Genomic DNA, 57,671 nt, shown 5'->3' with positions numbered 1-57,671 from the left:
ATGGATAGCGTGCACTCCGGTCATACAGAAGTAAACGCCGAAGAACGTTCGTGCCAGCATCGGTTCCGGAATTTTTTCTTTCTGCTTCGCATATTCGGCAGGCACGGTTTCCGCTAACTCAATCTCTTCATTCGTTGGTTTTTCAGCATGCCCCAGTTGATGATAGGCAATACTGGAAAAGGCCCCCAGCTGCATCCCGATTGCTGAAACCAGAAAACAACCGGCAATCGTAGCCAGTGTCTTTTTATTGGGATTCTTGAAGAGCAGGCCGAACGCGATCCCGGAAAGAACAATCACTCCCCAGAGAACTGTTGTCATATAAGAGAGTGTGTGCTTGGTTTTTTCGAACAGCGATTCATCACCGTGCTCACCATGAACGGAAGCTTCAGCGGCTTCCGCTTCTTTAGCGGCTGCGGCTGTTTCGCCATCTGCTGCAGTAGCGTGTGCGGCTGCATCGTGATGTTCCGGGCTCTGGTATGCACGCCCTGGTAATAGATGGTGGTGTGCTTTCTCGGTGTACTCAAACGATTTCACACCCAGGAAGATCGCAGCACAGGCCAGCGTTGTCACCAGACAGACCAGGAGACCTCGCGACTGCCCCAGCTGGGCACAGCGTACTCCCCAGGCCATCGTCAGACTGCTGAACAGCAGGACCACGGTATTTGCTGCCCCTAATGTTGTATCCAGAAACTGGCTGGCGTACAGGAACACCTCGGGGTGCAATGAACGATAAACAGCGTAAAAGCCGAACAGGCCGCTGAAGAACAGGACTTCGGTAACCAGGAAGATCCAGATACCCAGTTTGCCGGTATCAAACTGCTGCTGATGAGAATCGAAGTGATGCGCCAGCCGGGGATCATGATGTTCATGATCGTGGCTGTCAGCGTGCTCGTCTGTGGTAGTGGTGGCCGCGGTATTCATTAAGCTTCATTATCTCCTGATGCGGTCACAGAGCCCTTGTTAGCCCCTTGACATTCAACGGGAACGTAACCTCCGATTTCCTCATTGTAAACGACGGATTCCATCACGTACGGATCGCCGGCCAGAGGAGGATGATCGAAGTTGTTATGTGGTGGTGGTGAAGAACACTGCCATTCCAGGGAAGCACCTCCCCAGGGATTGGCGGGAGCCAGTTTGCCACGGTACACCGAGTAAATCAATGTGGCAGCCATCAATGCTGAACTCAATCCCAGCAGATAGGCCCCACAGGTTGACATGACATGCAGATTCTGAAATTCCGGTAGATACGTATAATACCGTCGAGGCATTCCGCGTGTTCCCAGCAGAAACTGTGGGAAGAAGGTCAGGTTGAACCCAAGGAACACACCCAGGCAGGCGATTCGTCCCCAGAATTCGCTGAACATCTTACCGGTCATTTTAGGCCACCAGTGATGGACGGCGGCGAACAGTCCGACCAGTGACGATCCCATCATCACATAGTGGAAGTGGGCGACCACGAAGTAGGTATCATGCAGATGGATGTCGGTTGCCAGCGTCGCCAGGAACAATCCGGTCAGACCACCGATCGAAAAGATAAACAGGAACGCCAGAGCGTAACACATCGCGGTTGTAAAGCGGATCGAACCTTTATACATGGTCGTCAGCCAGTTAAAGACTTTAATCGCCGACGGGATCGACACACTGAAGGTAATCGCCGAGAACACGACGGCAACCACTTTCGACTGACCGGACACAAACATGTGGTGTCCCCAGACCAGGAAGCCGAAGACGGCAATCGCGATACTACTGTAAGCAATGAAACGGTATCCGAAAATGTGCTTGCGGCTGTGAACAGCGATGACTTCGCTGATGACACCCATTGCCGGCAGAATCATCACATAAACGGCAGGGTGTGAATAGAACCAGAAGAAGTGCTGGAACAGAACCGGGTCACCACCCAGGCGGGGATCGAAGATCCCGATTTCGAATGTTTTTTCCACAATCAGCAACAGGCCGGTAATCCCCAGGACGGGAGTCGCCAGAACCTGAATCAATGCGGTTGCATACAGAGCCCACAAAAACAGAGGCATCTTGAACCAGGTCATTCCCGGCGGCCGCATGGTGTGAATGGTCACGATGAAATTCAGCCCGGTAAAAATCGAACTGAAGCCCAGAATAAAGACCCCCAGCAGCGCGGTCCGCACTGCAGTCCCGGTCGTCACACTGTAAGGTGTATAGAAGGTCCAGCCGGTATCCAGTCCTCCCAGTGCCAGAGCAGCCAGGAAGAAGGCGGCACCGGCCATCCAGAGGTAGAAACTGCCCAGGTTCATACGGGGGAATGCAACATCTTTCGCCCCCAGCATGACGGGAAGAATAATATTTCCAATCGCCGCGGGCACCCCGGGAATGATCACCAGGAAGGTCATGATGGCACCGTGCAGGGTAAACATCTGATTGTAGGTATCAGGTCCAAACAGCAGTTGTGTCGGTCTCAGCAGTTCGGTTCTCAACAGAACGGCGAACAGCCCCCCCAGAAAGAAGGCGACGGTCACACCGATCAGATACATGATGCCGATGCGTTTGTGATCGAGGGTGAAAAACCAGCTCTTCCAGCCTTTGGAACAATTCAAATAATTCAATTCGCGGTATTGAATCGGGAAATCTGATTTTGGATTGGAGGAGTCAACTACTGTTGCCATCTTCCAGCCTCCTGAATAATTTCAAATAAGGTCGGATTTAAAATCCTGAAACACAATTGAGAAACAGATTCTCACTTTTATTTTATCTCTAAAATCAATTCACCAGCACCACTACTTCTGGGCTTCGATGAATCTGATAATCGCATTAATATCCTGGTCTGTCAGCTGCCCTTTAAAGGTCGGCATGACAGGAGGAAAATTGGCAACTATTTTTGCCTGCGGCTCCAGAATCGACTGACTAATGTAGTCATGATTTGCAATAGCGGTTGTACCATCAGTAAATGTGCGTTCGCTGCCAAACAATCCTTTGAAGGAAGGGCCTTTGATAATGGAACCATCAATCGAGTGACACAGGATGCAGCCACGGCTCTTATAAAAGTATTCCCCGGCCTCGATCGGTGTTTTGTTCTTATGAATATCCGCGGCGTTCTGCAGCCATTTATCAAAATCGCCTCGGGTTTCATGCACGACGACCTTGGTGACCATTTCCGAGTGTTTGGTACCACAGTATTCAGAACACATCAAAGGGTATTCCAGGGGATACTCAACTGATTCTTCCCCTTCGGGTGGCGGAGGAGCGATGGCTTTAAACCATTCCTGCGTATAACGACCGGGCACCACATCCATTTTAGTACGGAATGCTGGAATCCACAGACTGTGAATCACATCGTCCGAAGACATCGTGAGAGTCACATTCTCATCCATGGGGATATGCAGTTCGCTTTCGATCCAGCCATTAGGATATTTGAAAGCCCAGACCCATTTTTTGGCGACCACATCAATCTGGTAAGACGCAGCCGGAGGCGTTCGCATATCCAGGTAAGAGGTGAAGCCTATCCAGAACATGACAATGGTCAGCAGTGTTGGAATCACCGACCAGGACAATTCCAGAGTCAGGTTATGTGTAGCGGTCTTTTCTGCTTCGACACCTGGTCGATGACGGTATTTCACCATAAAAAGCAGCATCAATCCGACGATCAGTACGAAGAAAAACGTACAGACCCACAGAATGAAGAAGTAGACAGAGTCTACACTCTCCGCTACCGTGGAACCTTGAGTCGGAAACCAGAAACCGGCTACCGTATTCGCTAATAATTCAGGGATGAATAGTTTCATCTGCATTCACACATTCAACTGTTGAGTGTTAAAATATTTAAGGTATTAACCAAATCTGATTAAAACACAAATCCTCTGGAGAGACCTGAAACGGTTCAGGAGCTTCCAGTCACTTCATGAGTCTGCCCGGTTGTAATTTCCACTCTGCCTTTGCGTCCCCGCCAATAGGGAATCAAAACCACAGTCAGGACAAAGACGGTTGCAAACCCACCAATTTTCATAATATTCCGTGCGGTCGGAGCATACCGACCTTTGTCTGCATCATAGTGAAAACAGAACAGTAAAATTCGATCGATGGTCGAACCGATCTTTCCTTCCGATGCTTCCACCAACGCTAATTTCAAAGTCTGTTCGGGAAAGCCGATGCCATACAGATAACGGGAAATGCGACCATCGGGAGTGCAGATCAGTAATACAGCCGGATGAGCGTACTCTTTTCGCTCTTCGACATAATTATATTGAACTCCCATCGCCTCCGCTAATTTTGTAATCGACGTCTGCTGACCGCACAGAAAATGCCAGCCACCGGCTGTGCCTGCACGATCGTATTCCTTGTAGTACTTCTGTTTTGTTAAATTCGCCCGCTGATAAGTCTCTTTGGGATCAATACTGACCGAGACAAAATCATATTGATCACCAGCGGACCACTCCAGTTCTTTCAAACCCCTGACCAGTGCTGTGAGTTGTAATGAGCACAACATCGGACAGTTCGAATAATTCAGCGACAGAATAACGGGGCGATCCTTTTTAAAATAATCACCCAGCTTCACCTGTTTTCCGGTCGTATCCTGAAATTCCAGATCCAGAGGTAATTTTGAATCCAGATGTTCGAGCACATCCAGATTTTCAATATCCTTGGGAGCTTTTTCCATACGATCTGCCTGCACCGGGATGACACAGTTTACCCAGCAGAGAAGAGCCAGAATGGAAGATACAAACGGTTTCATGGTTTCTTGGTTTTAGCCTGTTTCTGTTTTTCCTGTTCTTCCTGAACCACAATTTCCATCGCCCGGTCAATGGGCACTGCTACGATATTTTTATCCTGATCAATCCAGCGGTATTCCGTTAACGTGGCCGCCTGATTCGCCAGAATACTGTCGGAATTCACCTCGGGAACTTCGATCACTTTGATTTCAGTCTGCTTGTTCTCAAACTTGTTACTCAAAGCGGCAATCGCGAACACAAGGAAGAAAGTAATGATGGTTCCCACAACACCGACAAAAGCAATCATCGTGGTATCGAGATCATCATAGGCTGCTTTATGCCCCGACATAGTTCATTCTCTTATTCTAAAAGGCGCTGATCAATTCAATCAGACGGAAATTAAATATTGTGAAACTTCAGTGACTCTTCCAGGCGTGGATCGCGAACCGGCATGACCGATTTTTCGCCGGCGAACTTCAGTATGCCTGCCACGAACAGACCACCGACCCCAATTGTACAACATACGTTAATCAGGATCATAGGGAATGTCACTGCTGACTTGACATCGTCAAAAGCGATGTTCGGCATGACGAGCCAGAAAATATCAACCCAGTTCATAATCAGCAGGTAAACGGCCCAGAAACAGAGCGTTTTCGGATTTCGCTTCATCCAGCGTGACATGAAGAATACAAAAGGAATGGCGAAGTGTCCGATCACCAGAATCAATGAGACCACACCCCAGCCCTGTTCCTGACGTGGCAGAAACCAGCTGGTTTCTTCCGGAATGTTCGCGTACCAGATCAACAGGTATTGTGAAATCGCGATATAGGCCCAGAAGCAGTTGAAAGCAAACAGCAGTTTACCGACATCATGCAGATGTTCGACGGTAACCGGTTCCTGCAGCAACCCTTTGCTGCGAAGAAAGACCAGGCTGATCGCCAGGAAGCTGAAGAAGCCTACCAGACCAGCGGCAAAGTAATAGACGCCGAAAATCGTACTGAACCAGTGTGCGTCCAGAGACATGATGAAGTCGATGGCAGCAAAAGTCAGCGTGAAAGCATACAGCAGAAGCGCAGGTCCGCTGCGACGTTCCATAAGCAGTGTCAGCTCGGGATCGCCGGTTTCATCCTGGGCAACTGATTTCCCCAGGAAGTAGCGGGCCAGGAAGATCCAGGAACCAAAGTAAATCAGGTAACGCAGTGCAAAGAAACCGGTATTCAGATAAGGTGATTTTGCATGCAGCAGATGATCATTGGCAACAGTCTCGCTGTTTGCCCAGTGATACAGTGTATCATTTCCCATCAGGGTAAAGAGGACGATCGGCAGTACCAGTACGGACAGGGGAATCACACCCATGGAGATGAACTCAGACAGACGTCGTAAGACCACACTCCAGCCGGCACGTGTGAGCTGCTGAATCATCACGAAGAACAAAGCGCCCAGTGAAATGCTCAGGCAGAAAAACGTACTCTGCAGGTATGAGAAAGCAAACAGATCCCACCCGTTGGTGAATACCATTCCCAGCAGGAAAGAGACTGGCAGCAGGGCGGAACAGCCCAGCGCCACTTTCATGGGGAGGGGACCCAGGTCTGCCAGGGTTTGAACGGGAATCTTCTTGTCAGTATCAGGTGAAGTTTGCATAACGTTTCTTGTTTTTACAACGAGATTAAATTCAACAAGTTGTGTCTAATAACGACTTACTTATTTTGTGCTTCGCAGCTTTTCCATTTCTTCTTTGCTGAGATCTTTTGCATCCGTGTGATGACTCTTCTGCAGTGCTCTCAGATACAGGACAATGGCCCAGCGGTCTTCCGGAGGAATCTGAGCTGAATAACCGGGCATCTTGCGAACGCCGTTGCTGATCGTATGGAACAGTCGGCCCACCGGTTGATTGCGGACATTGTCAGTATAATAAGAAGCGGGTCGGATCCAGGTTCCCTGCTGCAGTTCCATCGCACGCAGTGAGACCAGACCGTCGCCTTCGCCGCTCAGTCCATGACAGACAGAACAGTAAATCTTATATCGTTCTTTACCACGGGCCATCATTTTATCTGTGACCGGCATGGGGAATTCCGTGACCCAGGGGAGCTGTGCCAGCTTCTGATCTTCAGTTGGAGCTGCAGCGGCTGCACCAGCGGCAGGTTTGGCATCAGCGGGCTTTTCGCCGGCAGGTTTCTGTTCATCCTGCAGGTTAATCGCGATGACATCCTGATCTTCCGGCAGTACTTTCAGACCATAGTAGAACGGAATATTATCGTCTTTGAACTGACCGCGGGGAATGGTTCCCTCGATATGCGGACGTACTTCACGACCATCACTGAAGATGTTTGTGGTGTTCTGAGTTTTCAGCTTAGGCTGGAAGTCCATATCGGGAACAATATGGATTCGTGGCGTATTTGTTGTTGTCGACCGTTTGTACGCGACCAGTGCAGGAGGCATGATTAACAGTACGCCAATCAGGCTCAAAGCGAGTACCAGCGGTCGTGGCAACTTGGGTGATTCCACGTCTGACCAGAACTCTTCCACCTGCAGCGGATTCAGTGACTTCAGAAATTCACCAGTATCGATTTCAGAGAACTTGGCGTCCTTCGCATCCATACTGATAAAGAACCGGTCGTTCGTCACACGGCGAAACGCCTGCGATTTGAACATCGGATTGTATAATTTTGGCAGCTGGTTCAATCCCAGCATCCCCAGGAAAGCACCGAAGGCAGACAGCAGAACGGAAAGCTCGAAGGTAATCGGGATACAGGCAGGAATACTGAAGAGTGGCTTACCACTGATCAGGAACGGGTAATCGACGGCGTTCATCCAGTACTGCATACCGATGGCGATGGTTCCGCCTGTCAGGCCGCAGCAGGCCACGATCCAGGGCAGAATTGTCATCTTAATGCCCATCGCCTCATCAATTCCGTGAATCGGAAAGGGAGTGTGAGTATCCCACTTGCTGTAACCGGCATCGCGGACTTTCTTTGATGCTTCGATCAATGCATGAGGATCATCGAACTCGGCAAGTAACCCGAGTAACTGGGGTTCTGCTTTTGTTTTTTCTGAATGTTCGATTGTGGTCGCCATAATATTTTTTATTCAAACAAATGAGTTAAGTCGTACCTGACACTGACGAAACAGCTTTATCATCTCAATGATCGTCATGACCATGAGGCTGAGGCATCACACTCTTGACTTCGGCCATCGCTACCATCGGCATGAATTTGCAGAAGAGCAGGAACAATGTCATAAACAGACCGAAACTGCCGATCAACATTAACACGTCAACGATGGTTGGTTTGAAGTAACCCCAGCTGGAAGGCAGGAAGTCACGGCTCAGCGAAGTCACGGTAATCACGAATCGCTCAAACCACATACCGATATTGACGAAAATACAAACTACAAAAATCATCCAGGGAGTGGTCCGGATTTTCTTGATCCAGAACAACTGCGGACTGATCACGTTACAGGTCACCATGATCCAGTAAGCCCACGCATACGGGCCGAAGGCACGGTTGATAAAGGCAAATGTTTCATAGCGGTTACCGCCATACCAGGCGATAAAGAATTCCATAGCATAGGCATAACCCACCATCGATCCGGTCGCGATAATCACCTTGGTCATGTTTTCCAGGTGGCGGTCGGTCAGCAGATCTTTGATGCCACAAATGGAACGCACGGGAATCATCAGGGTCAGCACCATGGCGAAACCACTGAAAACCGCACCCGCGACGAAGTAAGGCGGGAAGATCGTTGTATGCCAGCCAGGCAGCTGGGAAACGGCAAAGTCAAAACTCACGATCGTATGCACACTCAAAACCAGAGGTGCTGCCAGAGCAGCCAGCAGCAGGTAAGCACGTTCATAACGATGCCAGTGGCGGGAAGAACCGTTCCAGCCCAGTGAAAACAGGCCGTAGGCAAACTGCTGAATTTTTCCGGTGGCCCGGTCTCGCAGAGTCGCCAGGTCGGGGATCATCCCCATGTACCAGAACAAAAGAGAAACGGTTGCGTATGTGGAAACAGCGAACACGTCCCACAGCAGCGGGCTGCGGAAGTTCGGCCACATCGCCATCTGGTTGGGAATCGGGAACAGCCAGTAAGCCAGCCAGACACGACCAATGTGAATCCCCGGAAACAGACCGGCACAGACCACAGCAAAGATGGTCATCGCTTCCGCAGCACGGTTAATCCCCGTACGCCAGTCCTGACGGAACAGGAACAGAATCGCGGAAATCAAAGTACCGGCGTGACCGATACCGACCCAGAACACGAAGTTCACGATCGGCCAGCCCCAGAATACCGGGCTCCGGTTACCCCAGACACCAACACCGGTGATAATTAAATAACCAACCAGACCGAACAACATTCCCATCAGTGAAGCGGAAAACCCGAGTGCAATGTACCACGCTTTGGGAGTCTTACACTCAGCCAGTCGGCAGACAGCTTCGGTGACGGTCCCATAGTCGTGTGCACCAGTCACGAGCGGAGTTCGCTTACCGGGAACTTCGGTGATTGTGTCAATTGGCTCTGCTGTTACTGAAGCCATGGCTTTTGATATCTTTGCTCAATAAATTCAAACGGATTAGTTAATCTCACTCACACTTTTGCAGGAACTACCTGCCAGCAGAACACACCCTCAGTGCTTCTCAGCCTTCTTGGCATGATCCGCTTCAGCATGTTCTTCTCCATGACCGTGTCCGTGCCCTGACGATTTTGGTTTTGCCAGGGAAGGATGCGGATTCAATATCCGGGCCAGGTAAGACGTTCTGGGTTTAATATTCAGTTCAGACAATGCTGCATAACTACGTGGATTGGCGTGTGCCTTGGCAACGCGGGTGGTCTCGTTAGCCAGGTCACCAAATTCAATCGCGTTAGCGGAACAGGCCTGCTGACAGGCGGTGACGATTTCACCATCTTCAATCGGACGCTGTTCGTTTTTAGCAACGATCTGAACCGACTTGATTCGCTGAACGCAGTAAGTACATTTTTCCATGACCCCACGATGACGGACGGTCACTTCCGGATTCAATACCAGTGCCTGCAGCTTGCCGCGCGGCTCTTCGTAAATCTTATTGAAGTTGAAGTAGTTGAAACGACGTACTTTGTAAGGACAGTTGTTGGCACAGTAACGGGTTCCGACACAGCGGTTGTAAACCATGTCGTTCAATCCTTCGTCGGTGTGTACTGTCGCGGCGACCGGGCAAACCTGTTCACAGGGAGCCAGTTCGCACTGCTGACACAACATCGGCTGAATGGAGACCCCGGGGTTATTCACATCATCGCCGGTGAAGTAACGGTCAATTCGCAGCCAGTGCATTTCACGGCTGTTGATGACCTGCTCGCGACCAACGACGGGAACATTGTTTTCCGCCTGACAGGCTACAGAACACGCATTACAGCCAATACACTTGGTGAGGTCGATCGACATCCCCCAGGCCTGACCTTCATAGGACAGTTCCTGGTAGACTGGTTTTCCCTCTTTATTTTTGTCCCACAGCGAAACCAGATCCGGATGGTGGACCCGCTCTTCCGCAAAATCAGGATTTTCTTCGTACTCAGAGAGATCGCCTTCTCGCACCAGTTGGCCGACACGACCCTGAATTTCACCCTGGCCGACAGCGTCGATCGCGTGATGATCCTGAGTAACTGCCAGCTCGTAAGTCTTACCGGTCTTTTCGATTTTCAGACCAGCCTTGAAGTCGATGGCCCCTTTGGCCTGCAGAGCCGCAATATTTTCACCAACCGGCTTCACATCGCGGGCGACATCACCCCCGACCAGACCGGCGGCGGTGCGTCCGTAACCCAAAGCGACAGCTACCGAATTCGGAGCCTGACCAGGCAGGACATACACGGGTAGTTCAATCGACTTGCCATCCAGGATCAGCTTGACGACGGAACCGAATTCAACGCCCAGATCATCGGCGGTCTTCGGAGCCAGAATCGCAGCGTTGTCCCAGGTGATCTTGGTGAGACTGTCCGGTGTTTCCTGCAGCCAGCCACTGTTGGCGAAGCGACCATCGTACAGCTGAGGGCTAGCATAAAATACCAGTTCCAGATCTTCTTCCCCCGCTTCAACCACTTTGGCAGCAGGCAATTCTTTGACCTTGGGAGAAACCGCTTCCAGCGAACTTCCCTTAAGCAGACCATCGTGCACAACGCGTCGCCAGGAAGCGTTGACTGCCATCGAATCCAGAGAACCTTTGACCGCTTCTTTGATCAGATCCAAAGCGTCAGGATGCTTGTCGCCACACAGAATCGCCAGCAGTTCAACTTCTGATTTACCGTCGTGCAAAGGCTCAATCAGAGGCTGACCAACACAGAGGGTTCCATCATAAGAGCGGGAATCGCCCCACTGCTCGAAGGGATGTGTTTTGGGCAGATGCCATTTACACAGCAGCGACGTTTCGTCTTCGTACTCACCCAGGTGAAACGAATTCGGCACCTTGGACAGAGCGGTGACAAAATCGATATCGCCGGGAGCATTGTAAGCAGGATTCCCGCCGAGAATGACCAGGGTTTCGACGGCACCAGACTGCATTTCGTCGGTGAGGGTTCGTAGTGCTTCCACAGCCGTCAGATCGCGTGCCAGCGGCTCTTTGGTGTACTTGACGGCTTCGCCGACGTTACCCAGTTGTTCATTCAGCTTATGAACACGTGCCTGCAGTTCCGCGGGCTGGCTGGCACCGATGGCGATCAGGCTGGAACCCTGATTTGCCACCAGATCTTCTGCCATCGCCGCCAGAACTTTATCAGCATATTCGTCGCCGGCAGCAGCAGCCTTTTTGCCTGACAGACCGGCCTGCACCTGTGCTTCCAGCTTGGCCAGGAAGGAACCCATATCTACCGAACGGGTCGGCAGACGGTGATCGGCTGAAATCCCGGTTGTGGTAAAGCGGCTTTCTACGACATACAGACGATTCATCGGACCGGCTGCAGGATCGCGACGGCTTGCCCAGTCACGCGTATGCTTCAACGAAGCAGGATGCTCGGACAGCAGATCTTCATCCAGGCAGACAATGATATTAGCCTTGGTCAGATCGAACTGCGGACGAACCGCTTCTCCGAACGCCAGCTTTGCACCCGCGTAGACATTGTCGCGTGAGCAGGCCGTGTAATCATACCACTTGGACTTGGGATACAGCTCTGCAAATTTTTCCTGCAAAGCCTTACGGGCAGCGGAAGAGCTGACATCAGCCAGCACACGCAACTTCGCCCCATCGTCCTTACGCGCCTGACCCAGCACGGTATCGGAATATTCAAAAAATGTGCCCCAGTCGCGGCCGAAACGGGAACCCCCTTTGTATTCAACCACACCAACCGCACGATCGGGATCGTACAGTGAAAGGGTTTCGGACTGTGCAAAGACGGAGGAAGCACCCTGGCTCTGAGGAGAGTCGGGATTACCTTCGACCTTGATCGGCCGACCGTCGTAGCAGGTCACCAGCAAACTTTCGGCCTGACCACCCAGTTCCATAAAGGTGGCAAACTTCTGAGGCACGCCGGGGATCAATCCCTCGGGACGTGACACACTGGGAGAAATCTTCTCATCTTCCCAGCGACAGCCTGTTGCTCCAGCCAGGGCAACAGAGGCACCCATAATCTGCATCCAGCGACGCCGCGAAACCCCTTCCGGGTACTCGGAAGCTGCTACTGGAAACTCACGATGTAAAACTTCTTCAAACTCCGGCGTGGAATGCAACTCACCCAGACTTCGCCAATACTTTTTATCCACAACCGAACCCCTTAGCGGTGACATGTAGAACAATTAGATGAAGGATTCAAATTCAGTTCCTTACGAACCTGCTCGCCCACTTCCTGCGGATCCCCCTCGGGCTTCCAGTCAAGCTTCGTCACAAACTCGGGCGGACGAAGATTAGGTTCCGGATGCCGGTGACATTCCAGACACCAACCCATGCTCAAAGGCTTAACCTGAGTCACTACATCCATTTTGTCGACGCGACCATGACAGGAAACACAGCTCACGCCACGACGGACGTGTGCACTATGATTGAAGTAAACGTAGTCAGGCAGGTCGTGCACACGACGCCACTGCATCGATTTTCCCGTCGCCTGACTTTCACGAATAGGGGCCAGCTTGGAACTGGTCGAGTGAATCGAAACCGTATTCACAATCCCGTTGGCATCAGCACCACTGTGACAGTTCAGACAGGTCTTGGTAGGAGGAATCGCAGCATGCCCGGCCACTTCAACAGTATTGTGGCAGTAGCGACAATCCAGCTTCAGCTTGCCTGCGTGCAATTTATGACTGAAGGGGAGTGGCTGCTCGGGCTGATAGCCGACATCCGTAGTATCAGGACTGGCCCCAAAGGCAACCATACCAACTACATACAAGGCGCCAATCGCTCCCAGTGCACCCAGCACCGGAACAACGGTATTCGCCCATTTTGGAAACAGAAAACGATCCATTTTTGCTTTACCTGATAAGACCTTTCGAGGAAAAAACACTTCAACAGACAGAATCTGCCTTGATTGACTGATGTGTCATCCGATGGTCAGAGCGGAATTTTCACTTGATGACGTAGAGAAGAACCCCCATCTAAACTGCAAGAATAGATGTATGCAGAAAAGTAAGCAATCCATTCCCCCGCGCGCAATAACAAGTTTCTTGGAGTCGGGAGGCCTCAGAATGGAAATTCTCATTTATGAGGAAAGCAGATAATGCCGTGAATTGAAACACCCTGAACGCTTCTTCTGACTCGACACCCTAAAGTGGATAACACCATCCTGAATTACAGGAATACTCCTCCCGTATTTTTCTGGTTCCTCCAAGATTTCAAATACATCTGATCTATACAAATTGGAGTGATTTTCAACATACAGTAAAAATGTTGTACATCAGGATATTTTCATATAAAATCGAACCGTGCTTCTTCCTTCAATTCATTTCCGGGCCTTATTTCAAACATTCAAAGTGGATCTCAGGATTCACACATCAATTCATCTCAGTCTTATCAAAGCAGGCACTCATGCTTCATTTTTTCTGTATCACTGCTTCTTCTCTGATTTTGATTTTTCATTTTTTATCATCCACGGAGAGCAATTATGTCCCCTATGCACAGAAGGACCGGGTTTACCCTGGTCGAATTACTGGTGATCATTGCGATGATCACCGTTCTCATTGCACTGCTGCTGCCAGCTGTGCAACAGGCGCGCGAATCTGCGCGCCGTTCCACATGCAAAGACCAGCTCAAGCAGATCGTCGTGGCACTGCACAACTATCACGACACTCACGGTATGTTTCCCGCAGGCTACTACACCAGAACCAATCCGGGTTTAACAGTTTCCGGCCTGGAAAATCGCGCCACTGGATTTGTAATGCTGCTCCCGTTTCTCAACCAGAGTGCGCTGTATAACCTTTACAACTTCAACATCGGTACAGGAGGCAGCCCCGATCAACGGGGAGGTCAGAAGCAGGTAGACCAGCTGGCCTTCCTGAATCAGACCAGGCTGCCCGTGTATCAATGCCCTTCAGCAGATCGCGAGATCCTGAACCTGAAGCTGAACCCGCGTGACGGACACCTGGACTCCTCAGACTCCGGTTCGTCCTACACCAGCAGCTACGCTTTCAGTTCGGGCAATAAATTCAATGCTGCGAATGGTAACTTCTGGGCCATTTATTCCGGCCCTCCCCGTTCCAGTGATCGGGGAATCATGACGCCTAACAGCGGAAACCGTTTCCTCGACATCGAGGATGGTCTCACAAATACTTTTATTATTGGTGAAGCCGAACTCAACGACACGCTTACCGACTATTCAGGAACTGTCACCGCCATCGATAACCAGGATGTGGTGGCCCGCCGGCACGCATTCTGGACAGAAGGCATGCACCATTCGCTTCGATCCACTTTCATGCCTCCCTTTAAATCCATTGAAGACTGTGTCATTTCATTTGGACCAGACGAGTGGCGGGACTGCAATTATTCATTCGGCAGCCCGCATCAGGGAGGACTGCATATGGGAATGGCCGATGGTTCAATTCGTTTCGTCAGCGAATACATCTACCTCTCTACCTGGAGATCGATGGGTTCCATGAACGAACTGACCCCGCAGTCACTGTAAAATGGATCGCGCCACCAACTGCAGCTCAAGGCGTCTACCCGTAACAAGGCAGACGTCTTGAGCTGTGTGAACTCCGGATGAAATGACAGACACTTTACAGATGCAACGGGTTACTGCATCATAAAGATTCGTCTGAGTCCACCTCTTCTTTTCATCTGATTTCAAAGCACAGGCATATCATGAGTAAGCGCGTTCGCTGGGGCATACTGAGTACCGCAAAAATCGGAACCGTCCAGGTCATTCCCGCCATGCAGAAAGGCTCGTTCTGCGAGATCGTCGCGCTGGCTTCCCGGAATCAGGAACAGGCTGAAACCGTCGCCAGCCAACTGGGAATCCCGCGTGCCTACGGTTCGTATGAAGAACTGCTGGCAGATCCGGACATCGATGCCATCTATAACCCGCTGCCCAACCACCTGCATGTCCCCTGGTCCATCAAAGCCATCGAAGCCGGCAAACACGTGTTGTGCGAAAAACCGATCGGGCTCACTTCTGCGGAAGGACTGCAGCTGCTCGACTGCGCGACAGCTCATCCCAAAATCAAAGTGATGGAAGCCTTCATGTACCGCCATCATCCGCAGTGGCAACTGACGAAAAAACTGGTACAGGAAGGTGCCATCGGCGAACTGCGCACGATCCAGTCCTTCTTCTCCTACTTCAACGACGACCCCGGCAACATCCGTAATCAGCGCGACATCGGCGGAGGCGGTCTGATGGATATTGGCTGCTACCCGATTTCACTCTCGCGTTTTATCTTTGACGCAGAGCCAGAGCGGGTTTCCGGCATCGTGGAATTCGACGATCAGCTGGGTACCGACCGTCTGGCTTCAGCGACATTGGATTTCGGCAGAGGAACCGCCACGTTCACCTGCTCGACACAGCTCAACCCGTATCAACGGGTTCACATTCATGGCACGAAAGGGCGGATCGAAATTGAGATCCCGTTCAACGCCCCCATCGACCGCCCCTGTAAAATCTGGCATCAGTCCGGAGCAGAGATTAAAGAAATCGAACTGGAAATCTGCAGCCAGTACACGATCCAGGGCGATCTGTTTTCACAGGCCATCCTCAACTCAACACCTGTGCCCACACCACTGAAAGATGCGGTCGCGAATATGAAAGTGATCGAAGCCGTACTGGAAAGCAACGCGAGCGGGGCCTGGGTAACGCCATAAGAAAGAGAGGAGCAACAGCGCGCAGAAAGAGCCTTTGAGGCTGTTGCTTCATTTACAAAATCACAGATTATTCCTGATCGCTGTGTAGCCTGCGGTCCGGCTTGCATCCTGGATAACGAAAGATCGTTTCCCGGGCAAAGATCAGCGGGGTGCAAGCACCATGATCATGTTTCGTCCGCTGGCCATGGTTGCGGCCTGCTCTACTTTGGCGATTTCAGAAAGCTGTTCCTGGATCTCTCCCAGGATGGTTCGACCAAGTTCATGGTGCGCGTTTTCGCGTCCCCGAAACATGATATTGAATTTGACCTTATCTTTCTGTTCCAGAAATTTGCGGGCACTTTTCAGTTTGAACTCAATATCGTGCTTCCCGATTTTCGGACGCATCCGAATTTCTTTCAGCTGCACCTGGTGCTGTTTGGTATTTTTGCTGGTCTTCTTTTTACGCTCGTACTTCAGCTTACCATAATCCATAATCCGACAGACCGGGGGTTTGGCATCCGAGGCAACTTCAACCAGATCCAGGTTGGCCTCCATTGCTAACCGTAAAGCTTCAGCGGTAGGAATCACCCCTAACTGCTCCCCGTCTTGATCAATGACCCGTACCGGACTGATCCGGATCTGGTCATTAAGTCTCTGCGTTGTTTCGATTGCTTGTTTCTCCTTGGTAATGAAAAAAAACCGGGTTCCGTACCGCGAGGGTCTGGTGACCTGAACTCGGGGTACACGTCTTTAATTATAGCTGATAGGAAAAAAAGAACATCTCAAATGAGATGCTTTGACCACCAGCTCGTATCAATATCGAAAACCGTCTTAAATATACTGTTCCACCTTAAGTTATATCAATACCGGGAAAGGGGCAAGTTACACCGATACACTATTTTTAGCGAAAATCACATGATTCGGGCAGATTTCCCGGTTTACCAGCGTAAACAGGTCGCGTCAGAACCCCGAAAATATGCCGCAGTTTGCTGGACAGTTAGTGTGGATCACGATGCCCCATCACGGCTTTCGATCGTCGGAAGTCCGCCCCGATGCCCCTGAAATGTGACCCCCAACCTGAATCCAGGTCAGTTCGTCTCTTTCAATGGAAATCGTTTCACTTCACCTGAAAAGTCCCTCAAATTCCGCTGTTTTGTCTCGGGAATCGGAACTGGTTCCCAGCGTGGCCCTGCATTCCGGTAATCTTTGAAGGGATCCTGACTGCCAGAATGATCCTTCAGCGGGAATTTCAGAGTCTGGTTCTGTAACGCTGACCGCAGCGTGGGTGTCGTATCAGGCACGACACTCACAGGCGGATTTGCTTCAAACTGGTTCTGAGCCGGCAGGGTTACGGCGGCTGCCTGTGGTTCAGGTGCTGGCAGAGGATTGAATCCCGATTCCGGACCCGGGGGAACGGTAGACCGAGGTGCAAAGTACGCCTCGACATCAGGTTCCTGGCTGGTTCCTTCCAGATTCTGAATTGTTTTTTCTGCTCCGGGAGTCTCATCAAAATCGATGGATTGAATGAATTTCGCATCTCCCGATCCCTGCTGCGTGACGCCGGGAACAGCTGGTGGCACTAAATTGTCCGTCACTGGTTCTGGAGTCGGTTCTGCTGATTCCGGAGTTGGTTGCATCGGTTCGGTTGGCACTTCACCGGGAGTCAACAGTTGTGGATAGTCACCCCGAGACAGGGCACCCGTGTATTCAGGGGCATCCACAATTTTCCGGACGCGGCCCCGCAGACGATCCCGCTCGGCAGCATCCATGTAAGCTTTTTCAGGCCAGCCCCCTTCGGCAAGATAAATATTGTTGTATGCCAGCAGAGAACCTTTTTCGAACTGGACGTTCTTGATTGCCAGTGAATATTCCACCAGAGACCGATAGTAGCTGCCATCCGCTTCTGCCTGACGACGTTGTGCTTCCAGCAGCAGATCCACTGTCGCGTTATCCGATTCATATGCGGCCTGAACGGCGGCCACTTCCTGATGAGCCGCGTGACGACGGTTATACGTGGTCTGTAAAACCGCATACGCACGATCCACGTCAGAAATGGAATTACTTAAACTTTGAACGATGGCACGTTCCTGTTCATGCAGGATCGCACGATCCCGGGCCAGCATCAGTTCAGCCTGTCGCATGGCGGCATGGGCCTGTCGTTTCCCCAACGGAACAGACAGCTCGATCCCCATCTGCCATTCCTGCAGATTACCATCGAACAGTGTATTCAAAGCACCTTCGTACGGACCTGGATCAGAACCTTCCGCCAGGAAGTTTTTACCGAACCCACGCCAGCGATAACGACCAATCAGGTCCAGTTCCGGTTTCAGGAAGTTCTTGTTGGCTTCCAGTTCCAGTTCACGCTTTTTGATCTGCCAGCGTTGTCGACGGATTTCCGGACGACGCTCGAGGGATTCCACCAGTGTCTCTTCCCAGTTGTATTCGACTTTCGCCAGTGAAGGTTCGTCAGCCGGTCGGATTAAACGTCCATCGTTAATGGGAATGCCCATCAGCATCCGCAGACGACGTTCGGCAATATACACGCCGTGGTTACTTTGAAAAGTACCCCCCTGGCTGCCGTTGTTTGTATGCGTTCCATTCAGCAGACGTCCGCTTAATGCGTTTTCGACTTCAGCCTGATAGCGGAAATACTGCTCGCGGGCCTGGGCTTCTTTTTCGGCTTCACCACCGCGACGACCATTCACATACAACGCATGAATCCGACGCCAGGTTTCCAGCGCAGAATCACGGGCCATGATTTTGGCATCCAGATCACGATAGCCGAAGTACAGGTCCCAGTAAGCATTCTCGACATCACTCACCATATCACGCACGGCGATTTCAAATTCTCCGAGGCTGATATCCGTATTGATGCGGGCAATGATCACACCATTGATCACACCAGGCGTATTGCTGGGACCGGCAATCTGATTGAAATCAATTCCGCCGCCCCGCATCAACGGGTGACGAAATTCCATTTCGATATTGTTCTGATAAGCATGCGGGAACTGGTTACCGGGTGAGTTGTTCGCATCGTAGTCGATGTAATCACGCAGAGTAAACTGGGTCCCTGTCATCGCCCGCTTGGTCAACTGTGCCTGCACGACCATCGCATCCTGACGTAACAGTCGCGTACCACCGCCGAAGAAGACGTTGTTTAATGCTTTATCATTTTTCTCAAAGTAAGTACTGGCAGACAGCGTGGCATCGTAGGCACTTAACGCACCAGGAACACCATAACGGGGATCTGCTTCCGTAATCGCGGCATCGTATTCGGTATGAACGCCGGCAGGTGTATTCAACGCCACACCGCCTACATCACCCAGAACTTTTGAACTCTGCAATGCCATTTTAACTGCTTCCTCAAGTGACAAATCCCAATACTCAGGAGTACCAGGAGTCGCAAGAGTTGCAGGCATCTGTGTGCCGATCAAATCACCTTCATCCACATCTTCCACATTGGGATACTCAATCTGAGTCAGGGCGCGCTGGTAAGTCTCATCGCTTTCTACAAACTCTTCCTGCAAGGAATTACTCATGAAGCGACTGCACCCTGGGCCCAGCAGCAGCATGACTGCGGCAAACACGAGCATCATCCGGGCTATGAAACAGTTCATCGATTTTCCCTGGTCTATGGGACCATTGAGTATGAAGGCTAATCTCTCTCTCAACTCATCGGCACAGGATCGACTCCTCCCAAAGAGAATTTTCGTCATATTCGGAATATTCGACATAATCGGATTACCGGAAACGTCAGCCAGCACACCCCATTTTCACACCGCAACCCACTTTCACATTCACCAAAAACCCCTCTCCCTGCTGGAAAAAGGAACCAATCAGAGAAACTGCGCAATGATTTAAAGTTGTACACTAAATACTTTGGGGAGCCTGACTGCTTTTATCGAGAGAGGCAGAGTGAATCAGGGATCGCTGTGCTAGACTGGAGCCGATTCTGCTGTAACGTCTCCAGAGACATCGGGACCGGGTACAATGGTACGCGAGACACCATATTAAAATGTGTTGCCCACCAGCATGAAAACAACTTCGGGATCAGACCGGCACTGTTCGGAATTGATCGTAGTACGATTTCCCCTGACTCTCCACTTTAGTAATACGAATGACGACTGAAGAATCTTCTTCAATTGAGAACCTCTGGCAGGAGATCGAAGAGCTTGTACTGGGACTGGCCCAGCTCGCGCGCACAGATATTTCGAGTCAGAAATTTTACTCGGAACTCCTGGATCGCGCGGTACGGGGTATCTCTGCGCAGGGAGGCGTGCTCTGGGTACCGAATGCGGCGGGCAATCTGGAACCGCAACAACAGCAGGGCCTGCATCCGGAAAAGAATGGCGGCACGACTCTCGATGAACAGGATCTCGAACGGCATCGTCAATTGCTGCGGGAAGCATTGCACGAACGACGTCCCGCCACCATCGCACCACACGGACGCTGGTCGGAACAACATCGAGGCTTCAATCCTCTGAACGAAAATCTGATTCTGTGTCCGGTCGCCATCGAAGCGCACCCGACTCCGCAGGTCGGCCTGCTGGAAATTGTGCATCACCCACCCCGCGCATCTTCTGCGCAGGAAGGATATGTCCGATTCATCAGCGCGCTGTGCGAAATCTCAGAGGACTTCTGCCAGCACAGCCAGTTGGTAAAACTGCGGGAACTGGAATCTCTGTGGGAACAGTTTGAGCGTTTCTCCGAACACGTACATCTCCATCTGAATGCAGAGCAGACCGCGTTCATCATCGCCAATGAAGGACGGATCCTGATCGACTGCGACCGTCTGTCCGTGCTACAGAAATCCGGCAAGTCATATCAACTGATCGCCGCCAGTGGAGTGGAAAGCATCGAACGCCGTTCGGAAACCGTGCAGCGACTGGAATCCCTGGTCAGCGCGATTCAGTCACTCAGACGTCCTTACTGGATCATGGAAGCAGAAGAAAAATACCCGCCTCAAATTGCGGAACCACTGCATGCGTACCTGGATCTTGCCGGTTCGCGGGCGCTGATGATCTTCCCGCTTTCGCATATCATTCACGAAACCAGCGACGATCCTGCCGATGCCAACACGAATATCGATGACAGCCAGCTGACGGTCGGCGCCATTATAATAGAACAGTTCCACGAAGTCCCCTCCAGCCACACCATGCTGGAACGATCGCTGGCCGTCTCTCGTCATGGCGGAACCGCTCTATATAATTCGCTGCAGTTCGAAAGCTTTCCCTTTTTCCCACTGCTGAAACACTGGTCGTATTCTCCGCTCCGAAAAAAACAGCTGACGGTTCGCAAGCTGCTGACGGCGGCTGTGATTCTGGCAGTCATTTCCGCGATCCTGATCCTGACACCGGCCGACTTCAAAATTGAAGGGACGGGAAGTCTGCAGCCCGTCGATCAGCAGAATGTATTTGCAACCGCCGACGGCGTTGTCGATCAGATCCTCGTTCGGCAGGGGGAAGATGTGACCACAGGCAGCACACTGATCACACTCCGCGACTCCGATCTGGAACTGGAATTCAGCCGGGTGCGCGGCGAGATCCAGACAACCCAGAAACGGCTGGCCGTCATCCAGGCCGCCCGCCTGGAACTGAACCCCACCGATGCCAACGCCCTGCAGCAGGCCAATCGACTGACTGCCGAACAGGAAGAACTCAACGAACGACTCAAAAGTCTGAACGAACAGTCCACATTGCTCAAAAATCAGCAGGAAGCACTCACGCTGAAAAGCCCCCTGAATGGAGAAGTCCTGACCTGGGATTTACAGGAAAAGCTGCTCGCCCGCCCCGTCCAGCGCGGACAACGACTGCTGACCGTCGCCGACCTCAAAGGTCCCTGGGTCTTGAAAATGGAAGTCCCCGATTCCGAAATCGGACATGTCCTGGAAGCACAGCGAACGAGCAAAGAACCGTTGCCCGTCTCCTTTCTGCTGCTGACCGATCCCGATCAGACCTACCAGGGTACGATTGAAAAAATCGCGGCGACCGCAGAACCCGACGCGGACGGCAAACCGGTCGTGCAGATCACCGTCAGGCTGGATCATGAAACCATCAAAGGACTCCGTCCCGGTGCTTCGGTTCTGCCTCAGATCGACTGTGGCACACGCTCGCTGGGTTACGTCTGGCTCAGACGACTGTTCGAAACCGTGCAGCGCGAACTCTTTTTCTTTTAATGACCGCCGCTAATTCAACGGATTCTCATACCAGAAGACTCCCAGCCCTTTTTTCTGATCCCGCTCTTCGCAGGAGATCACATCCAGGTCGCCATCCGCATCCAGATCGAGCAGTTCAATGCGATCGTATTTGATGCCCCGGGGTCCGCTGATTTCCTGTGGCTCCCAGCGAAACGCATTCCCCTCGCGGACGCCGCGCAGCCAGACCACACCTGATTTCGGTGGATTCGCGTGTTCGCAGCTGAGTACCAGATCCAACTGGCCGTCCCCGTTCAGATCTCCGGCCGCCACACCTTTTCCGCCTCCTGTATTCTCCGGAAACGGAATCACACTGTGATCCCATTTGAGGCCGCTCTTATCGAGGCGGCGATACCAGTGCACTTCATCCGGGGCGCGCGAGACAAAAAGAATGTCCTGCAGACCATCCTGATCCAGGTCAGCCAGATGGGCGAACATCACTTCCCGATCCTGACCGCCGACCCAGTGATTCTTCCATTGTTTACCGACAATGACCGTCGGAGCTCCCGGGTTCTCCAGCCAGCGGCAGCCACGCAGTGATCCTTTCCGATCGGTGGTCAGCAGATCCTGATCGCCGTCCCCATCCATGTCGACCGCAAACAGCGACATCACCCAACCGGCGGGAGACAAGGTAATCCATTGATACTTAGACAGATCGCGCGTGTCCGCTGTCGGCAGGAAGAAGCCAATCTCTGCCCCCGGACCTTTGCCGGCGGCCACCAGTTCTTCTCCGCCACGCGAATCGAGGCCAATTTTCGCGGGAATCGCAAACATCCACATCATCCGGTTTTGGGAAGCGGGTATCACTTCCTGTGTCCACGGACTTTCGAACGGCTTCTCGACCGGAGGCCAGTGCACGTAAATGGCACGCGTTTTCCCTTCACAACAACTGACAACTGCCCTTCTCACGTTCAGTCGTTCCAGATCAATCCAGGCAGCATCCTCCACCTGCGGGGTTTTTCCCAGAGTCACTGCCGGCCAGTTATGTTTTACCTGCGCTGGTCCCGGGTTACGATAGATGCGGGTGATGCCCCCTTCTTCCCAGCCGGTAGCGATGTCGAGTAAGCCGTCGCCGTCAGCGTCAAACAGCTTCACTCCGTCTGCACCACGGGAAGACGCATCTATAATATGACACTGCCAGGGAGCCCCTCGCTCACCTTCCTCTCCCGCTGCGATCCCTACTGGAGAGAGTAACACCGCCAGGATTGAAAGCGACACAAATGTAATTTCCCGCATATGAGCCTCCTGAATCCGGATGGAATGTTTGCTTCTTTACCAGTATCACAGTCTGGTTCCCGGATCGCAAGAACCCTTCGTATCCCAAGGGATATTCGGTAAATCTGAACCGTTCCCCGCCTGTTTTTCCTGCAGACACTTGCACGTACACCCCTGTTTTTCAGGGGTTAAGTACATTCTTCGTTCCCATCACCCCGATAACCCGAGCATTCGGAATAATCGATAAAGTTTCTCTTCAACGATAGCCGATCATCCTTAGGTACAGGCGATTGTACAACCGATGATGCGAGCCATCATGGGTTCAATTGTGACCAGGGAAGGTCACATTCAAATGGGGGAGGAAACTGCGAATGCGCGCAGCATTTGTCTGCATAGTCATGATCCAGCCGCTTATAGTATGCTCGGGCTGCCAGTGTTTCAGGGCCAGCAATGTCTACTATAACCTGATCGACGACATCAGCGACACACAGCTTTATGCAGACCGCTTCTATCGTCCCACGTGGGACCTGACGCGTATTGGCAAACCTGACTGGTGTCAGTCGCGCTTCAACCGCTGGTGGTGTAAATGCTGCGATGACTGTCAGATGCAACACTATATCAGTGATACTCCAGTCACTGAATACAGCAGCCAGCAGTCTTATGACGGCGAGGCTGTGGATGACCTGGTTCCTCTTCCCGAACCTTCTATTTTTGTGCCCCCTGATCCGTTTCCCAATGAAACGGGTCTGGAGTCTGAACTCAAGGAGCCCGGCCCGGCGCTGGCACCTCCTGTGAATGCACCTCCAAACTGACTGCTACCCAGACTGACGGGCATAAAACCAGACAACACAAGTTGAACGCGGAAAGAAAACAGGTTCTCACATGACGAAGATGAGCATGACAAAATTCATTCAGAAAATGACGATTCTGGTGATCGCTGTCACAAGTAGCGTAACGATTCCTGTCACCTCTGTTTCTGCACAACAGCCACAATCTAACGAACGCGATGGCCAGAGCCCGGCCCTGACGAAGTCGGCTGCCGATCAATATCTTTTACGAGACGATGATCGGCAGCTGACTGAATTCCAACAGAAACATCAGCAGGTCGATCAGGAAATCCGCATTCCTGACGAAGAAGAACTGATTACCTTACTGACAAAAGGTTCTTCGTCCCGCTCCTCAAGAAAAGAATGCCTGTCACAGATTCCACTGGATCAGATGTCGCAGGCCAACCGCACGAATGCCGAACACGTGCTGAAAGATATCAGCATGTTCCGCGTGCTGCCGAAAATTCACCTCGACGTCAATCATTCGGCGTATGCCTTTTTCATCGCACACCCTGACGTGGTTGTCAGTATCTGGCGTGAAATGAAACTGTCTGAATTCCAGATGTGGCAGACCGGCCCTTATTCGTATGAAGTCGATGCCGGCGATGGCACGGTGGGAACGCTCGAAGTGATTCATCAGACACCGAAAGAAACCATTGTGCTCTGCTCAGGAGTCTACAAAAGTCCGCTGCTGGCCAAGCCGATCTCAGCCAAAGCGCTGCTGCATCTGCAGACCGAATACTTCCCCGGCGAAGACAAGAAGATCGATGCCGTCTCGCATCAGGTCTCCATGTACGTCTCCTTTCCTTCACAGACCGTGGAGATGGCAGCCAAGATCCTGGCACCGGTGAGCAATGCGATCCTGGACCGCAACTTCAAAGAAGTCTCGATCTTCATGCATATGATGTCCCTGGCAATGGAACGTCAGCCCGGTTGGGTGGAACGGATTGCCGGTCAACTGGAAGGGGTGCTGCCGGTCCGCCGTCCGCAACTGCTGAAAGTCGCCGCCCGGGTTTACATCGATGCCAAACAGCGGGAAGCCGCAGCGGCTGCTCAGAACGGAGAAGCCCCAGATCGCTTCGTCCCTCCCAAACCCATCGATGTGATCTCGCAGACCGGAAATCAGGTACCGCGACAGTTACCGCGTGATCTGAAAGTACAGCCTGTCAGCCGGGCACAGAGTCCGAAGTAATCGAAATCATTCAGAACCAATCAGAAGCACGCTCCGGTCAACGCCGCGAGCGTCTTTTGTTGCGCGGTCGGAGCACAAAACCCAGCACGGCCATCACGATCAGCAGCGGCACGACAATCTTAGGCCGGACCGCCACTCCCACGACCGCCATGATGATCACCACGAAAACCCAGGGAGACACATTCGCCCAGGCGGCATCCCGGTTTTTTGTCGGCAGTGCAAACCAGAAGGCAAGCATCAACAGCCCCACGCGCATAAAAGCACCGGTGGCCACATCCTGCTGTGCAAACTGATCCGGGGGAGCCAGCCAGAACAGATAGGCGGCAATCCCCAGGCAAACCAGGGAGATAATGCCTACCAGAGTCCGGTTGATCGGAATTTTTTCACCTGACATGAGTTCGCTCGTCTACTTTCGTCCGGGGCGTGTGCGTTGATTCAGAAAGGCACCAAGGGCTAAATGATACGCGTCCGTCGTACGAAATTTCAGGTAATCCACGTTCACTGATCCACACTGCCGGGCCAGCGTCGCACAGAATTCCTGGTACTGTTCCAGATAGCGGGCCCGCAATTGATGCGGATCGACCAGTTGATGATGGCCGCGACGTTCCAGGCTGCGGAACTGTGTCGGCTTGCTGAACGGGAACTCTTCTTCTTCCGGCGTCACGACCTGAAATAACAGCACCTCATGGCGATCATGCCGCAACTGTTTCAGGGTCGTCGTCAGCGCCCCGGGCTCGTCAAAGCAATCCGATATCAACACGACCAGACTGCGGCGTTTGATGAGCGACTGCACTTCCCCCAGCACGGTTGAGATCGCCGTTTCATTCCGCGGCTTTGCCTGTTCGAGGATCTCCAGCATCTGTCCGAAGTTTTTCGGATTCGCAGAGGGCTGAATAAAATCGCGGCGTTTGCTGTCGAAGGTAATCAGACCGACGGCGTCCCGCTGACTCAACAACAGATAACCGAGCGCCGCGGCAAGCTGACGCGCATAATCAATCTTACTCAGCGTCTTGCCGGCATAGGCCATGCTTCCCGAACAGTCGAGCAGCAGATAACAGCGCAGGTTGGTCTCTTCTTCAAACTCTTTGACGTAATACTTGCCGGTCTTCCCGTAGGCCCGCCAGTCGATGTGGCGGATTTCGTCACCCGGATAATATTGCCGATGCTCCACGAACTCGACGCTCGCTCCTTTGAACGGGCTCTTATGTTGCCCCATCATGAAACCTTCCACCACCAGCCGCGTGACAACATCCAGTTTGCCAAAGCGGGCCAGCGCCGTCGGGTCTTCAAGGGGAACATCTTTGGAAAGCATACGGTGAGATTTCGAATTCAGGAGGGTTGAGGTAAAAACAGAAAGCACAGAGAGCGGACTCCCTGTGCTTTCATTTTAGCCGGTCTTCACACGAATGTCGCTAATCAAGTTCTTTGATAAACACATTCCGGAAATAAAGTGTGTTGCCGTGATTCTGCAATTCGATCTGTCCGGTTTCGTAGATCGGCTTATCGCGTTCCCAGTAATTTTCCAGCGTAACGTTGTCGGTGACCAGTTTCCCGTTCAGCCAGACGCTGACTTTGTCCCCCACCATTTTGATGCGGAACGTGTTCCATTCGCCCACGGGATTGTCGGCGGTCAGCAGCGGTTTATCGGGGTTTTCCTTGTTATTGTAGAGCCCGCCTGAACCGACGCCGTTCGCCGCTTTCACAGCCGGATCCCAGATCTGAACCTGTGGCGAACCACGCAGATAGATGCCGCTGTCGCCATCTTTTTTGATCTTCCAGTCAACCAGCATATCGAAGTTGCCGTAGTCTTTAGCGGTACACAGGCTCTTTCCTTTGCCGTCAAACACCAGCACGCCGTCGACGACTTGCCAGTGTGCTTTCATTTCATCGTCGGCTTTTTTCTGTGCTTCAGCCAGCTCTTCAGGGCTCATCTTCGCCCGGGTTTTAGGACTGCCGACCAGTCCTTTCCAGCCACTCAGGTCCTTGCCGTTGAACAGCGCCTTGTAGCCTTCGGGAGGTTGATTGAGTTTGCATTCTTCTGCTGCGGCAACATTGAGGGCAGAAACAGCCAGCAAAACAGCCAGCATCGTCGCGACATGTTTCATGGTAGTCATAGTCATTGCTTTCATTCTGATATCGGTCGGAAGACTTCCCGCACACAGCGTTAATTGCAGCGCCGGGAAGGACAGTACTCGTCAGGAATTTCTTAATTATCGAAAGGAATTCAGCCCACTTCAAGCCAGTCCCCCCTGATTTCGTCCCTTTCGCGTAAAGTCCCCTGCTTTCCCGGATGTCGATTTGCGATTGCCTTCTGCGGCGATTAGAATGAAATTGAGATTTTCACGACTCTCCTGCAATTGATTCCCGCCTGTTCCTCCAGTGAGAAAGCCACACCATGAATCGATGTCTGATTGGAATCTTCAGCCTGCTGCTGCTGTTTGTCTCCGTTGAATCCGTCTCCGCTGCCGCAAAGCAGAAAAATGTGATTGTGATCGTCGTCGATGACCAGGGTTTTCAGGCAGGCTGCTACGGAAACAAAGTCATCAAAACGCCGGGCATCGATATGCTGGCCGAGTCGGGAACCCGCTTCTCCCGCGCTCACTGCACGACCGCCAGTTGCTCTGCCAGTCGCTCGGTGATTCTGACAGGCCTGTATAATCACGCCACCGGACATTACGGCCACGCGCACAGTTACAATCACTTCAGCACTTACGCCACGGTGAGATCACTCCCTGTGATTTTGGGAGAAGCCGGCTACCGGACCTGTTCGATCGGCAAGTATCATGTGGCTCCCGAATACGTGTACCAGTTTCAGGAATACAGCAATAAAGGCATTCAGGGAAATCGTAACTCCGTAGCGATGGCGGCCAACGCGAAAGCGTTCATCACTGCCGACGATGACCGCCCCTTCTTTCTGTACTACTGCAGCAGCGACCCTCATCGTGGTGGAGGCCCCGACGGTTACTCCAACTTCAATGACGATCCCGACCACTACCCCGGCGTGACTCCGGTCAAATACAAACCCGAACAGATCGTAGTTCCCCCCTGGCTGCCCGATCATCAGGAAGTCAAGGAAGAGCTGGCGGAATACTATCAGGCCATTTCACGTCTCGACCAGGGCGTCGTTTCGCTGATCAACACACTCAAAGAGACCGGCCACTGGGAAGACACCCTCATCATGTTCCTCAGCGATAACGGTCCTCCGTTCCCGGGCGCGAAGACCAACCTGTATCAGCCGGGTATGAATCTGCCTTTAATCGTCCGCGATCCGACTGTGAAGAATCAGGGAATCGTCACTGACGCCCTGGTCACCTGGGCCGACCTGACGCCAACGATTCTGGATTACTGCGATGTCACTCCGAAGAAGGTTCCCAAACTGCGACCGGTCGAGAACAACGGCAAACGCGTCGAAGGAAAAGGCAAGCCGGTTCCTTACGAGTTCCACGGACGCTCGTTCCTGGAGATCCTGGGGAAAGAACATGCACCCGATTTCGATGAAAGCTACGCTTCACACACGTTCCACGAAATCACGATGTACTACCCGATGCGTGTGATTCTGAGCGGCAATTACAAATACATCTTCAATATCGCACACGAACTCCCCTACCCGTTTGCCTCCGATTTATATCGGTCACCCACCTGGCAGGGCGTGTTGAAACGGGGTGACAAGATGTACGGACAGCGGACCGTGTATTCCTACCTGCATCGACCCCGGCACGAGTTGTACGATATCAAAGCCGACCCCTGGGAATCGAAGAATCTGGCATTCGAGCCGGAACATCAGGAGACCCTGACCAAAATGCAGGAGAAACTGAAAGCCTGGCAGGAAAAAACCAAAGATCCCTGGATTTTGAAGTGGGAATACGAGTAAGCCGACCAGAAAACGGGGAGATCAAAGGGTCTCCACCCCGGTTTGAGGCTTGTATAATAGTATGAGAGCCATTCCGGCGCAGGGTCATGCGTTTTAGCTGAAGATTAACGGCTGATTCGACAATCTTCGTACGGAATTATGGGAATTTAGACAAAGTTACTCGACGCAAGCGCGGCACGTGTCTATAATGCCCCCGTACGGTAACGATATTCACTTACTGTATTTAGGGCTTTTAAATATCTAAATAGTGTCTGAAACAGGCATTATTTGCATCTGAAACTGCTCTTAATCAGTCCTTTCAAGGACCCATAACGCGGGGTGGAGCAGCCCGGTAGCTCGCGAGGCTCATAACCTCGAGGTCGCAGGTTCGAATCCTGTCCCCGCCACTTTCAAAACCCCGATGTAGTGATTTTGTCACCGCATCGGGGTTTTTGTTTGCGCTGTTGACTCATTTAGGATAAAGGCACCGCCACGCTGAGCACTCAATGGCTCCTGCACCTCCAGATTGACAGTCCGGTATTTCTGGCTGGTTCGAGCGGTATAATTTAATAAGATAAAAAGAGGTGACCTACTCTGCTGGGAATGACAAAGTCGATGGTTTAAGGCGGCTGATCAGAGCTGATTTAGTATGGACTGTTTTTCTTTCTGGAACTCTTCTTCTGTAAGTATTCCATCACTTTTCAGTTTCGAAAGTCGCTCCAGGGCTGCAATTCTATCGTTGGTTTCATCGGGCTTTCCTGAGATGGAATTGTGTCTGACTGAGTCACTTAACTTAGTTCGTATATGGTCTACAAACACTTTAACTGAAGACTTGGATGTTTGTAATATTTCTGCCTTATTCCCAGCTGCGAAGAGGGTTATTTTCCCAAAGAGAATCCCTGTCTCATAACTGATAGACGTCACTTTATCATACGAGAAATCTTCAACCTTGATTCCAAAAAATATCTTCTTGTCAATGAAAATCAACCTTCGATTCGTTGCGCATAAGATGCCATGCCCATTATTGTAAACTCCCTGAATCAGAGTTTCGAACTCCTCATCTTCCCAAAGAAGCTCTGGGAGTTTTTCGATCTCACGTCTACCAAGGTACTTGCTCCCCCAGTCATACGACTCCAGCTTTTCTTCGATTTGTTTTTTTTGAGAGCTACCCCTGACAGTGGTACTGCTACTGGCACACTGGGCTTTTCTTGCACCGCGACTTTGGGATATTCCCTCTCTGGTTCATGCTTGATCGGCTCTAAATGCTCCGGCATCGGCACAGTAACATTCGCCTTACAGTGGGGGCATTTACTTCTGATCCCGGCAGTAGCTAACGGTGCTTTTATACGATGGCTACAGTGGGGACAACTGAATTTGATCATGAGGCACTCCGACATTAGGCCAATGCACATAATTATACATTCAGCGTAAATTGAACCGTTTTGAATTGCAAGCAAAACAAAGAATACTTACCGATTTACTTCTACTCAGATCAAATTTTTCAGAGGCATGAAAATGGTGTGTTTACACATAACATCACCCTCTAATGGACATCATGTCGGACAATACCTGAGCAGATATTGCTGATAGCCTGGAACCGCTCATCAGCAGTCCCTGGGATACCACTTGCGAAGATTCTATGTTGCCCGCTCCATGAATTTAGTTTTCTCTAAGGATAGAAGGGGGTGGTCGAATCCTGTCCCCGCCACTTTCAAAACCCCGATGTAGTGACATTGTCACCACATCGGGGTTTTTGTTTGCGCTGCTGACTCATTTTTTGAGATGAAGACGCCGCAACATTGCTACCTCAACGGCTCTAACAACTCCCGGATCGACAGTCCGGTACCCTTCTCTGATGAGTCTGAGAGGTCAGGTCTGGAGGAACAGCAGATGAAAAACTACGATCTGGCTGGGTCACTAAAATGACTAAAAGACCTGTTTTCCTGAACGGTTTTACCCATGTTTATTTGTTTACAACTGCTGTCTTAAATTGTAGGATAGGCAGCATGATAAATTTCAAATGTCCACATTGCGGAAATCCAATCAAAGTGCCAGATGAGGCAGCAGGCAGAAAAGGAACCTGCAATGCTTGCGGAAAACTAATGCAGGTTCCCAACAGTAGTGTGGCTCCCCCTGAAAAAGCAGTTGACCAGAAGCCTGATGAACTGACTGCGATGCCCAGAAAAGCAGGAAATAAGAAAAGTCCGATTAAGGCGTTTATTGCTATCTTTGTCTGTCTCTTCATGCTGATGAATACACCGTTCAGTCCAATTCCATTTATTTCAGTATCGCTATTCTGTATTTTTTTTCTTGTCCTTACCGGCGTCGTCGAGACACCAAAACGGACCCTCAAACGTAAAATGCAGGAACAAAATGATGAGGATCTCCAGATATCGTAATCTCTCTGATGGAGGGTAAGCTCATTTACGAGCTTCAGCAAAAACAGGCAGGCACTGAGCGTTACACCTGGGGCATTTTCTGGTTTTTGATGGGCGGCGCCATTGGAACCATTGTCTTATGGTTCCTCTCTGTACTGGCGGTAACTCCTGGATAACATCCTCGGACCAAATAACACCGGGAAGAATGGAGCTGGATCTACCAAAGCATTGCTCAATTCAACTGCCATCAAGCAGTGAGACACTTCTTTAAGTGAGATGTGATGTAGTGAGTGGTCGATTCTCCAGGACCGAGCAGGTAGCAGGAGCCGTTTCAAATAAATTTCTGGAATATCCAGCCGGAGTTGTTTACGATACGTCCATCACGTCATTGGAACGAAAAGCCACCTGGCAGTTCTTTCAGTTAACTTGCCAGAAGTGAGACGGTAGCAGATTCCATCCGGGAAATGTCGGTTCATTTGTTGATGTCAACTTCCATGCAGGAGCAGATTGATGAGTCAAGCCTCTGACGACTTTTCCAAGATCGGTTTTGCCAGGACTTTCTTTCTGCCTGCTCTGTTGATCTTTCTGATCCCCGTCGTTTCTCTTGTCTTCTTTCTGCATATTCAGGGGCATTACGATGGCGAAGCCCGTGATGAAATACTCCGGCAAATACGTGCCGATGCGAGTCTCACCGCAGAAGATAAGGCCGATGCCGAAGCGCTGTACACCAACGTTCCCCTTTCGCGTCTGATTATGCTTCCTGACTTTGCCGACATGGTGAGTTCCCAGGCGTCCTTCGACTATGCGACATTTCGCTGGGCAATTCGCCTTTCACTCTTTTCCATTATCGGCGGAATTGTTGTGTTCGTGCTGAGTGCGCTCTGCGTCGTGGCTTCGCTCCGATCGCAGTGGGTCCAGTATGTGAGCCTGTCAGTCAGTTGGCATGTGCTGCGCATTTTTGGTGCCGCGCAGGTCCTGATCCAGGGAGTGCTGTTATTTGCTTTGTCTTACTGGGTCACCGCGTTCTTTTTCAATATCTATGTTCCCAAGCTGATCATCATAGCCGGAATCCTCGCGCTGGCTGCAATCGCGGCTGTCATCAAGTCGATCTTCATAAAGCTCAACAACGAAACCGTTGTCGAAGGGACTGTGATCGAGCGGGATTCTTCGCCCGCGTTATGGCAGGAACTCAGCACCATCTGCGCGAAAGTCAACACCGAGATGCCCGACCAGGTCATCGCCGGTATCGATGACAACTTCTTCGTTACTGAGCAGAGTCTGACGGTGGGCGAAAAGAAATATAGTGGCCGCTCGCTGTTTGTCAGTCTCTCACTGCTGAAACAAATGAATGGCAGTGAAGCAGATGCCGTGCTGGCCCACGAAATGGCTCACTTCAGCGGCAATGATACGTTATATTCGCAGAAGATTTCCCCTTTACTGGTTCGCTATGAACATTATCTGCACGGGCTTTATGAAGGGGGAGTGTCTCTGCCGATTTTCTATTTCATGAACTGCTTCCGCGCACTGTATGAAGTCTCGCTGAAGCGCTTGAGCCGATCGCGTGAATTCCGTGCCGATCGTATTGCCACGGAAGCCACTTCTCCAGCAGACATGGCCGGTGCGCTCCTGAAAATCATTGCCTACTCAAGCTATCGTGCGAAAGTGGAACAGGATATCTTCGAGAAAGAAGAAGTTCTGGAAACTGCGAATGTGTCCCAGGAGATCGCGCTGGGGTTTGATCACTACGCAGGCAGCTTTCTGTCGACCCCGGACGTTTCACTTCTGCAAACCTCGCATCCTTTTGATACGCACCCCTCACTGGTCGATCGAATGCAGGCCGTGGGCTGTTCCCTGGAATCACCTGATTCACAAGCCATGCTATCTGCCCCAGGTGATGGTCTGTGGTTTCAAAAAATCGAAGGTGCAGAAGAACTGGAAAACGCGCAGTGGCAGGAATATGAAGATCGCTTCCGCGCCTATCACGAGGAATCGCTGCCTTACCGTTTTCTGCCCGAAACCGACGCCGAACTGGCGATCGTGGTCAAAGCATTTCCCGAAGTCCAGATATCGGGAGAGGAGGGCTTGCTGACGATTGATTACGCAGGCATCACGCACCATCCCTGGGAATCTCCCGTACCATTCAGCGAGATCCAGTCGTGTAATATGGACGACAAAGGAAGGTTGAATTTCATTCTCGCAGAGGGCAAACCAAGTAAGATTAACCTCAAGAAGTTTATGGATTCAGACCAGCAGAAAGTGATTGAGGCGGTCGAGCGTTACTACTCCCGCTACCTGGCAGCGAAAGCGTATCAGGAACACGTTAAGCAAGCTGGCACCACCGAAGTCGAGGAGCTGACAGATACGGAAACGTAAAACCATTCTTCTACTTTGGTGCTGTTTTTTTCTTTTCAGACTTCAGGTTACGTGATAGGGGCTCGGGGTAGTTTGCCAGTTTTTGCTTCAGGGTTTCTACAGTCTCCGGTTGGTCGGCTGCCAGGTTTCTGGTTTCCAGCGGGTCGGTGTGGTAGTCGTAGAGTTCGTAGACGGCAGGGGTGCTCGGGTTGTCGTAGGGACGCCATTCGACCAGGCGATAGCGTTCGGTGCGGATTGCGCGGCCCAGTTTCTGTTTGGGGTAGGCGTGATACGCATGGTCGCGCACCCGGGCCCTGGGATTCTTCAGCACGGGAACCAGACTGACGCCATCAATGGGTTGGGGCACTTCGGGAGAAGGCAGACCCGCGAGTTCGGCCAGGGTGGGAAACAGATCCACGCTTTCCGCAGGCTGTTTTGTTGAAGAGCCAGGCAACGTGACGCCGGGCGCTGCGATAAGCAGGGGAATCCGGTTGGCCTGTTCGTAGTTCGTGTGCTTGGTCCAGATGCCCAGGTCGCCCAGATGGAAGCCGTGATCCCCCCACAAAACGACGATTGTATTCTCGGCCAGTCCGAGTTGGTTGAGTTCGTCGAGTACCTTGCCAATCTGGGCGTCGACGAAACTCGTGCTGGCGTAATAGCCGTGAATCAGCTTTCGCTTGAGTTCCTCACTGAACTTCGCGTCCCGTTCGGTCGGCACGGGGCTGTAATTGGTGATCTCTCCGCCCCGCTTGCCGGCGACCGGGGGTGCGTTCGCGGGGAGTTCTTCAAACTGCGGGAGCGGCAGCTGTGACGGATCGTACAGATCCCAGTATTTCTTCGGTGCGCTGAACGGTAAGTGCGGACGTGCGAAGCCGGCCACGATGAAGAACGGCGTCCCCTCCTGCCTGCGGCGCTGCTGTGCGGCTTTGAGCCTTCGAATCGTTTCCGCGGCCACGCGTCCGTCGGCATATTTGATGTCCGCGACATCCGGCGCTTCAAAGGCGGCGCCGCGCGGGAGTGTCTTGATGCGATCGAGTTGCTGATTCGTGAAGTAGGCTTCTTCCCGCGTGAGCTTTCCCCCCTGTGTGCTGGCGGGATCGAGATACTCAATCACCTTGTCGTGAAAATGTGGCACACTGAAAGAGACAGGATCACCCTGATTACCATGCCCGATGTGGAAAACTTTACCCAGCGATTCAGTACGGTAGCCCCCCTGCTGCGCGAAGTATTGCGGCAGCGTGACAGCATCGGGCACGATCTGTCGCAACTGACTGCCCAGCCCGTATAAACCGGTTGACGTCGAATGTGAGCCGAGCATCAGTGTAAACCGCGACGGTGCGCAGACTGCCTGATTGCAGTAGGCCAGATCAAAGCGCATCCCGCGCGCCGCCAGCGAGTCCAGATTCGGAGTGCGGGCAACCGGATCGCCGTAACAGCCGAGCGCGGGCTTCAAGTCGTCGACGAGAATCAGCAGGATATTGGGACGTTCTGCAGCAGGAGCGTCATGGCTCAACAGCATCAGCAGAGGGACGATGAAACACGGGATACAGCGCAAAGAATTCAAGTTCAGCCTCCTGAACGCGGGCGGTGATCGAACTTCGGTTTTGATTCAAACCCCGATTCTATCCCAAACACACCCGGTAAGCGAATCTGTTCTGCACTGATCGGAGCAAAGCTTTAAAACGCGGTGAGTTCCCCGTCTGCTGCGAAGTCGGCAAAGAACTGATCGGAGTCTTCCCAGTCCAGCAGGCGACGTTCGCCGGGAATCAGGCTTGCCTGCATGGCTCCATCGTCTGCGTGTTCGTAACCCAGCAGGTGAGCGAGTTCATGCAGGATGACGGTCCACAGATCCACGTGCCCGGCGGCTTCACTGTCGGGTAGTGCAATCAATGAAAGTTCGCTCGAGAAAGAGAATTCGCTGTTGTCTGTGGGAGTCGCATCAACGAACCAGCCGTAACCGGCGGCGTTGACGTCGATATAAATGGTGCCGGGCACAGCGCGGCCCAAGGTGCCTGCTGACAGATCGATGACTTCGATATTCACCGTTTCCAGTGTTTCCCGTTGATCAGATGTCAGTTGCGGGCTGACCTGTTCGACAACCACTTCTAATACGCTCTCCGCGTCAGCCTGCGTCACCGACTTCGCGTCTATCTGCGGCGGCTGTTGAGCCTCGACTGTCAGCAGCTGGTTCCAGGCATAGGGGAAATACGCTGGATAGTTAACGGGAATGGCATTGGCTTTACTCTTGCCGTAGTTTCCTATGAGCTGTATCAAATCGCGATAATTCACCAGATCATTCTGGTCATAGTCGACGAACCAGGCGGAACCAGAAACCGACTCACTGGGAGCCACGCCGTAGACGGTGACCAGCTGGATCAGATCGCGGTAGTTAATAATATCGTCATCGTTCAGATCGAACGGGTTGGCGTAGATCTGTGTCTGAGGTAGCAGAATTAGAGGATCATCTCTGACGACATCCGCAGTATCCAGAATTTCCAGATCCTCAATAGTAACTGCTACACTCTGCGGATTCAGACTCTGGCCGTCCCAGTCCAGATTGATGGAATCGACTTCAGTGGATTCAAAATAGATGCGGGCAAACAGGACAGGCTCATCATCGCCTACACCAGACAGGCTCGTGTCTGCGGACAAATTAACAACCTGTCCGGTCTGGTCATTGATACTGCCAGTCTGATTTTCAGTAAAGGCGGCACCGTATTCAATTGAGGTGGCAGTTGTAATGTCAGTGTTGTAACTGAAGTCGATCACTACTGACTGAATGCCATGATCGGAGGGAGCCGGTGTACCAACCCAGATTTCCAGCCAGTAACCGCTCCATTCGTCAAGCCAGTCTCTGCTCTGCGGAAGAGCGCTGACTTCACCATTCAAACCGGTAGAGGTCTTAGAACTGACAATGCGGAGGTCGACCTGGGTATGATTGACCTGAGATTCGTAGGCACCTATGTCGACCGTTCCACCGACGATCCGATCAAAGCCGTCACCCCGCTGATCAAAATCGAGTCCCGCTGCACTGACTGCTGTATTATCTCCGGCATCAATGGCGGCACTGCCGGTCAACAAGGCATGTGTTTTCACAGGACCGCCGTTGTCTCTCAGGACGGGGTCGAGCAGGCCCTCGATACTGTCTTGGATAATACTGTTGACAGCACCTCGTCCCACCGTGTTTTGCGGTTTGCCATCTTCAGTCGGATTCCCCGCAACAATACTGTTCATGATCGTAACCGGAACCCAGGTGCCACTGATACCACCTATATAAGTCGCTGAATTCCCTGTAATCGTGCTGTTGGTAATCACAAGTGTTGCAGGTCCTTCATGTCGTGTGTAGATGGCACCGCTGGTTTTTGCACTGTTCCCGGAAATGGTCGTGTTGACGATATCAACATTACCACAATTCGTGAAAAAGCCACCGCCATTATTGGCAGCCTGATTTTCCGATAACGTGCAGTTGAGGATCAGGAGATCTCCTCCACATTCAAAATAGAAAAAACTGCCATTGGCGATTCCGGCACCATACAGTCTCGCATAGTTATGATCGAAGGAACTATTCTGAACTGTTAATTCAGTCCAGAGGTTGCCTATGCCTCCTCCTGACCGGTCCGAAATATTGCCGGTAAAGGTGCAATGGTCTACAAACGCCTGTCCGAAATCAAATAAGATTCCGGCCCCATTGCCATCGGTCACGTTTTCTGAAAAGGTACTGTTCGTCACATTTGCAGTGAAAGTGTAATCTGAATAAGGTGCATCGAAATTGATTCCGCCTCCCCGATCGGCGCTATTTTTTGAAAAGGTGCTGCCTGAGACCGTCAACAGCGTTTCCAAAGCATAGATCCCACCGCCATTAAACGCTGAATTTCCAGTGAATAGAGACCCCATAACAGTCAGGGAGCCTGCGGCACTATAAATACCGCCGCCTCCATAATCGATATTCATCGCTGCCTGGTTTTCAGATATTGTACTGTCGGTGATTGTGAGGTTTTCATAATTGCGAATTGCCCCGCCACTGTCTGCGAATCCGTTTGTCAGAGTCAGTCCGCTCATTTCCACCGTAATCCTGGTTTCAGAATCTCCATCATCAATATTGAATATCCGACTGTTCCCATTCCCATCCAACGTAAGCTGATCTGCCCCCAAACCGAGAATGGTGACGTCATCAGAAATCAATATTTCATCGCTCAGCACAATCGTCTGACTGGCCAGTGATGCATCGAACGTAATCGTATCCTCGCCGGCATTCAAATTGGCCTGTGCGATGGCATCGCGGAGACTGCCTGCTCCCGAGTCGTTGGTATTGACCACCGTGAACGCGGTCAGCAGCGTGCGGTCTTCGAGCGTTTCAATGACATTTCGCGAAACCAGCGACTGCGTTGAGGGAGCTTTCAGATTTTGCTTCCGGGCATGACGTCCGCGGCGAGGACGAGCCGAGCGCATACGGAGCTGGTTCTGCAACGAAGTAAGCCACTGTTGTACTAACATGGATGAGCGTGATCCGATTGTATTGTTGGGACTCGGTTCCGAATGGCAGTCGTGTCATCACTACTGACAGGAAGGGGTAGAGTTTGGTGAGTGAGTTAAAGCAATCTAAACTGGATGAAGTGACACTTGAATATTTCGTGTCAGGTAAATTGTATACTACCAATGATCAGAGAGGACACAAACGTATTTTGTCCATCTTGACATCAGTTTCACGAATCAGAAGGAATACAGGACCACTTAGAAGGAATTTGCTGGCGATTCATTGGGAAATTCCATAAAAAACAGGTCAACCCTGTCTTCCCAGTCCAGCAGGCGACGTTCGCCGACGATCAGGCTTGCCTGCATGGCTCCGTCGTCTGCGTCATCGTAACCCAGCAGGTGCCCGAGTTCATGCAGGAAGACGGTCCTGAGATCGATCTTGCCGAGAGCAATCGTGCTCCCAAATGGGACTGCATACAAAGTGAAAGGCCCGGTCTCATAAAATTCACTGTTGTCGTCGGGGGTGTTATCCACAAACCAGCCGTAACCGGCGGCGTTGACGTCGATATAAATCGTGCCGTGGACTGTATTGCTTAATACCCCTTGGGGAAGATCGGTGATCACGATGTCAACCTGCGCCAGTTTTGCATTTTCTGCGGAAGTCAGTTGCGATTCGAGAGACTCCACGACACTGTTCAACATGGTCTCCGCTGTCGCCTGTTCGACGGGTGTGGCACTCAACTGTGGTAACAGCGTAGGCTCGACTGTTAAATGCTTCTGATGGGATTCGGGGAAATCTCGAGGATAATTAGTCGCAGCCTGATTGGCTTTGCTCTTGCCGTAGTTGCTCACCAGTTGAATCAGATCGCGATAATTGATCAGATCATTCTGATCATAGTCGGCGAACCAGCCATAGTCGGATGCTGTCTCCGTGGGAGCGACTCCATAGATACTGACCAGTTGGATCAGATCACGATAGTCGATCCGGTCGTCATCGTTGAGATCATAAGGATTTGCGAAGACCAGCGTTTCGGGAGCGGTTCCCTGTACCTCTTCCGTAGCGATGTTGCCCACCAGTTGGATCTCGGTCTGGTCAACCGTGAACTCAGGACTCTCTGGAATCATGATCTGACCTGCCAGATCGAGGTCGATGCCATCACTGGCCGTCGATTCAAACCGGATGCGGGCAAACAGCACATGTTGTGAGTCTCCCAGATCGGTCAGGTCTGTTTCAGCGGACAGATTTTCAATCATGCCTGTCAGATCATTGATGGTTCCTGTCTGATTGATGGTGAAACCGGCACCGTATTCAATGCCGACAGCCGTGGTAATCGCGGTGTTGTAGCTCAGGTTCATGGCTGCAGACAACACTCCCAGATCATTTGCAGCGGTTGTACTGATCCAGATTTCGAGCCAGTAACCTTTCCATTCGTCGATCCAGGTCAGGTTGTCCGGCAGGGCAGTCGCCTCTCCGTTGTTTTGAGTGGTCGTCTTTACGTCGACCACCCGGAGCTCAATCTGGGCTAACGTGTGCTGAACTTCGAAGGCACCGATGTCGATGGTCCCATCTGCAATGCGTTCATACCCTTCGCCGCGCTGGTCCTGAGTGACGGCTCTGCGATTGATGATGTCCGGGTTCGTGTCATCCAGAGCATCATTGTCGCCGCCGTTGATGGCGGCACTGCCTGGTAACAGCGCATGTGTTTTCGTTACACCACCATTGTCTCTCAAAACGGGATCGAGTAAACCTGCCACGCTGTCCTGGATGATGCTGTTTGTGTTTGAGACATAGCGTAGAACTTGCGGAGTCGAAGGAGCCGTATTACCGGCTACAATCGAATTGGTGATCTTACCAGAAAGACCGGAAAACGCATAGATCCCCCCCCCGATTCTGGTCGCAGCGTTTCCGGTCAAAGTGGAATTGATGATCTCCCAGGGATAACTCTGATAATCAAAGGCGATGCCGCCACCAACCACGAGAGCCGTATTTCCGGAAAGGGTGCTGTTTTGCAGTACCAGGGATCTCTGAGAATAAATCCCCCCTCCCCAGGCTTGCGCGGAATTCTTTTCGAACAGGCTGTTCTGGATCGTCAGGTTATCACAATAACTGCTGATACCCCCTCCGTTTAATCTTGCCGAATTTTTGATAAAGGTGGAATCCGTGACAAGAATATTTTCTCCACTTAAATACAGCGCGCCTCCCGAACTGGCACTGTTTTCTGAAAAGTGACTGTTTTCGATGTAAGCTGTGTAAAAGGAACTATAAAGAGAGAGCTCAGACCAATAACTCACGGCCCCACCTATGGATGTTGTTGTATTGCCCTGGAAGATACAGTCCGTGATGCTCAATTCCGTAAAGACCGGAGGGAAGGTCGACGAGATCTGATGATAAATCGCCCCCCCTGTACCGGAACTGTTTTCAGTAAAGACCGTATCGCTGACTGTTAAAACTCCCTGCGTGACATAAATGCCTCCGCCTAAGGTATCACTGGTGTTTTGCGTGAATGTGCTGGACGAAACTGTCAGGTCACCGTCTTGAACGAGGACTGCTCCTCCCGCATAGAAGGTTTGATTTTCTGTGAAATCGCATCCCGTAATTCTCAAAAAACCCTCGGTGCTGTAGATGGCGCCGCCAAACCAGTCTGCGGTGTTGCGGAGAAACGTGCTGTTCGTCACCTTCAGATCGCCGGCACTGTAGATGGCTCCGCCGTAGCTGCCGCCGTAAGTTGGACCATTTAAAACACTGGCCTGATTGTCTGCAAACACGACATCGGTAATGGACAAGGTTTCCAGACTGTGAATAGCGCCACCACTTGAGTAGTTGGCGAACCCGTTGTTCAGAGTGAAATCGCTCAATTCCACACTGATGGAAGTCTCTGCCTCCCCGTCATCAATACGAAAGAGACGGTGGGTACCGGAACCGCTGAGAGTCAGGTGCTCGGCTCCGTGTCCGATGATAGTCACGTCATCGGTAATCACCAGCTCATTATTAATGATGAGTGTCTGATCAAAGAGACTGGCAGCAAAGGTGATGGTATCCGTGGTGTCTGATTCATTCGACAACTTGATCGCTTCCCGCAAAGACAAGTTGCCGGCAGAATAATCACCGTCATCGATATCCGTGGCTGAGTCAACGAGAAAGTGTAAGGACTTCGATTCGAAAGCACCGATGTCAACAACCCCATTTTCATAACGGAAGAAACCAGTGCCGCGCTGGTCTGTGGTAAGTGCTAGACTTGCCACTGCGAAAGTATGACCGGCATCGATTGCAGCACTGCCGAAGAGAAGCGCATGTGTTTTAGTGGGACCACCGTTATCTCGAAGGACAGGGTCGATTAAACCCGCAAGACTTGCCTGGATAATATTTGCATACCCTGTGATCTCGCTGGTGGACTCTGCGAATGTTTGAGTCCCGGAACCGGAAATATTCCCTGCAACGATCGAGTTGACAATTCTCACCGTGTCAAAAATGTAAACTGCAACGCCGCCTCCGTCATTCACTGCTTCATTGTTGATAATTGTGCAATTTAAGATTTCTGGAACGTCATGCTCTTCCACACCAGAATAGTATATACCTCCTCCCTTTCCAGCATATGCTGAATAGGAATCTGCACCAGTATAATTTCCAGAGATCGTGCAATTAATTATACTTGATTGGCTGGAAGCGATGTAGATTCCACCTCCTGCGACACCTGACTGGTTATCAGAGATCGTGCAATTTTGAATTCTTAAATCAGGATCGAAAACACTATAAATCCCCCCTCCTGATCCAGCTGCTGAGTTATTTGAAATCGTAGTATTAAAAATTGATAATTCGGAAGAACTGGCATAGATGCCCGCTGCCATCCCTGCTGAATTATCCGAGATGGTACAATCTTCAATCGTGATGAGTCCGTTGAGACTATAAATTCCACCACCTGAACTGCTCGCAATATTTCCGGAAATTACACAGCTTGAAATCAGTCTTGATTCATCCTGGATTCCGAAGGAAAAGTAAATCCCCCCTCCTGATGTAGCAGAGTTCCCAGTGAAAACACTATCCTCAATCGTTGCATTCTCTTTAGAATGGTATACTCCACCACCGGAAAAACCAGAATTCTGATCAAAGACACTATTTCTGATGGTGAGTTCGGCCTCCCGGTTATAAATACCACCCCCACTACTTGAAGCGTGATTATCTAAGAACCTGCTTTCGAAAACATTCAGCTTTGCAGTGAAGCTATTAGTAAAAGATTTCTTATTATAAATTCCTGCGCCATCTCTGGCTGAGTTCTCTGAAAATTCAGAACCTGATACGTTCAACAATTTGGCTTCACTGTAAATCCCGCCACCGAGCCATTCAGCCGTATTTCCAGCAAATGTGGAGTTTGTAACATACACCTCACCCAAAGAACTCAAGGTAGAAATGCCACCGCCTCGACTACTGGCTATATTCCCGACAAAAGAACTGTCACTAACTGATAGTGTCCCACTGATATTATAAATCCCGCCTCCGTGGGAAGCCTCGTTATGCGAGAAGATACATCTTTCGACATTAAGAATATTATCTACTCCATTCCAAATACTCCCGCCGTCAAAATCTACTTCATTATTTGAAAAGGTACAGTCTAAAACCGTCAGATTTTCTCTGTTGAAGATGGCTCCACCGTCTCCTCCGAATTCATACCCATTGATGAGTGAGAGTCCACTCATGACGACAGAAATGAGAGCTTGCGAATTATTGTCTGTGATCTCAAAAATACGACTCTGACGATTTGCATCGAGCGTCAGTTGATCGGCCCCGAGCCCGGTAAGTGTCAGGTCATCAGAAATCCACAACTCATCGCTCAGCACAATCGACTGCCCGGCCAGCGCAGCGTCGAACGTAATCGTATCCGCGCCTTCGTTCGCGTTGGCCTGTGCGATCGCGTCGCGGAGACTGCCTGCACCAGAGTCGTTTGTGTTGACCACTGTGAAGGCGGTCAGCAGCGTGCGGTCTTCCAGCGTCTCAATGACATTGCGGGAAACCAGTGCCTGGACGGACGGGGTCTGAGATCCATACTGCCGATCACGGCGCGCGCGACGGGCGCGGTAACAACGGTTACGGAGCCTGCGGTTTAGTGTGGTCAGCCACTGCGAATGAAACATCTATTAAAATCCGGGTTGGAATCTGGAAGGAACCAGATCAAGCGTATCAGTGTGAGTCATTGTAAAAAAATATTTTGAGTCTAATGAAACAGGGTTATGAGCCCGTTTTGTCAGGGTGGGTTCACTGCCCTTCAGAAGACAATCAAATCTGTTTCCTCTGTCAGGTCTGTGAAGAACTGATCGGCGGCGTCTTCGGTGGAGAATTCGGGGGCTGCGGATGTTGGTATTTTCGGGAGTTCTTCTTCTGTTTCGTCTCGGCTACCGACCAGGGAATCAAGGTCGTTCAAGATGTCTGTTTCTTGATTTTCAACCGGGCTGCCGGGCAGGTCGATCAGAGTCAGTCCGCTGTGATAAGCGAATTCATTGTTCGAGAGGAAATTCGCAGCGGCAAAGGAATAGTCTGGCTGCACATGATAATTGAATAGCAGGGTGCCCGGTATCTGATCATTGAAATCGGGTATGTTGCCGGCAGGCTCCGGATTGATCCAGACCGGATGATCCGGTGACCGATTCACAATCACTTCGCTGGCAGCCCCATCCGTCATGCGAATATTGAGTTGATCGAGTATGATTTCCGGATTGATCAAAGATGTTCGAGATTGATGATCGTGTTCCCAGTCGATGGAATCAACGCTGTTCGCGTGAAACTGAATGCGGACAAACAGTGTATACTGATCATCGCCGACATCTGCGCGGGTTGTTTCTGCCGAGAGATTTTCAATCGTCCCCGTATCCTGATTGATGGTTCCAGACTGATGTTCTGTGAAGGCAGCACCATATTCAATACTGAGGGCAGTCGCGGCGGTGGTGTTGTAATTCAAATTGAAGCTGGCAGACTGAATTCCCGGATTGGTAGAAGCAGGAGTATTGAGCCAGATTTCGAGCCAGTAATTTCCTGTCTCGTCCAGCCAGACCCGGCTTCCCGGCAGCCGTTCCCATTCGCCGTTGTCGAGCCTCCTTGTCTTCGAAGTGGAAAACCGAAAATCAACCTCGGTGAAGGGCCCCTGCACTTCGAACGCCCCAATATCAACGGTTCCCTCTTTGATGCGCTGTGATCCCTCACCGCGCTGGTCTGTAGCAAGACCGGCTGCTGTGGCGGCCTGATTGTCGCCCGCATTAATCGCCGCGCTGCCTGGCAGTAATGCATGCGTTTTCGTAGGGCCGCCGTTATCGCGCAGCACGGGGTCCAGCAGCCCGTCAATACTGTCCTGGATGATATTGAAACCACCGTCAAATTCGCCTTTAAGCTGAGCGGAGGAGGTGGCTACGTTTCCTGCAATGATGTTGTTATTGAGCTTGGGTGTGAGAAATGTAGCGGCTGCGCTGATCGAGATACCGCCGCCTGACTGACCAGCCGAATTACCGGTAATGGTACAATTGGTAATGGAATAAGTTATCGATAAAATTAGATCAGATACAATATAAATAGATGATGGTCGTAAAGCGTAATCAGCGTAATCGTCGTTTTGAACAGGTCGAATTGCCAGAGCTGTTGAATCCACCGTACTCAATGATAGATCTGATGTCAGTAAGTTATCAGTTGTCTCAGGAACCTGCGAAAGCGTGGTGTGAATGGCTGGTTCAATCCGAATGAGGCCTGGATCAGCAACAGTTTCCACTGAAACCAATGGTACCATTGTAATCAAAGGCCTTGGGACAGAGAAACCAGAATACGGAGCATAAGAAACCCCTCCTCCCTCAATCCCAGCATGATTAGCAGAAATGGTACTGTTTAAGAGAACCAGACTGCTAAAATAATTATAGATGCCACCACCATTAAATAACGCCGTATTATGAGCGAGTGTGCTTCCGAAAATTCTCAGGTTTCCGTCAGAGTAAATACCGGCCCCGTACCCGGCTTTATTATTTGTGATGGAAGAGTTCTCGACCGTCAATCCAGAGTGAACCAGAATCCCGCCACCAGCCTGTTGCGCCACATTCCCGGAAATACTGCTGTTGGAAATCGTGAACACACCAGAGCGATGATAAATACCGGCTCCATTTAAAGCGGTATTGGCAGTGACCTGGCTGTCGGTGATTGTGATTGCACCCTGGTTATTGTAAATAGCGCCGCCATTAACGGCCGTATTTGCTGTGAAGGTGCAGTCGGAAATCGTGAATTCTGAACGGGAGCGATCAGTATTGACACTTTGATAAGCTCCTTTTAGCACGGAGGAGCTAATGGGCATGTTGGTACACCAGTCAATATAGTAGTCTGGAGGGCTGATATAAGAACTGTATAAAGCCCCTCCCTGATTTGCTGAATTCTCACTGAAACTGGTACCAGTCATTGTGACCAGATTAAACTGGTAATCTAATGAGCGGATATTAGGTTGAAATAATATAGGATAATAAAGTTCTGCTTGTAGAGTATGAGCTGCATAGCGGGAGACTCCCTGCAGGGTATAGATTCCCCCTCCCAGTTCCGTGGCAGTATTGCGAAAGAATGTGCTCCCCGAAATAATCAAATCCTGTGTAGCGTTATAAATTCCGCCACCATAGGCTGCTGTATTGCCTGCGAACAGAGTATCGGTAATCGTCAACAAGGCACCGATGTGATAGATCCCCCCTCCAGCACTGGACGCTGCATTTTCTGCAACGATGCTGTCAGACAACGAAAGCGTTTCGTAGTTCAGAATGGCGGCTCCCTGTTCAGCGAATCCATTCGTAAATGTGAGACCACTGATTTCAACAGTGATGTTTGTATTTTTGTCACCATCATCGACATTGAAGATACGGGAATTTCCATTTCCACTGATCGTGAGTTGATCGGCGCCCAGCCCGACGATGTGCATCCCGGTTGAAATCAGGAGTTCACTCTCCAGCAATATCGTCCCCCCCGCCAGGGAGTTACTGAAGGTAATCTGATCGGTATCAAATGTCTGATTCGCCAGTTTGATGGCTTCGCGCAATGAGAGGTGACCGCTGGAATAGTCGCCGTCATCTTCGTCGGAAAGTGTATCGACCACCAGATTCAAGGCGTGATATTCCACCGCACCAATATCAACCGTGCCTGCATAAATCCGCTGATGGTCTCCGCCGCGCTGGTCTGTGGTCAGCCCTGCTTCTGTGGCGGCCTGATTGTCGCCCGCATTAATCGCTGCACTGCCTGGCAGTAATGCATGCGTTTTAGTGGGACCGCCGTTATCACGCAACACAGGGTCCAACAGCCCCTCAATACTGTCCTGGATGATGTTGAATTCGGTTGTGATACTACTCGAAACCTGCCGATAAGTCTCTGCAGAATTTCCGGCAATAATATTATTTACCATGTCATCATAGGAATTACCTGAGATGAAAATTCCACCACCCGATCCAAGAGCGGAATTATTGACGATGGTACAATTTTCCAGATTGAATTTCGGTTTGAACGTTTCAATGGTCCTGAGAGATGGACTGATATAAGATAATTCCCAATCAACCAGATCACTTACAGACGGGCTGAGGGTGGAGGGAATGAGCAAACTCATTTCTTCAGAAGTGAGCACGGTTGTAGCACAACCCAGAATTGGTTGAGAAACCGTATAAATTCGAGAGCCAGATAAATAGACTCCTCCCCCATCCAGGTTTGCAGAATTGCCGGAAAGCGTACTGTTGGAGAGCTTGATATTTCCCCCTGAACTGTAAATCCCACCCCCCGATTCTGTCGCCGAGTTTTGAAATATCGTGCTGTTAACTGCTGATATCACTCCGTGGTTAGTATAAATCCCCCCTCCTGATTTCAGTGCGCTATTATCTGAGACAGTACTGTTCGTAATCGTCATGTGCCCAAGCGAGTTACAAAGCCCTCCCCCGTTTGAGCCTGATGAATTATTTGAGATCAGACTATCATTGATATCTATGATACTGTTACCAGAATAGATAGCACCCCCTGATTTCAATGACGTGTTTTCAATGAAAGTGCTGTTTTGGATCAATATTTCCGGCATTGGAATCTGGAGTGCCGTTTCGAAAAATGCTCCACCATGCTCCGCAGAATTATAAGAAAAGCTGGAGTCATTAATGATTATGGAACAGTTAAGTGCACTGATGGCACCTCCATACTCCAAAGCATCGTTGCTGAAAAAATTGCAATTGGTGACTGACAGCATACCATCCGAATGATAGAGTCCTCCCCCCTTGCTCGATGCTTCATTGAAGTAAAGTTGAGTATCAGACAAAGTCAGATTTCCATGACTCAGAATTGCTCCGCCCTTTTCAGCGTAGCCCCTTATCAGGTTGAGGCCACTGATGGAAACCTGGATCGTGGTCTCTGCATCGCCTTCATGAATATTAAAAATACGGCTGTCGCCGTTTCCATCGATTGTGAGTAGACCGCCCAGACCAGTGATGGTCAGATCATCGGTGATCTGCAACTCATCGCCGAGCACTATCGTCCGCCCCCTGAGTGAGGCGTCGAAGGAAATCGTGTCTGCTCCTGCATTCGCATTCGCAGCTTCGATGGCAGCCCGCAGACTGCCCTCTCCTGAGTCGTTGGTGTTGACCACCGTGAAAGCGGTCAGCAGCATACGGTCTTCGAGCAGTTCGACCGCATGGCGGGGGGTGGCGCGCGCGATACAGGGGGTGCAGGCGTGTCTGTTCCGGTGCTGTCTACTACGGGCGCTCTGCCTGGAACGGCTGCGGTATTGCTGCTGGAGAGTACTGAGCCAGTGGAATGGGAACATGGGGATTATCCGGTTGCGAATCACGCTGTCGTAACAATTGGACACATTCAGTTTAGTAACATGTATACTACCGTAAGCTGGAGTAGATACAAAGAATACTTGATGAACCCTGGCAGATATCCATGGTAATTAATGTTCACATGTCGGCTTCGAAATTCAGTACGAAAGCCATTTATAACAAAGGAATTACTGACCTGAGCACTACTGACTGCTGTTTATCTGCAGGTAGATTGTGACATTCGGTTAGAATTCGCAGGCTCTGTTTTGAGACACTGCCTGATGTACAGGCGGGGCTGACGCCTTTCCCAATGTCCGTTCAAAGGAGGTGACTTTTCATGGGATGCTGGTCTGTGATGCTCTCGTATCTGTCTGTCGGATTTCTGAACGGAAGCGCTCTCACGCGCTGCCTGCGATTAGAAAATTCTCGCGAACGGCGTTCACCAGTCAAGGCGATATCCCGCGATACCGGTGTGAAGCTGGCGGACAGCTTGCCACTGCGAAGTGATGTCGCGCCGAACGGTGTCGACCCGCAGGTATTGGAACTGCTCATCGGGAACAGGTGGCAGTGCTGGCTGATGCCAGGGTGTTTTACAAAGGGACTTTTATGGTGCTCTCCCGCGCAGGTGCGAAGTTTTCTACTGCTCATAGAACTGGACACGCGCGCGACTCACTTCAACGCAGTTTCCAAAACCGTATCGGCAGGTCAAGATACATTTTCAGGACCATTTTTATACAGCGGTTGAGAGCAGGTAGGGAAAGTTTGAGTCAGCCGGTGTTATGGATTTTCAGGTAATCTTTGCGAATAAATGAAATTTCATTCAGCCAAACTGTCATACCCGTCGTTCTTCTTCTTTTCAGATGGGAGCGGATGTGTATAATCCGATACGTTTTGAATTTCACCTTTATGGATTGGAGTGAGAATGTTTGAATGGCTGGCCAGCCCGGAAGCCTGGATTGCGTTGGCGACCCTCGCGTCGCTGGAGATCGTTCTGGGAATCGACAACATCATTTTCATATCCATTCTCGTCGGGAGGCTGCCGGAAAAACAACGGGACCTCGCCCGATCACTGGGGCTGGGCCTGGCGATGGTCGCGCGACTGATTCTGCTGTTTTCCATCTCGTGGGTAATGGGATTAACCGAGCCCTGGTTCTCTGTATTCGAATGGGAATTCTCAGGACGGGATCTGATCCTGATTGGTGGCGGCCTGTTTCTGCTGGCGAAAGCGACCCACGAAATTCATAACAGCCTGGAAGGGGGGCCGCATGCAGAAACAGAAACCAACGCTGTGCAGGCCAGTTTTGGATCGGTGCTGGTACAGATTGGTGTGCTGGATATTGTCTTCTCGCTGGATTCGGTAATCACTGCAGTCGGACTGTCGGACCATGTTTCGCTGATGGCGATTGCCATTATCCTGTCTGTCGCCGTAATGCTGTTTGCCGCCAAGCCGATCGGCGATTTTGTGGATGATCACCCGACGATCAAAATTCTGGCGCTGTCATTTCTGATCATGGTTGGCGTGACGCTGATGGTGGAAGGGTTCGGCGTGCATGTGCCCAAAGGATATATCTATTTCGCGATGGCATTTTCCGTTTCGGTCGAAATGCTCAACCTGCGGATGCGAAAAAATCAGTCGAAGCCAGTACAACTGCATAAACAACTGGGCGAGAGTGAAATCAACTCACTCTCACCCGAGAATACTCCATCCTCTCAGGGTTCCTGAACCGTCGGTTCGTGATCGTTCCATTTGACATTGGGGACGGGTTGTTTGACATCACCGGTCGCCGCCCATTCGGTGCCCCGTTGTAATGTGATCTGGAAGCCGGTTCCCTGCAGTGCCGTCACATCATGACCCAGCGTGGTGTGGAATACGCGCCCTTTACCGTAATCGATGGTCATCATGATCGGCTCATGTTCGCCGGTGCCCCGCTGCTCGGGTTCGGAGTAAGCAGTCGCCAGGATGCTGACGTTTTTCGCGGGGCCTCTGAGTTTGCCGTAGACTTCGTCAGCGGGATGCATCCACTCCTGGGGAAGACCTTTCACGATGGGATGCTCGGGCTGGCGGACTTTGACGACGACCGGAATTCTCGCACCGTGTGTGCCTCCACGACCGGCGGAGGTGTCTTCGATCCACTCCCCTTCGCGGAGCCTCAGCATGGGACCCGATTTTTCATCGCGGCCTCCCCAGCCGCCGACGGCGATCATTTCGTTGTACGCAGGCCATTCGGGGAAGGCGTTGTCGGCGGCATGGTACGAAACAAAACCGCCGCCGTTGCTGACGTACTCGTCGAAAGCCTGCTGCACTTCTTTGGGCCAGTTTTCGCCGTTATAGTTGCTGACAATCACATCGTACTTTTTGAAATCGGGGCGCCACTTCTTCCAGAGCGCCGGGTTCTCTTTCTGCAGTCGGGCGACTTCGGCTTCCCAGGCCTTCAGGTATTCTGCGAACTGCTTTTCCTGTTCGGGTGTCAGTTCCTTGTTGGCCGGCTTACGTGGTTTGCGGGGAGCGCCCGGCGGTGTGGTGGAGACTTCCACGGTGAACTTCCCTGAATTCTCCAGGATCTTTTTAATCAGCGGCGTCGTCAACTGCCATTGATGATTGTTCTGTCCGTCTATAAGTAGAACCGAAAGCTTGTCCTGCTGATCCTGGCTGTTTGTCTGTTGTTCTTTCTGTTCCGCCTGATTGGAAGCCAGGCAGGAAACCGAGCAGCAGGTGAGGAAACAGAGCAATGAAAATCGGACTAAAAAAGTTGAGCACTTCAACGGATTTCTCCTCGGTTGGATCGGATATGAATCAGGTTCTGATCATTTTAAGGTAGCAGCAGACGGGCCGTATGTCACGTAAAAACGAAGCGTAGAAGTTCACTTTGGTATTCAAACCGCTGGGATCCATCAACTTATACTGGCCAGCGGAGTTTGATATGAGTGCACTTTGATCGCGATTGAATTATAATTCCAGGATATTGAGATTTCATAAAACCTGGCATCATTCCCAGATCAAAACGGATATAATCATGAAACAAGTCGCCATTATTACCGGTGGAAGTCGAGGCATTGGCGCGGCAACATCGCTGCTGGCTGCACAAAAAGGATACGCCGTCTGTGTGAATTATCGCAGCGATCAAACTTCAGCAGAGGCGGTGGTTTCACGAATTCAGCAGGCGGGAGGATCTGCCATCGCGGTGCAGGCGGATGTCGCCGTGGAAGCTGATGTGGAACGGCTTTTTAAAACGACAGACGAACAACTGGGAACGGTGACGGCGCTGGTAAACAACGCGGGGATTCTGGAACAGCAGATGCCTGTCATCGAAATGGATGTGGCGCGCTGGCAGCGGATCTTTGCCACGAATGTGTTTGGCAGCTTCCTGTGTGCGCGGGCCGCGATCCAGCGAATGTCGACTCTAACGGGGGGACCAGGTGGAGCGATTGTGAATGTCTCCTCGCTGGCAGCGCGGGCGGGATCTCCATTTGAATACGTGGACTATGCGGCTTCGAAAGGAGCCATCGATACGTTTACGATTGGACTGTCGAAGGAAGTCGCCGAGGCAGGGATTCGCGTGAATGCGGTGCGACCCGGATTTATCGATACGGAAATGCACGCCAGTGGCGGAGAGCCGAACCGGATAGAACGTGTGAAAGCCAATGTCCCACTCAAGCGAGGGGGAACAGCGGAGGAAGTCGCATATGCCATTTTGTGGCTGCTGTCTGATGAAGCCGGCTACACTACAGGTGGGTTTATCGATATTGCCGGCGGGCGATAAAAAAAGCAGGAGCCCCGGATGGGAGTCTCCTGCTTGAAATTCGTTTGACGAATGCAAGACGGCTTAGAGAGTCTTTTCGCCTTTTTTCCAGTTACAGGGAACGTTTTCACCTGTCTGGAGTGCATCGAGAACACGCAGAACTTCTTCGACGTTTCGTCCGACGCTCAGACCGTGAATCGCCAGCCACTGACAGACACCGGTTGGATCGATCAGGAAGATACCACGCAGTGCGATACCAGCGTCTTCTTTGAGCACGCCGTAATCGCGAGACAGTTTGTGAGTACCATCGGCCAGCATCGGGTATTTCAGACCACCCAGCTGAGGATCAGCGTCGCACCAGCCTTTGTGAGAGTACTTGCTGTCGGTGCTGGCAGTCAGAACCTGGCAGTTACGTGATTCGAACTCGCCCAGAGATTCATTGAATGCGACCAGTTCTGTTGGACAGACGAATGTGAAGTCCAGCGGATAGAAGAACAGGCAAACCCACTTGCCTTTGAAATCTTCCAGTTTGTAGTCTTTGAATGAATCAGAGGCGCGATCGTAACCCTGCAGTGCAAAATCGGGAGCGGGTTGCATAACTTGAACTGTCATTAGTTTTTACTTACCTTCAAAATATTGGTGATAGAAATATTGTTTCCAACAGCATGCGGGTCGATCGGATAGCGAAGCAACCCGCATGATGAGCGTCAGTTTTAGAGACCAGCCTTGATGACTGCCAGTGAACCGGGAGATTTTTCAGGATCTTTCCCCTGAGTTCCGAAGACGGTCAGATACAGGTTGCCTTCTTTGTCAAAGGCGATGGCGGCTGGCTTGTCCAGTGAGATCACTTTTTCAGCGGTCACTTTATCGCCGTCGATTTTCAGTTCGAACAGTCCACCTTTGGTGGCGTCGACCCAGGAGAAATCAGTGGCGTACAGCTTCTTGGTTTTGGGGCTGTAAGCCAGGCCAGCGATATCGCTCAGACCGGTTTTCAGGCTCTTGGTGAGTTTGCCTGTTTTGGGATCGTAGAAGGTCAGCAGGCTGTCGCCGGCGACATTGACTTCACCCATCTGGCCGATAACCAGTTCTTTTCCATCCAGAGAGAATGTGATCGCGACAGGAGCATCAACATTGGTTGCTTCTTTGGTCGCAATGCTGGGTTCCAGCGGACCGGCTTTACCCTCTTTGATGACGGACTTGGCGACCCAGCCTTTGGTATCGTCGCCATTACAGGTGATGAAGATCGCGCCATCACCGACAGCGACGCCGTAGAAGTTTCCTTCACCCTTGGCAGATTTGTCGCCGGCTTTGATGGGACCGAGAGTCTGGACGGCGGTGTCTTCTTTGACCCATTTTTCCAGAGGTTTGTCGCCGACTTTGTAGATGCGAACCAGTTCTTCTGCATCGGGACGGCTGCCGTCACCTACGACGAGGTGATCTTTATCCATGAAAGCGACGCCCAGGGGTCCAATGTTGTATTTAGGACCTTTGCCGTATACGTCGGTCGGGTAACCGGCGATTTCGAGATCGACGGTTTTCCCTTTGGCGTCATAGCGATACACACCATAGCGGCTGGCAACGAAGACGTGCCCGGTACCATCCTGGATGGCGATACCGCTGGGGCTTTCGAGGTTGGTCACCAGAGTTTTTACAGTGACAGCCGGCTTTTTAGGCTCTTCCTTCTTGGGTTCCTCTTTCTTAGGCTCTTCCTTTTTAGGAGCAGGCTTGGTCTCTTCTTTCTTAGGTTCTTCTTTTTTGGGCTCCTCTTTCTTGGGAGCTTCTTTTTTGGGCTCCTCTTTCTTGGGAGCTTCTTTTTTAGGTTCTTCCTTGGCGGCTTCCTTTTTGTCATCGCCTTTTTTGTCACCTTTTTCATCGGCAACCAGGTAAGAACTTCCGAGCAACAGGCAGGCTGCGGTCAGGCAGAATGCGGTTGCTTTCAAGATTCGTTGTAAATTCCACTGCATGGTGTTCATCTTCCTTTGAAAAAGGGATTTTCAATTAGTTTGCGTCTCGTCTTCAGATAAGAGACATCCGCCGAGAGAGTTTCAATCAGGGTAACTCAGGTTCTTTATGCTCAGGATAATTTGAACTGGAGAGGCCTTCTTTCATGAAGGTCACCAGGTCATCGACTTCCTGAGGGGTTAAATTCAGTTTGAAGATTTCTTCGTCGAGAAATTCGTTGGGAATGCCCCCTTTATTATAGTGATCTACAACTTCTTTCAAAGTCTTCATGCTGCCATCGTGCATATAAGGAGCAGATCGGGCAATATCACGCAACGCGGGTGTTTTGAAGCTGCCATGATCGCCGCCCAGATTACTGATGGCTTTGCGACCGGCGTCCGGTTCTTTCGCATCCATTCCTACGCCGATATTATGAAAGGCATGGTCGGTGAAAGTCGGTCCGGAATGGCAGGAACTGCAGGCGGCTTTCCCGAAGAACAGCTGCATGCCCCGCTGTGCGGATTCGGAGAGCGCCTTTTTGTCGCCTGCTTTAAAGCGATCGTAGGGAGCGTCGCCACACAGAATGGTTCGCTCATAAGTGGCGATGGCCTTCGCGATATTTTCTTCTGTGGCATCAGAGCCAAAGATTTTCTGGAACTGTTTTTTGTAGCCGGGAATCGCGTTGATTCGATCGACAGCTTCTTTATGAGTCAGATTCATCTCAATCGGGTTGGCGATCGGGCCGAGTGCCTGTTCTTCCAGCGATCCGGCACGGCCGTCCCAGAAATGAAATTTGTTGTAGGCGGCATTGATCACCGTGGGTGAGTTGCGGCCCCCCTTCTGGCCTTTGAAGCCGGTCGCAAACTGATCGGCGTTGCTGTAACCCTTTTCAGGGGAATGGCAGCTGGCACAGGAAATGGTATTGTCACGTGAGAGCCGTTTGTCAAAATACAACTGTTTTCCCAACGCGATTTTTTCGGCTGTGGGAGGGTTGTCTTCCGGAAATACAATCGGAGGCAGTCCGAGGGGAACCTTAATGACCGGTTCTTCAGCCTGGCTCAGGGAAATACTGAAACTGGCGGCCAGAGCACACACGACCCCTGCCGACAGGGTTCGCGCGAAGATGCGAGAGGTTGCAGTTGTCATGATTTTTCCTCAGTAGAACGACTCAGATAGCTGATACAGGATCGCAGAACGCCGTTTCAGGGGAGGAAGCATCACATTCTGATAATGTGCACACTGACCGATCAGCCCTGAAACAGAACAGCTGCTTTAACTGTTTATTTTTAGTTGCTCGGCTCAGGACTGCAAGTCACTATCGAGAGGGAATTGCGTTGAAAGTAAGAATTTCACAGGATTTAAGGCGGCAAGCCTGCTGCGTAATCGGTTGAAAGCAGCCGAGTTACCGATGCCGGTTCCAGGAGAGCGCCAGCGGAATCGTGGCGAAGGGAGCATAAGCGAGTGCATATAACGAGAGTAAAAAGACGTACAGACAGATTGTCAGCATCGCATCCCGCTCCGTCGGTGCAGGAAATTTCAGCCAGATCGCGGCCAGAGAACCGACCAGCCACAGTCCGCCGACGATTCCTGCCGTCGATACTTTCGTTAACCCTCTGCGACAGGCGGTGATAAAAGCGGTCACCACACCAACACAGATCAGGAAAGCAAGCAGCAGGAAGAATGCCATCAGCAGATAGCCAAAGTTTTGAGAATCAGAAACTCGATCCGTGAAATAGCCAATAAAGACAAAGAGACCAAAGCAGCCGAAAATGCTTCCGATTACCAGAAAATAAAACCAGGAACGCCCCGTCCAGAACACGGAAATCACATTCGCAGCGATTGCCCAGAAAAGAGCCAGGGAACACAGAAAGTACACAGCATCGCCGAGCCAGAACATCAGCATTCGGTATGCGACCATTGATATCTGTTCTCCCTGCAGCAGCCAGGGGGCGACATATATCAGCATATTCAACATCAAGCCCGCCTGAATCAGCAGACTGGAATAGAGCACGGTTTTGAACAGGTTCCTGAATAAGGCGCCTGCGAAGTCGCGATCCGATAATGGGGCGACTGCCAGAAAACCTTTCATTTCCGTTCTGCCCGGTCCGCATGTCCCTTCTCCGACGATTAGCCCCACCACGAGCGCAGCAATGATCGAGAACATCAGATAGATTTGCACAAAGCCATTGGACATTTGAATGGGACCGGCACCAAACTCTTTTCGCATGACCGTATTGAGAACCAGAACAGCAATCCCAAACAGCCCACCGCCCAAAATCACCGCGCGCTGGCAACTGTCGCGCCAATGCAGTCGAGCAAGTGCCGCCCGATGCGATTCCAGTGTTGTGTGTCTGCTGGAACTCGTACCGGTGATGAGGGAGTGATACCAGTCGCGCGTCCCAATCCATTGGGAACTGGGCACAGCAGTTCCGGAACGGATGCCGGCAAAAGCGCGCGTTCCCTGATACCAGGCCGCCAGACTCACCAGCTGCATCAGCACAAATTCACCAAGCGTGACGTGACTCCAGGGGACGGCTTCCGCCTGAAATCCGTGCGGAAAATAACGGGAGACAAACCACCAGAACAGTGCCACAACAATTCCCACACTCAAGATGATGCGTGTATAGCTGGGGGCATTCAACGTCCAGAAAATCGCATGACCGGTCAGGATCAGAGTCACCAGAAAGAGGACCGGACCCGAAACGGGCCAGTAGTCGGAGAGCCAGCGTTCATCAAAAAACAAAGCCCGGTAGGCACCATTGGTCGCCAGTTGCAGGACGACAACCAGCCCCACCATCGCCAGCATCAGCCACGTCGCAATCGCGCGGGAAGAGATCGGTAATCCGCGACAATACTTCTGGCTGCCGGCCAGCGCCCGCACGGTGATCGTCAGAAAAATCACCCAGGATATTCCCAGATATGTAAAATGCAGGTTGAAGATTTCCTGATCAGTGTAGGGAACTCTATCTCCCTGCAGTCGCATCAGAATTCGAATCATCAAGGGCACGACCACCAGCGCAGCGACGGCGATTGAGGCACCGGGCCAGGCTCGTTTACAGAAACTTTTTGTCGTCGAAATCAAGGCAGATGACATCAGGAGACCTCAGTTTAATCATATCAAAATGGCAATCAGACTCTTTGCATCATTAATCATTCAACTCAAATTTACCGATGCCGGTTCCAGGAGAGCGCCAGCGGAATCGTGGCGAAGGGAGCGAGAACCAGGGCTCCGAGTGACGCGCAGAGCAGTAATAACCCCCAATTGACGCCGTGAACGTTTTGTGAGCCTTCCAGCATCCATATCAGAGTTCCTGCGAGAGAACACAACCAGAGCACCAGTGCCACCATAGCGCCTGTTTGCGAAATCAGCTTCCTGCGCCAGGCAACCACATACGCGACGATGGTGCCCACACAAATCAACTGAGGCGGCAATACCAGCAGCACGATTGACAGGTAATGATAGAGAATCGAATTTCGAAACAAAGTACTTCCGAGATTCAGCAGAACAATATAGAAGGCAATCCCCCCAAAGAAAACGCCGATCGCTGTAAAGTAAAACCAGGTACGACCGGTCCAGAATACGGAAACCATATTGGCTGCTATGACCCAGAAACCGATGACCAGCAAAAACACAGGCATAATTGAACCTCCCCCTCGAATGACGGGAGAGAGCAGCACCTGAAACACCTCAGCTCCATGCCAGATCCCGGCGATGATCAGGCTGAGAGTGAGCGCAACGACGATACTCATAAATATCAACCCCAGTGTTTTGAGCAGATTGCGAAACAGGGTTGAATTCAGATCGCGATCGACCAGCGGCGCT

38 protein-coding genes and 1 tRNA gene (2 of these 39 cut by a window edge) are annotated in these 57,671 nt (G+C 51.3%); 12 read left to right on the top strand and 27 right to left on the bottom strand.

Translation table 11 applies throughout. The features are described from left to right. The 10 genes from ACN0YN_RS11325 to ACN0YN_RS11280 all read right to left on the bottom strand — a co-directional run. Positions 1-921, bottom strand: partial view of a cytochrome c oxidase subunit 3 gene (locus ACN0YN_RS11325; protein WP_417385124.1) — the 5' portion only. It extends 162 nt beyond the left edge of the window; only the first 921 of its 1,083 coding nucleotides appear in the window; it begins with the start codon at positions 919-921; its stop codon lies off the left edge, out of view. Further along, positions 921-2,639 carry a cytochrome c oxidase subunit I gene (locus ACN0YN_RS11320; RefSeq protein ID WP_417385123.1) on the bottom strand — a complete coding sequence of 573 codons (1,719 nt, stop codon included), beginning with the start codon at positions 2,637-2,639 and terminating at the stop codon, positions 921-923. The genes ACN0YN_RS11325 and ACN0YN_RS11320 overlap by 1 nt, the downstream gene beginning before the upstream one ends. Positions 2,640-2,750: 111 nt before the next feature. Then, positions 2,751-3,755, bottom strand: a complete 1,005-nt coding sequence (gene coxB, locus ACN0YN_RS11315; RefSeq protein WP_417385122.1) for a cytochrome c oxidase subunit II — start codon at positions 3,753-3,755, stop codon at positions 2,751-2,753. Positions 3,756-3,850: 95 nt separating this feature from the next. After that, positions 3,851-4,702 carry an SCO family protein gene (locus tag ACN0YN_RS11310; RefSeq protein ID WP_417385121.1) on the bottom strand — a complete coding sequence of 284 codons (852 nt, stop codon included), beginning with the start codon at positions 4,700-4,702 and terminating at the stop codon, positions 3,851-3,853. Then, positions 4,699-5,028, bottom strand: a complete 330-nt coding sequence (locus tag ACN0YN_RS11305; protein WP_417385120.1) for a hypothetical protein — start codon at positions 5,026-5,028, stop codon at positions 4,699-4,701. The genes ACN0YN_RS11310 and ACN0YN_RS11305 overlap by 4 nt, the downstream gene beginning before the upstream one ends. 50 nt (positions 5,029-5,078) lie before the next feature. After that, a complete protein-coding gene (locus tag ACN0YN_RS11300) occupies positions 5,079-6,320 on the bottom strand; it encodes a quinol:cytochrome C oxidoreductase (protein WP_417385119.1) in 1,242 nt (413 codons plus the stop codon). 60 nt (positions 6,321-6,380) lie between these two features. Beyond that, positions 6,381-7,754 carry a quinol:electron acceptor oxidoreductase subunit ActD gene (locus ACN0YN_RS11295; RefSeq protein WP_417385118.1) on the bottom strand — a complete coding sequence of 458 codons (1,374 nt, stop codon included), beginning with the start codon at positions 7,752-7,754 and terminating at the stop codon, positions 6,381-6,383. A gap of 64 nt (positions 7,755-7,818) precedes the next feature. After that, positions 7,819-9,213, bottom strand: a complete 1,395-nt coding sequence (gene nrfD / locus ACN0YN_RS11290; RefSeq protein WP_417385117.1) for an NrfD/PsrC family molybdoenzyme membrane anchor subunit — start codon at positions 9,211-9,213, stop codon at positions 7,819-7,821. Between the two features lie 90 nt (positions 9,214-9,303). Beyond that, complete coding sequence (locus ACN0YN_RS11285; RefSeq protein WP_417385116.1) at positions 9,304-12,399, bottom strand: TAT-variant-translocated molybdopterin oxidoreductase; 3,096 nt, start codon at positions 12,397-12,399, stop codon at positions 9,304-9,306. Positions 12,400-12,410: 11 nt separating this feature from the next. Next, a complete protein-coding gene (locus ACN0YN_RS11280; protein ID WP_417385115.1) occupies positions 12,411-13,094 on the bottom strand; it encodes a cytochrome c3 family protein in 684 nt (227 codons plus the stop codon). 636 nt (positions 13,095-13,730) lie between these two features. On the opposite strand from ACN0YN_RS11280, the gene ACN0YN_RS11275 reads away from it, so the two are divergent. Together ACN0YN_RS11275 and ACN0YN_RS11270 are read left to right on the top strand one after the other, a co-directional pair. After that, positions 13,731-14,747, top strand: coding sequence for a DUF1559 domain-containing protein (locus ACN0YN_RS11275; RefSeq protein ID WP_417385114.1), 1,017 nt, complete (start codon positions 13,731-13,733; stop codon positions 14,745-14,747). 179 nt (positions 14,748-14,926) lie between these two features. Next, positions 14,927-15,919, top strand: a complete 993-nt coding sequence (locus ACN0YN_RS11270; RefSeq protein WP_417385113.1) for a Gfo/Idh/MocA family protein — start codon at positions 14,927-14,929, stop codon at positions 15,917-15,919. A gap of 141 nt (positions 15,920-16,060) precedes the next feature. Here ACN0YN_RS11270 and infC read toward each other — a convergent pair whose 3' ends face one another. Then, positions 16,061-16,567: a translation initiation factor IF-3 gene (gene infC, locus ACN0YN_RS11265; protein ID WP_417385408.1), complete on the bottom strand. Its 507-nt coding sequence runs from the start codon at positions 16,565-16,567 to the stop codon at positions 16,061-16,063. A 419-nt stretch (positions 16,568-16,986) separates the two neighbouring features. After that, on the bottom strand, positions 16,987-19,515 hold the full coding sequence (locus ACN0YN_RS11260) for a TolC family protein (protein ID WP_417385112.1): 2,529 nt from the start codon (positions 19,513-19,515) through the stop codon (positions 16,987-16,989). Between the two features lie 500 nt (positions 19,516-20,015). Between ACN0YN_RS11260 and ACN0YN_RS11255 the strand changes: the two genes are divergently transcribed. After that, on the top strand, positions 20,016-22,073 hold the full coding sequence (locus ACN0YN_RS11255; RefSeq protein WP_417385111.1) for an efflux RND transporter periplasmic adaptor subunit: 2,058 nt from the start codon (positions 20,016-20,018) through the stop codon (positions 22,071-22,073). Between the two features lie 9 nt (positions 22,074-22,082). Here ACN0YN_RS11255 and ACN0YN_RS11250 read toward each other — a convergent pair whose 3' ends face one another. Then, the gene (locus ACN0YN_RS11250) at positions 22,083-23,327 is read right to left on the bottom strand and encodes an FG-GAP repeat domain-containing protein (RefSeq protein WP_417385110.1); all 1,245 of its coding nucleotides are present in this window, start codon (positions 23,325-23,327) and stop codon (positions 22,083-22,085) included. A gap of 350 nt (positions 23,328-23,677) precedes the next feature. On the opposite strand from ACN0YN_RS11250, the gene ACN0YN_RS11245 reads away from it, so the two are divergent. Both ACN0YN_RS11245 and ACN0YN_RS11240 read left to right on the top strand, forming a co-directional pair. Next, complete coding sequence (locus ACN0YN_RS11245; RefSeq protein ID WP_417385109.1) at positions 23,678-24,118, top strand: hypothetical protein; 441 nt, start codon at positions 23,678-23,680, stop codon at positions 24,116-24,118. Positions 24,119-24,203: 85 nt separating this feature from the next. Further along, entirely contained in the window at positions 24,204-25,325 is a 1,122-nt protein-coding gene (locus ACN0YN_RS11240) for a hypothetical protein (protein WP_417385108.1), read from the top strand. Positions 25,326-25,362: 37 nt separating this feature from the next. Here ACN0YN_RS11240 and ACN0YN_RS11235 read toward each other — a convergent pair whose 3' ends face one another. From ACN0YN_RS11235 to ACN0YN_RS11225, 3 genes are all read right to left on the bottom strand, one after another. Beyond that, complete coding sequence (locus ACN0YN_RS11235; RefSeq protein ID WP_417385107.1) at positions 25,363-25,719, bottom strand: hypothetical protein; 357 nt, start codon at positions 25,717-25,719, stop codon at positions 25,363-25,365. 12 nt (positions 25,720-25,731) lie between these two features. Beyond that, positions 25,732-26,637: a DUF58 domain-containing protein gene (locus tag ACN0YN_RS11230; protein ID WP_417385106.1), complete on the bottom strand. Its 906-nt coding sequence runs from the start codon at positions 26,635-26,637 to the stop codon at positions 25,732-25,734. Positions 26,638-26,737: 100 nt separating this feature from the next. Beyond that, entirely contained in the window at positions 26,738-27,445 is a 708-nt protein-coding gene (locus ACN0YN_RS11225; RefSeq protein ID WP_417385105.1) for a 3-keto-disaccharide hydrolase, read from the bottom strand. 275 nt (positions 27,446-27,720) lie between these two features. Here ACN0YN_RS11225 and ACN0YN_RS11220 point away from each other — a divergent pair, with 275 nt between their 5' ends. Then, positions 27,721-29,196: a sulfatase gene (locus ACN0YN_RS11220; protein WP_417385104.1), complete on the top strand. Its 1,476-nt coding sequence runs from the start codon at positions 27,721-27,723 to the stop codon at positions 29,194-29,196. Between the two features lie 312 nt (positions 29,197-29,508). After that, positions 29,509-29,582, top strand: a tRNA-Met gene (locus ACN0YN_RS11215). A gap of 226 nt (positions 29,583-29,808) precedes the next feature. Here ACN0YN_RS11215 and ACN0YN_RS11210 read toward each other — a convergent pair. Beyond that, positions 29,809-30,267 carry a PH domain-containing protein gene (locus tag ACN0YN_RS11210; protein WP_417385407.1) on the bottom strand — a complete coding sequence of 153 codons (459 nt, stop codon included), beginning with the start codon at positions 30,265-30,267 and terminating at the stop codon, positions 29,809-29,811. A gap of 830 nt (positions 30,268-31,097) precedes the next feature. Here ACN0YN_RS11210 and ACN0YN_RS11205 point away from each other — a divergent pair. After that, positions 31,098-31,574, top strand: coding sequence for a hypothetical protein (locus ACN0YN_RS11205; RefSeq protein WP_417385103.1), 477 nt, complete (start codon positions 31,098-31,100; stop codon positions 31,572-31,574). A gap of 489 nt (positions 31,575-32,063) precedes the next feature. Continuing rightward, entirely contained in the window at positions 32,064-33,926 is a 1,863-nt protein-coding gene (locus ACN0YN_RS11200) for a M48 family metallopeptidase (protein WP_417385102.1), read from the top strand. Positions 33,927-33,936: 10 nt separating this feature from the next. On the opposite strand, the gene ACN0YN_RS11195 is transcribed toward ACN0YN_RS11200, so the two are convergent. The 4 genes from ACN0YN_RS11195 to ACN0YN_RS11180 all read right to left on the bottom strand — a co-directional run bounded on the left by ACN0YN_RS11195 (position 33,937) and on the right by ACN0YN_RS11180 (position 48,169). Then, positions 33,937-35,424 carry a sulfatase gene (locus ACN0YN_RS11195; protein WP_417385406.1) on the bottom strand — a complete coding sequence of 496 codons (1,488 nt, stop codon included), beginning with the start codon at positions 35,422-35,424 and terminating at the stop codon, positions 33,937-33,939. Between the two features lie 158 nt (positions 35,425-35,582). Further along, positions 35,583-38,354: a choice-of-anchor Q domain-containing protein gene (locus ACN0YN_RS11190; RefSeq protein ID WP_417385101.1), complete on the bottom strand. Its 2,772-nt coding sequence runs from the start codon at positions 38,352-38,354 to the stop codon at positions 35,583-35,585. Positions 38,355-38,636: 282 nt separating this feature from the next. Continuing rightward, positions 38,637-43,505, bottom strand: a complete 4,869-nt coding sequence (locus tag ACN0YN_RS11185) for a choice-of-anchor Q domain-containing protein (protein WP_417385100.1) — start codon at positions 43,503-43,505, stop codon at positions 38,637-38,639. A 131-nt stretch (positions 43,506-43,636) separates the two neighbouring features. Continuing rightward, on the bottom strand, positions 43,637-48,169 hold the full coding sequence (locus ACN0YN_RS11180; RefSeq protein WP_417385099.1) for a choice-of-anchor Q domain-containing protein: 4,533 nt from the start codon (positions 48,167-48,169) through the stop codon (positions 43,637-43,639). 335 nt (positions 48,170-48,504) lie between these two features. On the opposite strand from ACN0YN_RS11180, the gene ACN0YN_RS11175 reads away from it, so the two are divergent. Together ACN0YN_RS11175 and ACN0YN_RS11170 are read left to right on the top strand one after the other, a co-directional pair. Continuing rightward, entirely contained in the window at positions 48,505-48,912 is a 408-nt protein-coding gene (locus tag ACN0YN_RS11175; protein ID WP_417385098.1) for a hypothetical protein, read from the top strand. 177 nt (positions 48,913-49,089) lie between these two features. Then, positions 49,090-49,890 carry a TerC family protein gene (locus ACN0YN_RS11170; RefSeq protein ID WP_417385097.1) on the top strand — a complete coding sequence of 267 codons (801 nt, stop codon included), beginning with the start codon at positions 49,090-49,092 and terminating at the stop codon, positions 49,888-49,890. Here ACN0YN_RS11170 and ACN0YN_RS11165 read toward each other — a convergent pair. Then, complete coding sequence (locus ACN0YN_RS11165) at positions 49,878-50,930, bottom strand: ThuA domain-containing protein (protein WP_417385096.1); 1,053 nt, start codon at positions 50,928-50,930, stop codon at positions 49,878-49,880. The two genes, ACN0YN_RS11170 and ACN0YN_RS11165, sit on opposite strands and share 13 nt — an antisense overlap. A gap of 251 nt (positions 50,931-51,181) precedes the next feature. On the opposite strand from ACN0YN_RS11165, the gene ACN0YN_RS11160 reads away from it, so the two are divergent. Beyond that, the gene (locus ACN0YN_RS11160) at positions 51,182-51,928 is read left to right on the top strand and encodes an SDR family oxidoreductase (protein WP_417385095.1); all 747 of its coding nucleotides are present in this window, start codon (positions 51,182-51,184) and stop codon (positions 51,926-51,928) included. A gap of 63 nt (positions 51,929-51,991) precedes the next feature. On the opposite strand, the gene ACN0YN_RS11155 is transcribed toward ACN0YN_RS11160, so the two are convergent. The 5 genes from ACN0YN_RS11155 to ACN0YN_RS11135 form a co-directional block, all read right to left on the bottom strand. Further along, positions 51,992-52,519, bottom strand: coding sequence for a peroxiredoxin (locus ACN0YN_RS11155; RefSeq protein ID WP_417385094.1), 528 nt, complete (start codon positions 52,517-52,519; stop codon positions 51,992-51,994). Positions 52,520-52,620: 101 nt separating this feature from the next. After that, the gene (locus ACN0YN_RS11150; protein ID WP_417385093.1) at positions 52,621-53,871 is read right to left on the bottom strand and encodes a hypothetical protein; all 1,251 of its coding nucleotides are present in this window, start codon (positions 53,869-53,871) and stop codon (positions 52,621-52,623) included. An 85-nt stretch (positions 53,872-53,956) separates the two neighbouring features. Continuing rightward, positions 53,957-54,994 carry a cytochrome-c peroxidase gene (locus ACN0YN_RS11145; protein ID WP_417385092.1) on the bottom strand — a complete coding sequence of 346 codons (1,038 nt, stop codon included), beginning with the start codon at positions 54,992-54,994 and terminating at the stop codon, positions 53,957-53,959. A gap of 256 nt (positions 54,995-55,250) precedes the next feature. Next, positions 55,251-56,942: a hypothetical protein gene (locus tag ACN0YN_RS11140; RefSeq protein WP_417385091.1), complete on the bottom strand. Its 1,692-nt coding sequence runs from the start codon at positions 56,940-56,942 to the stop codon at positions 55,251-55,253. A gap of 71 nt (positions 56,943-57,013) precedes the next feature. Further along, positions 57,014-57,671, bottom strand: the 3' end of a protein-coding gene (locus ACN0YN_RS11135; RefSeq protein WP_417385090.1) for a hypothetical protein. The gene runs 1,043 nt beyond the window's last position; only the last 658 of its 1,701 coding nucleotides appear in the window; its start codon lies off the right edge, out of view; the stop codon is at positions 57,014-57,016.

The organism is Gimesia sp., assembly GCF_048260065.1.
In the GTDB taxonomy this organism is placed as follows: Bacteria; Planctomycetota; Planctomycetia; order Planctomycetales; family Planctomycetaceae; genus Gimesia.
The sequence above is the reverse complement of the archived record's forward strand: the minus strand, read 5'-3'. Positions and strand labels throughout refer to the sequence as shown.

Coding starts and splice junctions, on each gene's coding strand:
- ACN0YN_RS11150 (WP_417385093.1), bottom strand. CDS start 53,871: ATGCAGTGGAATTTACAACGAATCTTGAAAGCAACCGCATTCTGCCTG.
- ACN0YN_RS11255 (WP_417385111.1), top strand. CDS start 20,016: ATGACGACTGAAGAATCTTCTTCAATTGAGAACCTCTGGCAGGAGATC.
- ACN0YN_RS11295 (WP_417385118.1), bottom strand. CDS start 7,754: ATGGCGACCACAATCGAACATTCAGAAAAAACAAAAGCAGAACCCCAG.
- ACN0YN_RS11140 (WP_417385091.1), bottom strand. CDS start 56,942: ATGTCATCTGCCTTGATTTCGACGACAAAAAGTTTCTGTAAACGAGCC.
- ACN0YN_RS11160 (WP_417385095.1), top strand. CDS start 51,182: ATGAAACAAGTCGCCATTATTACCGGTGGAAGTCGAGGCATTGGCGCG.
- ACN0YN_RS11220 (WP_417385104.1), top strand. CDS start 27,721: ATGAATCGATGTCTGATTGGAATCTTCAGCCTGCTGCTGCTGTTTGTC.
- ACN0YN_RS11190 (WP_417385101.1), bottom strand. CDS start 38,354: ATGCGCTCGGCTCGTCCTCGCCGCGGACGTCATGCCCGGAAGCAAAAT.
- ACN0YN_RS11175 (WP_417385098.1), top strand. CDS start 48,505: ATGGGATGCTGGTCTGTGATGCTCTCGTATCTGTCTGTCGGATTTCTG.
- coxB (WP_417385122.1), bottom strand. CDS start 3,755: ATGAAACTATTCATCCCTGAATTATTAGCGAATACGGTAGCCGGTTTC.
- ACN0YN_RS11145 (WP_417385092.1), bottom strand. CDS start 54,994: ATGACAACTGCAACCTCTCGCATCTTCGCGCGAACCCTGTCGGCAGGG.
- ACN0YN_RS11310 (WP_417385121.1), bottom strand. CDS start 4,702: ATGAAACCGTTTGTATCTTCCATTCTGGCTCTTCTCTGCTGGGTAAAC.
- ACN0YN_RS11250 (WP_417385110.1), bottom strand. CDS start 23,327: ATGCGGGAAATTACATTTGTGTCGCTTTCAATCCTGGCGGTGTTACTC.
- ACN0YN_RS11155 (WP_417385094.1), bottom strand. CDS start 52,519: ATGACAGTTCAAGTTATGCAACCCGCTCCCGATTTTGCACTGCAGGGT.
- ACN0YN_RS11280 (WP_417385115.1), bottom strand. CDS start 13,094: ATGGATCGTTTTCTGTTTCCAAAATGGGCGAATACCGTTGTTCCGGTG.
- ACN0YN_RS11200 (WP_417385102.1), top strand. CDS start 32,064: ATGAGTCAAGCCTCTGACGACTTTTCCAAGATCGGTTTTGCCAGGACT.
- ACN0YN_RS11170 (WP_417385097.1), top strand. CDS start 49,090: ATGTTTGAATGGCTGGCCAGCCCGGAAGCCTGGATTGCGTTGGCGACC.
- ACN0YN_RS11185 (WP_417385100.1), bottom strand. CDS start 43,505: ATGTTTCATTCGCAGTGGCTGACCACACTAAACCGCAGGCTCCGTAAC.
- ACN0YN_RS11235 (WP_417385107.1), bottom strand. CDS start 25,719: ATGTCAGGTGAAAAAATTCCGATCAACCGGACTCTGGTAGGCATTATC.
- ACN0YN_RS11260 (WP_417385112.1), bottom strand. CDS start 19,515: ATGAACTGTTTCATAGCCCGGATGATGCTCGTGTTTGCCGCAGTCATG.
- ACN0YN_RS11230 (WP_417385106.1), bottom strand. CDS start 26,637: ATGCTTTCCAAAGATGTTCCCCTTGAAGACCCGACGGCGCTGGCCCGC.
- ACN0YN_RS11300 (WP_417385119.1), bottom strand. CDS start 6,320: ATGCAAACTTCACCTGATACTGACAAGAAGATTCCCGTTCAAACCCTG.
- ACN0YN_RS11240 (WP_417385108.1), top strand. CDS start 24,204: ATGACAAAATTCATTCAGAAAATGACGATTCTGGTGATCGCTGTCACA.
- ACN0YN_RS11225 (WP_417385105.1), bottom strand. CDS start 27,445: ATGACTATGACTACCATGAAACATGTCGCGACGATGCTGGCTGTTTTG.
- ACN0YN_RS11275 (WP_417385114.1), top strand. CDS start 13,731: ATGTCCCCTATGCACAGAAGGACCGGGTTTACCCTGGTCGAATTACTG.
- ACN0YN_RS11245 (WP_417385109.1), top strand. CDS start 23,678: ATGCGCGCAGCATTTGTCTGCATAGTCATGATCCAGCCGCTTATAGTA.
- ACN0YN_RS11180 (WP_417385099.1), bottom strand. CDS start 48,169: ATGTTCCCATTCCACTGGCTCAGTACTCTCCAGCAGCAATACCGCAGC.
- ACN0YN_RS11270 (WP_417385113.1), top strand. CDS start 14,927: ATGAGTAAGCGCGTTCGCTGGGGCATACTGAGTACCGCAAAAATCGGA.
- ACN0YN_RS11305 (WP_417385120.1), bottom strand. CDS start 5,028: ATGTCGGGGCATAAAGCAGCCTATGATGATCTCGATACCACGATGATT.
- ACN0YN_RS11195 (WP_417385406.1), bottom strand. CDS start 35,424: ATGCTGTTGAGCCATGACGCTCCTGCTGCAGAACGTCCCAATATCCTG.
- nrfD (WP_417385117.1), bottom strand. CDS start 9,213: ATGGCTTCAGTAACAGCAGAGCCAATTGACACAATCACCGAAGTTCCC.
- ACN0YN_RS11205 (WP_417385103.1), top strand. CDS start 31,098: ATGACTAAAAGACCTGTTTTCCTGAACGGTTTTACCCATGTTTATTTG.
- ACN0YN_RS11320 (WP_417385123.1), bottom strand. CDS start 2,639: ATGGCAACAGTAGTTGACTCCTCCAATCCAAAATCAGATTTCCCGATT.